Source organism: Ditibartonella apis, assembly GCF_001952075.1.
Taxonomy (GTDB): domain Bacteria; phylum Pseudomonadota; class Alphaproteobacteria; order Rhizobiales; family Rhizobiaceae; genus Bartonella; species Bartonella apis.
In genome coordinates, this window is record NZ_LXYU01000002.1 from 518,492 (window position 1) to 566,086 (window position 47,595).

The window sequence follows — 47,595 nt, forward strand, 5'->3', positions numbered from 1 at the left end:
TGTTGAAACGAATAAAAAATCATATTATCCATCGGCCGATTAAAAAGATGTCGCCGCTTGCGCTTCCGGTCATGCTTGAAATAGGAAAAGAAATGATTCCGGGAAGTGCAGAAGACAATATATTGATGGAAGCGGCAGAAGACTTGATCCATACAGTTCTTGAAAACTGAAACAGGCTTTTTGGTGGATATGACAATCGGACTTGATCGTTTTACAGTTAAGGTCAATGGTGCACGCATGACTTGTGATTGTAGTGGCGCAGCCTACTGGCACGCCGAAAAACTGCTGATTGTTGCCGATCTTCACCTTGAAAAATCATCATGTTTTGCCCGCCACGGCCAATTATTGCCTCCCTATGACAGTGAACGCACGCTTAAGCGTTTGAAAAATGTGGTCGGAAAATACCAACCACAAACAATTATCGCCTTGGGCGACAGCTTCCATGACAATCAGGCATCCACACAACTTTCTGAAAAAAACCGGCAATTGCTTGAAGACATCATTACTCATCGCGAGATGATCTGGATTGCCGGAAATCACGATGATGAAAAAACAGAATTTGCCGGCCAATGGACACATGAAATCCGGATAGGCTCGTTGTTATTCCGTCACGAACCACTTGCCGGAACACAGACAGGGGAAATTGCCGGTCACCTTCATCCCGCTCTTCGCATTTCCCGCCGGGGCATGTCGGTTAGACGATTTTGTTTTGCAAGCGACGGAAGGAGGATGATTTTGCCGGCATTCGGCGCCTATGCCGGTGGTTTGGATCTGACAAACAAAGCTTTTCGCGACATTTTTGATAAATCGGCGTTGATTGCTTGTCTATTAGGCAAGAACACTATTTACCCTATTCAAAAACAATCTTTCTTTTCGCAGTAATTTCTTCCGATGTATTACGATTGCTAGCCTTGAAACTATCACTTTTCCCGTTGTGAAATAGTCGTTAAATCCGGTCTTAAATAGAGTGTCGGGGTCACACTGCCTCCGTCAAAAAATAGCGATACCATCTTGATTGAACAATCAATCTTTACGGAAAATCAGCCGCCCGAGAATGCCGGTGAAAATTGCTACAAAGACCGCGACGAAGCCATAATAAACGGGGTTATCCTGCGCAAAACGGTAGATTGCATAAGCGGTGTGTGCTTTCACAATCTCGAGCTCTGTGGTGACTGTCTCGACAAACTCGCCATCGCGAAAAAGATAAGCATGAATTGTATGATGACCGACAGGGATATTGGCAGGCAATTTGAAATTCGCTGAAAAAAGCGAAGCCGAGCCGAACGTGACTGCGCCGATATTCTCGCTATAAAGATGTTGATGAAGCTTGAGCTTGATAAGCTCCTGACGAAATAGCTTTGCTTTTTCTTCATCGTCCGACTCTGCACGAAGTGGCAAATATTCAAGCCCCAACCCCAATCTTTTATAATTGACCGGGCTGGTTATATCCCTGATTTCGCGGGTGGTTGCCATTGCATAGGATTGTGGAACCGCGGTGAATGCCAATGCATCCGCGTTTACCCATACGCCGAGCTTACGCTTTTTCTCGCGCATTATCATTGGTCTTACAGGTCCTTCCATGACCACAATAATGTCATAGCGCCCTTGGCGTCTTAGTTGAGGATCGGCATTTTCGAGGACACCGGCAATATAGACGTTACGACCGGCAAAATTGGTATCAAGTGTAATGGCATTGGTCGTCACGATGATCTGGATATTTTCTTTAGGTCCCGCATTTTCAACGGGCGCATCAGCCTTGGCAAGGCCGGGTGCCAGAAAAAGTGTAAGATAAAACAAAAGTGCGGCATAAACTGTTTTCATTTCAACCGCCAATGAAGGTGAGAGAAAACAGATCGTCAGGACGAACAAAAAGTTCAAAAGCAAGACGGGCACAAACCAGTAAAACCAGAATGGCAAGCAGCATGCGCAATTGTTCGGCTTTGAGCTTACGGCCTATCCGCGTTCCATAGGTTGCGCCAATAACGCCGCCAACCATCAGCAAAAAAGCAAGCACAATATCAACCGACTGGTTTGTTATACTCTGTAGAACAGTTGTGAAGGCGGTAACAAAAGTAATCTGGAAAAGCGATGTACCGACAACAACATTGGTAGGCACGCGTAACATGTAAATGAGTGCGGGAACCATAATAAAACCGCCGCCTACCCCCATAACAGAAGAAAGCAAACCGATAACAAGTCCGATTCCAAGAACCGGAATAATGCTCACATAGATTTTTGACGCACGAAACCGCATTTTCAATGGTAAGCGTTGTGCCAGACTGTGGTGTCCCGGGCGACGGATAACAATAGCTTTGCCCCGTCTTGCATTGACAATAGCCCGCCAGCTTTCAATGGCCATAAGGCTGCCAACACCGCCTAGAAGGATAACGTAAAGTAAAGAAATGATGAGATCGAGCTGACCAAGCTTACGTAAATAACTGAATAGCCCGACACCAAGGCAAGACCCCAATATACCGCCGATGACAAGAAGAATGCCAAGCTTGATATCGAGTGTTCCGCGTTTGAAATGCGTAAGCGCACCGGTGACAGATGATGCAATAACCTGATTTGCACCTGTACCGACGGCAATAGCAGGTGGTACGTTATAAAAAATAAGAAGCGGCGTAATCAAAAATCCGCCGCCAACGCCAAACATTCCGGAAAGAAAACCGACAACCCCACCCATGCCGATAAGGATCAGCATATTGAGCGACATTTCTGCTATCGGTAAATAAATACTCACATCTCTCACCTAAAGGAAACAGCATCTATTGTTTCTTACCGGTACTGTTATCAATTTCCATCTTTCGCACATTATACCGGCAAGGTGACAACAGGTTCCCAAAAACTATATCACATAAGTCAAACACGGATTGCTACCCTTACAAGCAAAATAAAAACATGAGTACCTGACAATTCACGCCCGAAAGCTATCATGCACTCCACTCAACGAAGGAAAGAGAAGACAGATGCATGGTCTGATATATTAAAATGACCGCTTAAACCGTAGGCAAAAACCGCCATCAAAAAAAGTGCACTCACCCGTGTCAAAGTTCTTCCGGCTTTATCCCGATTTTGCAGCTTTGCGAATAAATTTGTTTTAATTCCTTTGTTGACCGCACGTGCACAACAAATCAGGCGCCCACTTGTTTCAGCGTCAAATTTTTGCATGCAACTTTTTGACTTGGTGTTACCCGTTTCCGGCATTTGAATTTGTACTTTATTTTCAAGTCCGGTTTTATCAGTGTCTGTCGGCGCGTTATTTATTTCGCCGGTCAACTCCGGCGTTTTTTTTTCAGCCAATATGCGAATAACAGACTTGTCGAAAACTTTTTGCGCATCTTTATGATTTTGTCCACTCGTCGGCGTGGGGATTTGCGTCGAGTTCAAGAGGGAGGCAAAATTTTCTTTCTCAACTTTTACGCTGTCTTCGGATGAACCTTTCGTAGGAGATTTATCATGGGCATCAAGAGTTGCCTGAAGATTTGTAATTTGCCGCTGGAGGGAAACAAGTTGCACCGAAAACCGTGAGGCTGCTACTGCTTCGCGCAATTGGCGCGAGATTTCCTGATTGGCTTTCTGGCTTTCAGCCGCTAAACTTTTTGTCTGCTCGGAAAGTTCCTGCTTCAACCGCGATTGCACTTCATCGGCAACCTCTTTCATCAATATTTGCCTATCGCTAGCCGCTGTTGTTTTCATTCCCTGTCCATTTTCGACGAGAAGTTGCTCAAGCCGCTGGAAATGATGAACTAGTTCGTTCTGTGCAGTCTTTCTTGCCTCATACTCTTTAAGCAAAGCGCGTGCTATATCATCAAGATAAGCTTTTACACCGTCATCTTTGTTTTGCGGGAAAGGCATAACATTTTCTGTTTCTCTTGTCGGTGCTTTTGTTTTCATTTGTTCATGAACCGACCGCAACCGTACGGCAATATCCGACAAAGTCAGTTGTTGTTGCTCATTTTTTTGTGGCTGAAATCGCGCAAAATTCTTGTCATCCGCTTCATTCGGAATAAGCGATAAACGGTTCATATTCATTGCACGGCCTTTACTCAAAACTCGATAAACGGGAGCATTACAGGCTTGAGAGCGCTAATAGTCGTCAAGCCCTTGTTAGTCATAGCCCAAGTTTGGTAAATTTAGCCTTAACTATAAAAACAATGGCAATATCCGATCAAAACCTTCGCTCTTCCATCGCAAAAATTTCTAACGGCTTTGATTGCTTTGGAAAATTTCCGCAACATTATTTCAAACCATGATAAAACAATCGTTATTTAATACTAAAAAGATATGTTTTTTATAATTTTTCTTTTATCCTGATAGACGATGTGGCGAACGAAAAATCGATTGAAATGCGATCTGCCGCATCACAATGAAATTATGGAATATAAGAATGCCTGAAGCAATAAAACAAGATAGATCCGGCGATGGAGCTCTGCCGCCAGCGGTCAAACTCAATGATGTAAGCGTGGTTTTTAACAATTTTACAGCTGTAAAAAAAGCTGATCTTGAAGTACCGGCAGGACAATTTCTAGCAATTGTCGGTCCGACGGGTTGCGGAAAATCGACTTTGCTCAATGTGGCAGCGGGTCTTTTGCCGCCTGCCAGTGGCACATGCGAGATATTCGGTCATCCTCTTTCAGGCATCAATCACGAAGCCGGTTACCTTTTCCAGTCTGATTCATTAATGCCCTGGAAAACGGCCGTAGACAATATTGCAATCGGTTTGGAAATCCGTGGCGTCAAAAGACAGGATGCATTAAACCAGTCGCGGGAATGGCTTGCCCGTGTCGGCCTCCAATCATTCGGCAATCGCTATCCGCACCAATTGTCGGGCGGGCAAAGAAAGCGCATCGGGCTTGCACAAGTTTTAATCCTTAATCCCAAGCTCATTTTAATGGATGAGCCGTTCGGACCACTTGACGCTCAAACACGGGTTCTGATGGGCGATCTCCTTTTGAAATTATGGTCGAGAGACCGCAAGGCCGTTATGTTTGTGACACATGATCTGGAAGAAGCAATTACACTTGCCGATCGCGTTATTATTATTTCGGCAGGGCCGGCTTCACATGTCAAAGGTGATTATCTCATCAATTTGCCGCGCCCGCGCAATTTGCAGGAAATCCGGCTTACAACCGAATTTGCGGAGATCCACAGGACATTATGGAATGATCTTAAAGAAGAGGTGCTCAAAGCCTATGAACAAGGAGATAAATCATGAAGCGTCTGAAGATTTTTCTGTTACAGCTTTCGGTTGCTATTATCTTCTTCTTTCTGTGGGAAATAGGAACGACTGTTCCGCTTTTTAACGGCAAACCGATTCTGCCGCCCTTCTTCTTTTCAACACCGATTGATATTTTTAAACGCATTGGTCTTGATTTCCAGAGCGGTAAAGTCTGGTACCATTTATGGATTACGCTGCTTGAAACAATTCTCGCTTTCGCTATTGGTGCAGGTGGCGGCATTTTATTGGGCTTCTGGTTTGCACAAAAGAAAATGTTGGCAGCGGTTTTTGACCCCTATATCAAAGCGGCAAATGCTTTGCCACGTGTCGTTCTTGCACCGATTTTCGCACTCTGGTTCGGCCTTGGTATATGGTCCAAAGTTGCACTCGGCTTTACACTTGTGTTTTTCGTTGTGTTTTTCAACGTTTACCAAGGGGTAAGAGAAGTCAATCCGACCATTCTCGCAAATGCCCGCATGATCGGCATGAACGAGCGGCAATTATTGCGCCATGTTTATCTCCCCTCTGCCATGACATGGGTGTTCTCGTCGCTTCATACATCTGTCGGATTTGCTATGGTGGGTGCGGTTGTCGGAGAATATCTCGGCGCATCTGCCGGCCTTGGCTATCTTATTTCGCAAGCAGAAGGTGTTTTCGACGTTACCGGCGTATTTTCCGGTATGTTAATTCTGACCATTTTTGTTATTCTGATTGATATTCTCGTCAGTATGATCGAAAAACGGCTTCTGATCTGGCGGGCAGACCCGCGTGGCAAACAATCTTGAGAAGAAAGCAATCTTGAGGAGAAAGCTTATGAAATTCAGTTCCCATTTCAGAAAATTCATCTTTCGATTGGGTCTAATATTCGCCGTTTTGTCCGTCACGCTCACGGGAAACGCTTTTGCCAATGACGAACCGGAAAAGAAAGACATCACTTTGAGCGTAGGCGGTGCACCGCTTTTCTATTATTTGCCTTTGGCTATTGCCTCGCAAAAAGGCTTTTTCAAAGAGGAAGGACTGGATGTCAAAGTGGTGGACTTGAAAGGTGGTTCACAATCGCTTCAAGCACTTCTGGGAGGGTCGGCGGACGTGACGACCGGCGCTTACGATCAGGTCATTCGTATGCATTCGAAAGGTCAGGATGTCCGTGCCGTGCTGGAGCTCGACCGTTATCCGGCAATTGTGCTTGCCGTCCGCGCCGATTTGAAAGACAAAGTCAAAAAGCCTGGTGATCTCAAAGGAATGAAAATCGGCGTTACAGCACCCGGTTCTTCAACAAACAATTTTCTCAATTATTTGCTCGATAAAGATGGCATCAAACCGGACGAAGTTTCAGTGATCGGAACCGGAGCCGGTGCAACAGCGATAGCAGCAATGAAACGCGGCGAAATTGATGCCATTGTCAATCTTGACCCTGTGATCTCGACCTTAATGCACGACAATTCGGTTTTCATTCTTGTCGACACAAGAACCGAAGCAGATATGGAAAAGATATTCGGAACACGCACAATGTCTTCCGGAGTTCTTTATACAAAAAAGGAATTTATCGACAACTATCCGAACACCGTCCAACATATCACCAACGCTTTCGTCAAAGCCTTGAAATGGTTACAAACAGCAACACCGGATGATGTCGCCAATGCTGTTCCGCCAGAATATATCGGTAATAATCGCGAAGTTTATCTGGAAGCGGTCAAAAATTCGCTTCCTTCCTATTCACATGACGGCTTGATTTCCAGAGGAAGTCAGGAAGCAACATTGAAACTTCTTTCCTATGACAAAACAATCGACGGAAGTAAAATCGATTTGTCGCAAACTTTCGATGATCGTTTTGTCAAAAAAGCACTTGAAAATCATTAATATTTTAAAGCCGGGTATGATTTATTATCCGGCTTGCTGTTGAATTGATTTTTAAATAAAAATATCGGGAAACTGGCGGAGGAGATAAATTGGCAAATTTTACCGATTGGGTAGGAAAAACAGAAACTATCGAGGATGTGCTTGATTATGTGCTGGTGGCGCGCATGGCCGCCACACTGGGAACAAAGCTGCCGGAAAGAACAGGTCCTCTGCCACATTTATGGCATTGGATGTATTTTCAGCCAACGCTTTCCTTTCATTCATTAGGCGAAGACGGGCACCCCTCACGAGGAGAATTCTTGCCTCCGGCAGAAAATCTCAATCGAATGTGGGCTGGCGGAAGGCTGAAATTTTTCCACCCTCTGATTATCGGAGAGCCTGCAAAACGTATATCGACTATTCGTGAGATTACCGAAAAGCAAGGCAGAAGCGGAAAACTTCTCTTTGTGACTGTTGAACATAAACATATTCAAAACAGTGAAACCGCGCTTCTTGAAGAGCAAGATATCGTTTATCGCGAACGGACAAAATTTGTGACTGCAAAATCGGATCCCTGCCCTCACGGTCAATGGTCAGAGACACATGAAGCCAATAGTGTCACTCTATTCCGTTATTCGGCAGTGACTTTCAATGCCCACCGCATCCATTATGATTATCCTTACGTCACCGATAAAGAAGGCTATCCTGGCTTGCTGGTACAAGGCCAATTATTGGCAACTTTAGCGCTTCAGGCATTCAAAAATGCCAATCCGGATGCGAGACTATCAAGCTTTTGCTTCCGCAGCCAAAGACCGATTTTTTGTCCGAATAAATTTATAACAGCAGGTCAAAAAACAAGCACGGGCAAAGCCGAACTTTGGGTGGGCAATGAAAACGGCATTGCACAATCAAGCAGCGTCGAATTCATGCTTGATCACTAAAATTCTTCTCCAAAATAACGCCTTTCAAGAGATCGGTTCTCTGAAGATTGCCAATTTTCCGGCCTCTTAAAGGCTATTTTTTAACTTCATACCTATTTTATGGTGTTGAACAAGTCTTATCATTTTCTTGCCCCTGATATCCATTGCTGCAAAGAATTTTAAAATTATCGGGTCGAGATTATCCGTTTATCGCATGGTCTTCGGTTACTCGACTTACCGTCAGATATATGAATAACATTCATAATAACATGCAGCTTTTCCTGTCTAAACAGCGCAATCAATTATGTTAAGTTCTTTAAGAACAGCCCATGGAATTTCATTGGCGAGGCTTGAATGTCATCTAGCTCGTTTCGGTTCAAAAACTCATTCGAGCACCCGATTAGATAGGCAAATTTGTCAAATGACAAAGCCGCTTTGCCAATCGATTTTTCCGTAAGGTTATAAAAGAAACGAGAACAAGCGTTCGGAAAACTACGTGAAAGTTTAAGGACCGGTTTCATCAGGAACTTTCCGGAAGTTAGCCCATCCAATCAATCACGCTCAATTTTCGCGCAATCTGTTCTTAAAGAGGAAAATAAAATGAAATATACCCATCTTGGTCGCACCGGTCTTAAAGCCAGTCGTTTGGCATTGGGGGCGATGAATTTCGGCTATCTGACAGATGAAAAAGAAGCATTCAATATTATGGATGCAGCCGTTGATAATGGCATCAATCTGTTTGACACGGCCGATATTTATGGAACGCGTCAATATCCTGAAATTCCGAAGGGCACCGGAATTTCGGAAGAATTTATCGGCAACTGGATCAAAAACAGCGGTAAACGTGACCGGATTGTTCTTGCTACCAAGCTCTATCAACCGATGGATTATGGCGTAAATGACAGGCACCTTTCCGCCTACCATATAAGGCGTGCTTGTGAAGCTAGTCTCAAACGGCTTAAAACCGATCATATCGACCTTTACCAAATGCACCATATCGACCGTGGAACTCCGTGGGATGAAATTTGGGAAGCAATGGAGGTTCTCATCACGCAAGGTAAGATTTCCTATGTCGGTTCGTCGAATTTTGCGGGCTGGCACATTGCAACAGCGCAAGGCAAGGCCGTTGAACGGCATATGCTCGGCCTTGTCAGTGAACAGGACATCTATAATCTGAGAAATCGCGCCATCGAAACCGAAGTCATTCCCGCCTGCCGCTATCATGGTCTGGGATTGATTTTGTGGAGTCCGCTTGACGGCGGATTACTTGCAGGAGCACTCGACAAATTCGAGAGTGGCCGTCGCGCCGATCTTGAAAATGTTGTTGCTGAACACCACGATCAACTCGTTGCCTATGAAACTTTATGCAAAGAATTGAATGAAAAACCGGCAGATGTTGCGCTTGCCTGGTGTCTCAATAATCCCGTTGTTAGCGCTCCGATTATCGGACCTAGAACAAAAGCCCAATTGGAAGCAAATTTGAAAGCTGTTGATATTTCTTTGTCAAAAGAAACACTGGATAAACTCGACAAAATCTGGCCAGGCCCGAAAGGCGAAGCGCCCGAAGCTTATGCATGGTAAAACGATGCAACTTAAAATAACGTTGAAACAACAATTATTTAGGGGGATACATCCGGCTCTCGGAATGTAAACCGGTCATTCCGCGATAACCAACGACCTCCGGCCAAATCTCTGTTTTTTAGAGGCGCATTTCGTTAATCGCTCCCATAAATTGCAGGAGGCACACTTTTTCGATAGCAAGAGGCACTCTTCGTCGATAGCGGAAGGAACACTTTGTCAAATCCAACAAAGCATTTGGTCGCACGTTGATTGATAAAGTGTTATGCTTCCCCATTACTATCCATTTTATGACTGTTGTATGAAGAGACACAAAAAGCACAGTATCTGATGATTGATGCTGTGCTTTTATTGCTAAAACACGTTTGAATTTCGTAATTTCAATCCGGATGATGGCGGCGCATGAAATCATCTACTTCTTCATCACCTAGACCGAGCACATCTGTTAATATCTCGATATTGTGTTCGCCAAGCATTGGCGGGCGACGTTGCAACGGCGAACGTTTACCATGAAAACGGTAAGGCGGGTTAAGGACTTTAGCCTTTCCCGCAATCGGGTGGTCAACCTCGCACACCATTTGATTTTCTTGTGCGCGTTTTGAAGTCATCGCCGCATAAAGCCCGTCCACTTCGCCACAGGGAATATCGACCTCGTTCATACGACGGATCAACTCGGCGCGCGGAAACTTTTTTACTTCCTCCTTGAAAATGGGGCCAATAATATCCCTGTTTTTTATTCTGTCCAGATTGGTCTTGAAACGCGGGTCTTCCATAATATCCGGCCGGTCAATGACTTTGGTGCAAAAAGCAGTAAACTGCCTGAAATTACCGACAGCTATAACAACCGGACCATCTGCGGCTTCATAAACGCCATAAGGCACAATAGCGGGGTGATTGTTACCCCATTTTTGAGGATCTTTTCCAATTGCTAGCGCTTCCAGACCGTAATAAGCCGTAAGCTGAACAGCTGTATTGTAAAGTGATATTTCAACATGGCTGCCAAGCCCTGTTCGATCCCGCTCATAAAGCGCGGCAAGGATGGCCTGCGCACTGTATAGTCCGGCAAACAAATCCACTACCGCGACACCGAATTTCAATGGTGACTGGCCGAGATCGCCATTCATTCCCATGAGCCCCGTTTCACCTTGTAAAACGATATCATAACCCAGACGGTCTTTTTCCGAACTATGGCGGTCATAGCCGGAAATCGAACAATAAATAAGCCTCGGGTTTATTTTGGACAATTGTTCATAACCGATACCGAGTTTTTCCGCTCCGCCATATTTGAAATTTTGAATAAATACATCGGCATCTTTCACAAGTTTCAATACAACATCAAGATCTTTCCGATTGGTGTAATCCAGACTTATAGATCGCTTATTGCGGTTCATAGAATAAAAATAGGTTGTATCGCGCTCGCCAATACGAACCCCCCAATCACGTGTATCATCGCCACGTTCGGGATGTTCTATTTTGATAACGTCCGCTCCCATATCTCCCAGACATTGCGCAGACAACGGCCCGGCAAGAACTCTTGAAGCATCAATCACTTTCAAACCTGCCAATGGTTCACCAGGTATTGCTTTCCTGTTTGCCCGCGTCCTACCTCCATCGCCCTTGGCCTTTTTCCTAGTGCTTATATTTCCTTTCATGATCTCCTCCTTCTATCGTCTGGCTGTTTTTCAACAGCTGAACGATTCCCAATAATTTCTCCCTCACCTCTCCAAGCAGTAAGTCTCTCCCAATCATTCCGGCGGGTCCTGCCACATTAATCGACATAACAGGTAGCCCCTCCCCCGGATTGAAGCCGGCAGCTATCGCATTGATATCCTGTTGCCAATCCTGAAAAGAGGTGCAACACCCCGTCATTTCATGTTCATGGATTGCTTTTTTAATTTCGTCATATATCTGCGGCCATTCAATTTCATCGCGTCGGCGAATATCATAAAAAATTGCTTCGCGATCACGTTCGGTGCTGGCAGCGAGCAATGCACGTCCCATTGCACTGTTGATAATGGAAATACGCGTTCCCAACTCGGTCGGCAAAACAGAACCCTTGGCCGGTGTACAATATTCGAGGTAAAGTGCGCTTCGGTGGTCGGCAATGCCAAGCCCGACCGATGCCCCGCTCATATCCGACAATTCCTGCATGTAAGGTTTGGCAATAGACCTTATAGTAAGGCTTGAAAGCATTGTCGTACCAAGCGTGATCACAGCCGCTCCCAACCGGTATTTCCCTTTACTTTCAACATAATAGAGATAGCCCAAGCGCATCAGTGTGTAGGTTAGTCGTGAAACGGTGGAACGCGGCAGATTACAGCGTTCGGAAATTTCGTTGTTAGAAAGCAAAATGTCTCCATGGCGAAAACAGGCGAGCACTTTCAGCCCGCGCCCGAGAGCTGTCACAAAATGGCGTTCGGTATTTCTGTCAACCTTGTTGCTGTCGGTCAACGGAATATCAATGGATGGAATAGATGTTCTTTTACGCGCCATTATGGTTCCTGCTATTTACCGAAAAAACCTTTGATAATTTTCTGGGTTTCTGCACTCGTTCGCAAGTTGTGAAATGTTTTTGCTTCTTCTTCAAGGACTGACACTATTTTTGCCTTATTTCGTTTTTTCAGCATTTTTTTGGTTGCCAATATGGATTGAAACGGCATTTTTGCAAGTTTTTCCGCTTTTTGAAGTGCATGAGGAACGGCATTATTGTCTTCAACAATTGCATTCAAAAGATGGAACTGTAAGGCATCCTGTGCACTGAAAAAATCTCCGAAAAACAGCAATTCGGCTGCCTTTTTGTAGCCTGCCGCAAGCGGGAGATAGAATGTCGATCCACCTTCCGGAGAGAGTCCCAAAGTTGCAAAGGGAAATCTGAAACGGGCGCTCGTTCCACTATAAGCAAGGTCGCAATGGTTAAGCATTGTGGCTCCTATCCCGACTGCATAACCTTCCACAGCCGCAATGATCGGTTTTTTCACGCCATGAAGTGTGAGCAGCAATTTCAAACCCGGAGAATGGCCTTCCCCATCAAGCAAACTCTCTCCAGTAAAATCATGAAGGTCATTGCCCGCGGTAAAAGAGTTACCTGCTCCGGAAAGCACAATGACCCTGACATTTTCATTCTCGTCGGCATTCCGGAGGGCATTAGTCAACAACCGATATGTTTCCCGATCAAGTGCATTATGTTTCTCGGGTCTGTTCATAATGATATGACAGACTTCAGGAATTGGTATTTCAACCAGTATTTTATCGGACATAGATTGCCCCCTTATTCTGCAGACGGTGAAAAGCGGCCCGATATTCCCTTTTCAATTTGGCAATAACTTCGGATGCAGGCAGTATCTCGTCGATATTACCGACGCCCTGCCCTGCACCCCAAATATTTTTCCAGGGTTTGACCCGCGTTGAACCGAAATTTGCTGACAGACCATTTTTCAAATCATCCGGATCAAGACCCGAACGAACGATACTCTCTCTCAGGTAATTGCCATTTACACCGGTGAAAAAAGGTGTGTAAACAATCCCGCTCGCATCCGATTGGATAATCATTTCTTTATATTCATCGACCGCATTTGCTTCCGGAGTTGCGATAAAACGGGTTCCGATATAAGCCGCATTGGCACCCATTGCCTGAGCTGCAAGAATATCATCGCCCCGTGATATTGCGCCTGAAAGAACAATTACGCCGTCGTAAAATCGGCGTATTTCACCGATCAAGGCAAAAGGACTGAGCGAGCCACCATGCCCGCCTGCGCCTGCGCAAACCGCGATAAGACCATCGACTCCTTCGTTCAATGCTTTTTTCGCGTGCCTTATACTGATGACATCATGAAGTACCACTCCACCGTAATTATGAACGGCTTCAACCACTTTTCCCGGCGCATGAAGGGAGGTGATAACCACCGGAACTTTATGGTCGACACAAACTCCAAGATCATGGTCAAGCCGGTCATTGGACGCGTGGACAATCAGATTGACCGCATAGGGAACCGCTTTTTTACATTTTCCCGTCGAGACGGCTTTTTGGATTCCCTCCTCAATTGTTGAAAGCATAAGGGGAAAATCTTCCTTTTGACGTGCATTGAGTGAAGGAATGGAGCCGATAATTCCATTACAGCATTCAGCGATAACCAATTGCGGATTGGAAACGATAAAGAGCGGCGAAGCGATTGCCGGAAGTGCGAGATGCTCAATGATATCCTGAAGTGACATGGTCTATTCCTGTGCCAGATAAAGTTCGTGTAATGCATGAAGATCGACATCGGCGGCCGGTTGTTTTAGCAAAATCTTGCCATCGCGCATGAGGTAGACCAAATCGGCAATGGCGACGGCCATACGGGTATTCTGTTCTACCAGAACAATTGTTACGCCATGTTCTTTCATGCGGCCGATAATATTGAAGACTTCTTTCACCATGACCGGTGAGAGCCCTAACGAAGGTTCATCGATCAGAAGAATTTCGGGATCCGACATCAATGCACGCGCCATTGCAAGCATTTGCGCTTCGCCGCCTGACAGTGATCCCGCTAACTGCAGACGGCGCTCCTTTAATTTGGGAAACAAAACATACATTTCTTCCGCTTTGGAAGAAAAAGTTGCACGGCAGCGTTTATCAAAAGCACCCAAAGCGAGATTTTCCTCGACTGTCATATCCGGAAAAATCATGCGGCCTTCCGGAACCATTGCAAGTTTGACACCGACAAAGTCCCAAGTCTTTTTTCCCGCAACGTTTTTGCCGTTTATTTCGACCGTTCCCTGGTATGGTAACAATCCGGTAATTGCCCGTAACAAAGTGGTTTTGCCCGCGCCATTCGGACCAACAATTGTCGTCAATTGCTTTTCGGGAAAATCAAGCGACACACCGCGCAATATCGTGATCGCGCCATAACCGGTATGCAAATCTTCAATCTTCAACATGACTTGCACCTGTGTAACTTTCTATGACTTTCGGGTTGGTGAAGACTTCACGTGGCGTCCCGTCGGCAATCAATTCGCCGAAATTCAATGCGATAACCCGCGAACAAAGCTTGGAAATTGTCTCTATGTCATGTTCGACAATAATAATTCCGATACCGAGCGCCGAATTGATCTGCTTCAACTTTTCCATAAACAGACGTTTTGCCTGACTCTCAAGGCCGGCCAGCACCTCGTCAAGCAGTAACAATTTCGGTCTCGTTGCAAGCGCTTTGGCAATTTCCAGCCGCTTGAGTTCTTGCATGGCAAGTTCGCTTGCCGCATCGCTATCGGCTTTATGGTGAATTTCCAACAATTCCAGAATATCATCAATTTTTTCGGGATTATTCTCGCGAGCTCCATAGGTTTGGGCAACAATCAGATTTTCCCGTACTGTGAGATGGTGCATGGGCTTCGGAATCTGGAAGGTGCGCCCTAATCCCAGACGGGCACGCTTATAAAGTGCCAATCGCGTTATATCGCTTTTGTCCATAATGACATGGCCGAATGTCGGGCGAACGAGTCCCGAAACCGCATTGAAGAGCGTTGTTTTACCAGCACCGTTCGGACCGATAAGCCCTAAAATTTCATGGCTGCCAACATTGAAAGACACATTGTTTACCGCAACAAGGCCGCCAAACCGGACTGTGATATTTTTGATCTCAAGCATGAGCTTTCCTGTTCCTGAAAAAGAGCGATAAAAGTCCATCAGGTGCGAGGAGAATAAGTAATGCCAGAATAATTCCCAGAATGATCTGGTGCCCGACCGAAGTATGGAAAACAATTGCAAAAAATTCTTTCGCAACAATCTGGTCGAACAGATAGATCACGACAGCACCGATAACCGGCCCCCACAATGTTCGTGCACCACCAAAAATAGCGGCAATGATCGGCAAAAGGCTCCAATTGGCAGAAAATGCATCATCCGGATTGAGTGAGCCGATGAGATGCGTATTAAAAGCGCCGATAAGTCCGGCAATGAAAGCCGATAATAAGAGAATTAGAAATTTGAGCCTGACAGCATTGACACCGACAACCAGACTTGCGTCCTCGCTCTCGGCTATCGCTTTCAATGCCAAACCGGTTTTAGACCGGAGAATGGCACCATAAATAAATGCAATAACCAGAATGATGACAAGCATCAGGAAATAGGAACTAAGGCGTTGTGAAAAATCGATATCCAGAACTTCCGGAAGCGGCGGGATGGAGCTTATGCCTGCAGGACCATTCGTCCACTGCGGCATTTCAACTGCCAGTCCATAGAAAATTTGCGCATAACCGAGAATAGCCAAAGCAAAATAGGACCCTGACAATCTTATAATCGGCAACATCAAAACGGCTGAAAGAGCAGCGATAATTGCCGCAAATGGAATAGCAATTAAAACCGGAACGCCACAACGCATGGTCACAATTGCACTCGCATAAGATGCTATTCCGAAAAATGCCGCATGACCAAAACTCGTCATACCACCAAGATTGGAAAGCATAGCCCATGACAAAGCAAGCCCCGCAATGACCAATGACGAGATAATTGTCATCAAATAATAATCATTCAGGAAGAATGGTAAAACACCTGCGATAATGATGAGCAAGACAAACAAAATAGAAGATTGAAGCTTTGCCATTTTTCTAACCTCTTCGCTGTGTTTTGCCGAAAAGACCATTCGGAAGGAAAATCAGTACAGCGAGGAAAAGCAGCATCGAAACCATATTGGCAAATGATGCATTGAAATAACTTTCGGTCATGGTCTGGGCCAGAGCCAGCAAAATCGAACCTATCAACACCCCCGGAATCGAACCGATGCCGGCAAGCACCGTGATAATGAAGGCTTTGATCGTTAGCATATGTCCAAGACCGGGGGTGATCGGCTGAAAAGTATAAAGTGCTATTCCGGCGACAGTCGCAAGCAAAGCACCAATAACAAATGAAACAAGTTCGGTACGAACGGGGTTGATACCCATCAGCTTGGCTGCATTACGGTTTGAAGTTACTGCGCGCACCGCCCTACCATACCAGCTGTTTTTGAGCCACAGCCACAAGACCAACATGAGAAGAATTGCAAGAACAAGCGCAATAAGCTGACTATAAGTGGCAAAAATATCAATTGCCAGAAGCGGTTCAACCGTTTCCTGCATCTCGGCGCTCATACGTGGCTCATTTCGCGCTATGATGAGAATTGCATTGGTAATAATAATGCCGAAGGAATAGGTGAATATCAGCGAATTCAGTTCGCGTTGTCTGGTTATCCGGTTGAGCAAAATAAAAATGAGACATGCAATGAGCCCGACCACTAAAAACGCTACGGGAATTGCAAGATAAGGGTTATACCCCCACTGGCTTTCAAACATGTAGCCGATATAGGCTGCCAATAGTACCAGTTCACCATGGGCAAGATTAATAATCTTCATCGCACCGAAAACAAGAGCAAGGCCTAAAGCAATCAATGCATAGACTGCTCCTATTGTAAGTGCTGTAAAAATTGCTGGTAGCAATAAATCCATCATAGAACTCTTAAGTTTTAGGGAAAAATTTTCATTCCGAATTGCATACGAAACAATGCGGTTTAACACCCTTCACCAAGGGCGAGCCGGCAACAGAAGCGGTTTTGTGGCTTTATCTGATGGTGCAACAATTGGCAGTTCTTTGCCTTGATGTTGGGACATACGCAGCGAAAAATGTATGTTCTCGCCGGTATCATCAAACTTGATTTTGCCAATCAGGCTGTCAACTTCCTCGGCACGTAATTCATCAGCAAGTTTTGTCCGGTCGAATGAACCCTTTTTGGCCAGGCGATCAATTGCGTCGAAAACAAGTTTTGCCTGAACATAACCGTAAACTGCCTGATAATCGACATCCTTGCCGTAAAGTTCTTTATAGGTTGCTTGGAAGGTTTTGCCTTCCTCGTCGTTGAATGCAGCCGGAAAGGAAATCAGAGCGCAGCCTATAACTTTCTCCATAAGATCGGGAAAATCTTCCTGCATTTTGACTGTTGCAACACTCCATGTTCCAACCATAGCCTTGACATCGGGCTTGATAAGTTTAGCCGCACGCAAAATTCCGATGTAATCATTTTCATAAACGATCATCAGGATGACATCCGGTTTGTCACGCAAACGCATCCTATTGACCAGCGGCTGGAAATTGGTGGTTGAAGCGTCAAAAGGATATTCAACAAATTCGATGTTTTGCTGTTTGAGATGGGCTCCTACCGATTTTGCAAGAAGACTGGGAGCATCGCTACGTGTGTTTACAAAAATCGCAACTTTCGCAGGTTTTAGCTCGTCAAGCATTCCATTGACTGCAACCGCATAACCGCCATTGTTATTGACGCGGAAAAATGTTTTCAATCCCCGTCTTGTCAGTTCTTCCGACACGGCACCGGCAGTCATATAAGTAACGCCATAACGATTGGACACTTCGGAGGCCGGCCCGATAATGCTTGAAGCATAACCGCCGATAATGGCAACATCGCCGCTACTCGCAAATTTTTCAACAGCAGTCACCGCTTTGGTCGCAGTACTTTCGTCATCCACAATATCGAATCTTACTTTCGTTTCGTTATTGAGGTTATGAAGATGTTCGGCAACCAACATACCTTCGCGATAGGCCTGCCCCGCCCGTGCAAAAGCTCCTGTTAATGGCAAATGAACACCAACGACATAGTCTTCAGCAAATGAAACAGCCGAAAAACCGAATATAATACTGGCCGATATAAATAGATATACAAATAAATTACGAAACATATATTTTCCTCCCGCTCTATGTTTCTATTTATCATTATTCGATAGGTATTTATATTTAAAATAAAACTATACTATTAATCGTATAATATTATATTTATTACTATTAAACACTATAATTTTTACGAAAAAAGATTATGCTATTCCTCCCGTATAATCTCCCAGTCTGTAACAATAACCAATTCAATAAAACCCGTCAATCTTTTTCTGCATAGTGGAATAATAAGATAAAAATGGACCTTTCCCAAATTTTTTGTTCGTTACAATGACAATGCAATGTTCAATTTTTCCGGATATAAGCGTCACCTCATTCGAAGTTTATTTTCGATAAAAATTGACTTTTCGTTGAAATGAATTTTCTAAAATATGGAGGATAAAAACGTTCTTTACTAAAAATACTCGTAATTCTGTTTGTTTTTACTCGGAAAATTGGATGCCAATTTAGCTTGCAAACATAAATGTGAACAAAACTTGATCTTTGACATTGCAATTTATTTTCCATTATGCAGAATAACAAATGAGTTTCTAGAGGGGGAGCGGAATAACACACCAAATTCCGGAACGGGTCGAAAATCACTTTCGTGCTTATCATTAAATTAAAAAGGACGTTTTTCGACGTCGACGGCAGCAGGCATTCATTACTGGGAGGTATTAATGACGGATATTGTTTCATTGGAAGTAAGAGAAGGCGTGGGAATTATATGGCTTGATAATCCGCTGGTGAATGCTTTGTCCCAAACGCTACGGTCGAAAATTGACATAGCTTTGGACAAAATCGCTGCTGACAAAACCATCGGTTCGGCAGTCATTGCTTCAAAACTCAATGTCTTCGTCGCTGGTGCCGATATTACCGAGTTCGGCAAGCCGGCAAAGCCGCCGGTTCTTGTCCATCTCATCGAAAAAATCCGTCATTTCAAAAAACCGGTGGTTGCTGCAATCAACGGTGTAGCATTTGGCGGTGGTGCCGAAATTGCTCTTAGCTGCTCGAAACGCATAGCTGGGCCAAAAGCCCAAATCGGCCTGCCGGAAATCAATCTGGGGCTCATTCCCGGTGCGGGAGCGTTACAACTTTTGCCTCCGATCATCGGAGCCGACAAAACCTTTGAATTGGCAAAAAGCGGAAAACCGCTTTCTGCAAAGGCCGCCCTTTCGAGTGGAATCATTTCACTTATTGCCGATGGCGATCTTGTTGGAGAAGCAATAAAATTGGCAAATACGCTTGTAGCCGAACACTATGAAAACCGTGTGGACGACGCGGTTTTTGTTAGCCGCGATAGTAAACAAGCCTTTGACGCGCTGGTTCAAAAAGAACTTACGAAGAGGTCGGAAAATCCCGGAATTGCAGCTCTTATTGACACGATGCAGGCGGGGTTTCGCGAAAATTTTTCAGACAATCTCAAGCGCACACGAGACCATTTTTCTTGTTTGCAAAATGATGATCGTTCAAAAGCTATGCGATATGCTTTTTTTGCCGAACGCGCTGCTGCGAAAATCGATATAGGCAATGCTACCCCTGTCGCGATAAACTCGCTGGCAGTCATAGGAGCCGGAACAATGGGCTCAGGCATTGCTATGGCGGCGGCAAGCAAGGGGTTTCCTGTTACTCTTATCGAAACAAATCCCGAAGCCTTACAACGTGGATTGAAAAAAATTGCCGATACGTATCAGAGCCTCATTGATCGTGGAAGGATGACAAAAGAAGCCGGACAAAAATGCGTCGAATCCATCAAAGGTGAAATCGGCCTTGACCATGCAGCTCACGCTGATCTGATTATCGAGGCAGCCTTTGAAGATATGAAGGTGAAAAAAGACATATTCACCACACTTGATAAAATTGCAAAGCCTTCTGCTATTCTTGCAACCAACACATCCTACCTTGATGTGAACGAGATTGCAGGCGTTACCAGCCGTGCTGAAAATGTACTCGGACTTCATTTTTTCTCGCCCGCCAATATTATGCGCCTTCTTGAAGTCGTCAGAGCCAAAAAAACTTCGCTACCGGTTTTGGCAGGTTCGGTAAATTTTGCCCGAAAAATAGGTAAAATTCCGGTTGTTGTCGGCGTTTGTCACGGCTTTGTCGGCAATCGGATGTTGGCAAGAAGAACCGAAGCTTCCGAAAAATTGTTACAAGATGGCGCTCTGCCATGGCAAATTGATAAGGCAATGACCGACTTCGGTTTCAAGATGGGGCCTTATGCAGTTTCCGACCTTGCCGGACTTGATATTGGCTGGCGCAACCGCAAAGCAACCGGACAGGTCTTTCCTATTGCTGATGCTATCTGCGAATTGGGATATTTCGGTCAGAAAACCGGACGTGGCTATTATATTTATAAAAATGGCTCAAGGACAGGCGAACGCGATCCCGAGATTGAAAAGCTTATTGAAGATGTGTCGAAAAAGCTTGGAATAAAACGTCGTCCGATATCGGATGATGAAATTATCGAACGGCTGATTTATCCGATGATTAACGAAGGCGCCCGCATTATTGAAGAAGGCATTGTCGCGCGTGCAAGCGACATTGATGTCATATGGTGCAACGGTTATGGCTGGCCGATCTGGCGTGGCGGCCCCATCTATTTTGCCGACCATAAGGGACTGAAGCTCATCGCCGGAAGGCTTGAGCATTATGCCGAAGAATTCGGTGACGAAAGCCTTAAGCCTGCACCATTGCTTGAACAATTGGTGAAATCGAACAAACATTTTGAAGACTGAACAGAGGAAAGACTGAACGGGATTAAAACCAATCGGTCAAAGACCAGTCCATACGATTTTACATTTACCGGTCGTGAGAGAGGAAGATCGGCATAACACCGTGTAAATCGTTTATTTCGGGAGTGAGAGAATGGATGAAGCTGTTATTGTTTCGACTGCCAGAACGCCGATTGGCAAGGCATTTCGCGGAAGTCTCAACATGACACATGGCGCAGATCTCGCTGCCCATTGTATCAAAGCGGCGGTAAATAAAATAGGTATTGATCCGGCCGATGTCGAAGATGTTGTCCTTGGTTGTGGCTTTCCTGAAGCGGCAACGGGAGGCAATGTTGCCCGCCATGCATCGCTTATTGCGGGATTGTCGGTAAAATCTTCGGGTGTCACCGTTTCTCGTTTTTGTGCATCCGGCTTACAGGCAATTGCCGATGCTGCCCATCGTATTATGTGTGACAAAGTTCCAACCATGGTTGCCGGCGGAGTGGAATCTATTTCCCTTGTCCAACCGAATGTACGGCGTGACCTTGTCGTCAATCCCTGGCTTAAAGAACATATTCCGGAAATTTATATGTCAATGATTGACACTGCCGATCTTGTTGCAGAACGTTACAATATATCGAGACATGCGCAGGATGAATTTGCTGTAGAAAGTCAAAGACGGGTAGCCAAGGCACAAAAAGAAGGCCTTTTTGATGATGAAATTGTGCCTATTACGACGATTTGCTCGAAAACCAATAAAGAGACTGGCGAAGTTACACAAGAAACCGTTACTCTTTCAAAGGATGAAGGAAACCGCCCCGGCACAACACTTGAGGCATTGTCAAAACTAAATCCGGTTAAAGAAGAGCGTTTTGTGACGGCCGGTAATGCAAGCCAGCTATCGGACGGGGCTTCGGTTTGTGTGCTGATGTCCAAAACACAAGCGAGCAAGCAAAATCTCGAACCGCTCGGTATTTTTCGTGGCTTTGTGTCTATCGGCTGTTCGCCTGAAGAGATGGGTATCGGTCCCGTTTTCGCAGTTCCCCGATTACTGCAACGCCATCATTTGAAGATCTCCGACATAGGATTGTGGGAACTCAATGAAGCTTTTGCATCACAGTCTGTCTATTGCCGCGACACATTGGGAATTGATCCGGAAATCGTCAATGTCAACGGGGGGGCGATCGCCATCGGACATCCCTTTGGCATGAGCGGTGCGCGATTGGTTGGCCACGCTTTGATAGAAGGCAAACGACGCGGCGTGCGTTATGCGGTTGTTACAATGTGCGTAGCCGGTGGCATGGGATGTGCCGGACTTTTTGAAATTAATTGAGGTGTTATTATGGATTTGCGTTTTACTGATGAAGAGCTGAAATTCCGTGATAAGTTGCGGCATTTTTTCCAGACAAAAATTCCTGAAAAAATTCGGGAAAAGGTGAGCGCCGGCGAGAGTTTGAGCAAGGAAGAAATGGTGACCTCGCAACGTATTCTCAACGCTGCAGGGCTTGCTGTACCGCATTGGCCGATTGAATGGGGAGGAAAAAACTGGACGCCTATCCAACGCTATATTTTTACCGAGGAAGTTCTCTACAATGCAGTTCCCCTTCCGCTCCAGTTCAACTGCTTTATGGTTGGTCCGGTGATTGCTACATTCGGAAATCAGAAGCAAAAAGAACGTTTTCTGAAACGTGCTGCCAATCTTGACGACTGGTGGTGTCAGGGATTTTCCGAACCGGGCGCGGGATCGGATCTCGCATCATTGACAACAAGAGCTGTTCGTGAAGGCGACCATTACATTGTCAATGGACAAAAAACATGGACAACACTCGGCCAATATGCAGACTGGATATTCTGTCTCGTCAGAACAGATCCCAATGTAAAAAAGCAGGCCGGTATATCATTCATCCTTATTGATATGAAAACCCCCGGCATTACCATCCGCCCCATTATTACCATTGACGGACGACATGAAGTCAACGAAATTTTCTTTACCGACGTCAAAGTACCGGCAGAAAACCTTGTAGGTGAAGAAAATAAAGGCTGGTCATACGCCAAATTCCTTTTGGCCAATGAACGTTCCGGAATTGCACGGTTGGGGCTTACCAAAGAACGCGTATCGCGGATCAAACGACTTGCAAAAACGGTTCCTTATCACGAGCAAACCATGTGGGAAAACACCGGCTTCAGGGAACGGCTATCCTGGCTTGAAATCGAATTGAAAGCTTTGGAAATAACGCAAATGCGCGTTTTGTCAAAACAAGTCTCAGGCGATAAAGCACCTGATCCGGCATCATCTATTTTGAAAATCAAGGGGTCAGAGCTTCAGCAAGCATCAACTGAATTATTACTTGAACTTGCCGGCCCATTATCATTGGCGGGAAGTGATGCAGCAGCTCTACCTGACGGAGTGGATTGGGCGCGCGGTGTTCCCGGACTTTATATGAACACACGCAAGGTTTCGATCTATGGTGGTTCAAACGAAATTCAGCATAATGTAATTGCAAAAGCAATTTTGGGAATGTGAGGCTAAAATGGACTTTCAACTTAATGAAGAACAATCCATGTTGGAAAACAGCATTGGCCGTTTTGTTCGCGAAAAATTCTCGACATTGGAAGCTATTGACAACGCCCGGAAAAATACTTGCGGTTTTAGCGATGCCGATTGGCAACAACTGGTTGAAATGGGCCTCACAATGATGCCTTTTTCAGAAGCAGATGGTGGCCTTGGCTATGGTGTCGAAGAAACCGGCATTGTCATGTCTGCTTTGGGAAGAGGTTTGGTCGCCGCTCCCTATCTTAACAATATTGTCATTCCCGGCGTTATATTGTCAAAAGCTGCAAATGACAGCCAGAAGAGTAAATTGCTTTCAATTATGATCGAAGGTCAGAAACGTTTTGCATTTGCCCATAATGAGGCAAAAACTTTCAATGATCCTTTCAATATCGAATTGTCCGCCAAAAAAAGTGGAAATCAATACGCGCTGAATGGTACCAAAGTGATCGTTCCTTATGCAGAAGGTGCCGATTATTATATTGTCAGTGCCACAACCGACGAAAACAAAGCACCTGAAGAAGGCCTTGGTTTGTTTATCGTGCCAGCAGACACAAAAGGCGTTGAAGCTGTTCATTACAGGAGTGCCGACGGCGGGCGAGCGTCCAACATTACATTCAAAAATGTCATGATTGACGAAGAAAACCTCATCGGCAAGGAAAACGAAGCTTTTCCCGTTATCGAACGTGCTTTGCAAGAAGGTATGGTTGCAATGATGGCCGAAGCTGCCGGCATTATGGATGAACTACTGCATCTCACGGTCGAATATTTGAAACAGCGTGTGCAATTTGGCGTCGCTATTTCCACTTTTCAAGCACTTCAACACAAAGCCGTTGATATGATGATTGCATCCGAGCAAGCCCGCTCCATGAGCTATTATGCGATGATGATGCTGAATACACAGGATGCACAGGAACGCCTTGCTACTCTCTCTGCGGCCAAAGCACAAATCAATAAATCTGCCCGTTTTGTAGGTCAAATGTCGGTACAACTTCACGGTGGTATCGGCATGACAATGGAATATATCGGTGCACATTATTTCCGTCGTTTAACAATGATTGAAATGCTTTTTGGTTCAAACGATGTGCATATCGAGAATGTCATTCATTATGGCAAACTTGTTGCTTGATTGACGGGTAATTTCAAACCCGAAAGGCAACAAAAATGGTTGGATTCAGGTGATGTTACTCCTATACATTGTCTTTCCAACCGAATAACATCGCATGCAGGATGGAAACGATCAGCGGTTCTAGCAAAGGGATAGGCCTATGAAAATATTGGTAGCTGTAAAACGTGTGATAGATTACAACGTCAAGCCGCGCGTAAAAAGTGACGGAACAGGCGTCGAACTTGCTAATGTCAAAATGTCCATGAACCCGTTTGACGAAATAGCGCTTGAACAGGCTGTTCGTGAAAAAGAAGCCGGTCACGCAAGTGAAGTTGTTGCTGTAAGTGTCGGGCCACAGGCTGCACAGGAAACATTACGGACCGCTCTTGCTGTTGGCGCTGATCGGGCTATTCTGGTTACAACAGATGATGAAATAGAACCACTTTCAGTTGCAAAAGTTCTGAAAGCGGTCGTTGACAGCGAAAAACCGGATATGGTTTTCCTCGGAAAACAGGCTATTGATGACGATTCCAACCAGACAGGACAAATGCTTGCGGCTTTGCTTGGTTGGGGACAGGCCACTTTTGCCTCCAAACTTGAGCTTAAAGATGGTGAAGCCGTTGTAACACGTGAAGTCGATGGCGGTTTACAAACAATTGCAGTAAAACTTCCGGCTGTTCTCACCGTTGATCTACGTCTCAACGAACCACGTTATGCCTCTCTTCCAAACATTATGCGTGCGCGCAAAAAGCCGATCGAACAGAAAACTCTGGCTGAACTTGGTGTAACCAACAAACCCAGACTAAAAATCCTGAAAGTGGAAGAACCACAGGCCCGCAAGGCAGGCGTAAAGGTTAAAAATGTTGCCGAACTTGTCGAAAAATTGAAACAAGACGCGGGCGTGCTCTGAGCATCAAGGGAAGGATTTCAATATGACCATTCTTTTATTGGCCGAACATAATAATGTTGCCTTGTCGGAACAAACAGCAAAAGCTTTAACCGCAGCCCACACAATCGGTGGCGATGTCGATATCCTCGTTTGCGGAAAAAATGCACAAACGGTTGCCGAACAGGCCGCAAAACTCGACAATGTCCATAAAGTACTTCTGGCAGAAGCCGATTATCTCGAACAGCAATTGGCTGAACCGGTAGCTGCAACAATTGTTGCACAAAGCAAAGATTATGATGTCATCATGGCCGCATCGACCAGCAATGGCAAGAACATCATGCCACGGGTTGCCGCATCACTTGATGTCATGCAAATTTCCGACATTATCGAGGTTGTCTCGCCCGACACATTCAAACGTCCGATTTATGCCGGCAATGCTATCGAAACCGTGCAGTCAACGGACGGGAAAAAGGTTATTACTGTGCGTACCGCTTCATTCAAGGCAAAGGCAGGAAACGGTACAGCGCCAATTGAGAAAATCACGCCGGCAGCAGATCCATCCCTGTCTCGCTATGTCAGTGAAGAGGTGAAGAAGAGTGACCGGCCTGAACTCACTTCGGCAAAAATCATTGTTTCGGGTGGCCGTGGCCTTGGCTCGGAAGAAAATTTCATGTCCATTCTGCTACCGCTCGCCGATAAGCTTGGCGCTGCGGTGGGCGCAAGCCGTGCAGCCGTTGACGCCGGTTATGCTCCCAATGATTGGCAAGTCGGACAGACCGGAAAAGTTGTTGCACCGGATCTTTATATCGCGGTTGCCATTTCAGGTGCTATCCAGCACCTTGCCGGCATGAAAGATTCGCGTGTCATCGTTGCAATCAACAAGGATGAAGATGCACCCATGATGCATATTGCCGATTACGCATTGGTCGGTGATCTTTTCGACATTATTCCGGAGCTTGAAAAGGCACTTTGAAATGAATGAATTACCTCCGCGCGAAAGCATGGAATTTGATGTGGTTATCGTTGGTGCCGGTCCGGCAGGCCTTTCGGCTGCTATAAGACTGAAACAGATCAATCCCGATCTTTCGGTTGTTATTGTAGAAAAAGGTGTCGAAGTCGGTGCTCATATTCTATCGGGTGCCGTTGTTGATCCAATCGGGATTGACACTCTTTTGCCTGACTGGCGCAACGAACAAAACCATCCTTTCACAACGGAGGTAATAGAAGACCATATTTTCATGTTGGACGAGACCAGAGCCAAGCAGATTTCCAACCGGATTATGCCAAAAATTCTCTCCAACCATGGTAAATACATCGTCTCTTTGGGAAATGTTTGCCGGTGGCTTGCAACAAAAGCGGAAGCACTCGGCGTTGAAATTTATCCCGGTTTTGCTGCCACTGAAGTTCTTTATAATAAAGACGGTGCTGTTACAGGCATTGCAACCGGTGACATGGGCGTCGAAAAAGATGGTAGCCATGGCCCCAATTATATGCGGGGCATGGAGCTTCTCGGCAAATATGTTCTGATTGGTGAAGGTGCGCGTGGTTCACTTGCGAAAACTCTCATCAACAAATTCGAGCTTGATAAAGGGCGCTCACCCCAGAAATATGGCATAGGCATAAAAGAGCTGTGGGAGATTGACCCTTCGAAACATCACGCGGGCCTTGTCCAGCATACATTGGGCTGGCCGCTTGATGACGCGACAGGTGGCGGTTCTTTCCTCTATCACATGGAAAACAACCAGATTGCTGTCGGATTTGTTATCCACCTCAATTATAAAAACCCTTTTCTTTCGCCATTCGAGGAATTCCAGCGCTTCAAAACACATCCGGCTATTCGCCCGATATTCGAAGGTGGCAAACGTATTGCCTATGGCGCCCGTTCTCTGACCGAAGGCGGCTGGCAATCTGTTCCGAAATTAACTTTTCCGGGGGGTGCCTTGATCGGCTGTTCTGCCGGTTTCATGAATGTTCCCCGCATCAAGGGCTCGCATAATGCTGTGTTATCCGGTGTTTACGCTGCCAATGCCGTTGCCGATGCGATAAAATCCGGCCGCAGTCATGATGAAATTGCTGAAATTGAAAATGGTTGGCGTGACAGTGCAATCGGAAAAGATCTCTATCCGGTACGCAATGTCAAGCCGTTGCTGTCAAAATATGGCACGAAAAAAGGTGTCCAACTCGGCGGTTTTGACATGTGGTGTCAAGCACTCTTCCACTTTTCAATATTTGGTACAATGTCGCATGGTATGCCGGATTATCTTTATCTTGAGCCGGCAGAAAAACACAAACCTATCGACTATCCGAAGCCTGATGGCATTGTCAGTTTTGACAGGCTTTCGAGCGTTTTTCTTTCCAATACCAATCATGAAGAAAACGAGCCTTGCCATTTGAAAGTAACGTCACTCGATGTTCAGGAAAAATCGGAGTTGACCGTTTATGCCGGTCCCTCGACACGCTATTGCCCCGCCGGCGTTTACGAGTGGATCGAAAAGGATGGCAGAGAAACCTATGTCATTAATGCGCAAAACTGCATCCATTGTAAAACATGTGATATCAAAGACCCGAACCAGAATATCACATGGACATGTCCGCAGGGTGGTGAAGGTCCCGTTTATCCGAATATGTGATTTATTTCCCGATATAGGTAACAGCGTGAAGATTTTTGCGAAACATTTTGCCTCTGGGCTAACCAAAACTGAGACAGCACCTCATTCGGTTATTCTGCCTTGATAACAGCAGGCAGAATAACTTGACTGCTGTGTTACGATTAACAGAAAAGCCTGAACAATTATTTCCTTATTTTTTCATTTTAATCCAAAGTTACAACAAAAAGAATTTCCGCGAGGGTGGGGTAAAATTTCACAACCGATTTTAAAATGAGTACGTCTTGCTTTACGCAAAAACCGGAATGAAATTCGTGTAAAATTTTACAAATCACAATCTTCAACAATAGCAATATCAATGCATGAAACGGGATAATAGTTTTTAAGCCCAGATTCTCGAAGCGAATTTCCGTGTTTAAAAGATTGCCCTGTTGACGGAAGCAATTTTGCAACAATCAAATATTTTACAAAGCTTCCTCACACCACAGATTGAAAATCTTTTCAGCTTTTGTTCTCAAATCATTCTGGTGTTTTTTTGCCGCATGGCGAAGATTAACCGGATCAATTCCGGCTTGCGAAAGCTCGACGGCATGGCCGACCAACCAATGTTCAAAATAATCAAGATCGGCTTCAAGATGAAATTGTAACGCCAAAATGTTTTCATATGAAAACGCCTGATTGGGACAAATACCGGTTTCTGCCAAACGCTTCGCCCCTTCCGGAATCTCGAACTGGTCACCATGCCAATGAAGAACCGGCGTTGTGCTGATCAATGCAAGTGGACTTTTCTCCCCCTCATCAGTTAATTGCAGGCTTGAAAAGCCGATTTCTTTTTTACCCATCGGTTGTACTTTTGCGCCAAGAACGCTTGCAATCAATTGTGCTCCGAGACACACACCGACCATCGGTTTTTTGATTTTCAAGGACTTTTCTATCAGTTTCAATTCCTGATTGATAAAAGGATAGCGTTCACCATCATAAACACCGATAGGACCGCCTAAAATAATGATGATATCTGCTTCATTAACCGGGAACGCAGAAATGTCATCGCGCGTTGCATCAAGATTTTTTAGTTCATATCCGCGTTTAACAAGAACATTCCCGATCAAACCGGCATTTTCAAATTCGAGATGTTGTAAAACAAGCGCTGTTTTCATTTTCTTCTCCGTTAAAATCTCTCGCAGCAAGTGAATGATTGCAAAAGACTTAAGTCCAAAAAGCAGTATTGAAAGCATGAAAAGCAGTGAATGCCAAGTCGTTTTATCAAAAGACTGCATTAGATAATATCAACAACGATCCTGAAAATTATCCAGCGACCGAATTTTACAATCAATTTTTTAAGCGAAGTTTTAGTCTACCGAATAATTGATTTTGAACGATCCATATTTCCATAAGTACGACCTTTTCAGTTCAAATTATTGCAAAGTATTTCTGAAAATAAAATTTAATGACTTATTCAATTCATTTTTATGAAAACATTTATTTTCGCCTTGCGATACAAATAAAAATATTCATTATATTAACAGGTTTCCTTTCGTGGGACCTATTGGGAGGATTAACGACAATCTAATTTTGACCATTCGTTGGAAGCTGTTTCACAGCTTGCAGCAATAGATGTTCTGTCGTTTTGCATAATGACCGCCAGGAGGATTTTGAAAGGCGGTCTGATTTCGGAAGGGAGGAACTTCAAATACGTCCCAAGTTTGAATGTCCCTGGTTAACAGTCATTATAATTTTTATTGGACACAACAACTATGGAACAAAATATAAGTGAAAGGACACGTCGCGCACGTAAAGCAGGCATTGCCTCTTTTATCGGAACGACAATCGAATGGTATGATTTTTATGCATATAGTACAGCTGCCGCATTGGTATTGGGGAAATTGTTTTTTCCGGCGACTGATCCGGGAACAGCAACCCTAGCGGCTTTTGCAACTTTTTGGGTGGGGTTTTTTGCCAGACCTGTCGGAGGGATTTTCTTTGGCCATCTGGGCGACCGTATCGGCCGCAAAAAGACACTGGTAGCGACACTTCTGTTAATGGGATGTTGTACAACTTTGATAGGATTTTTACCGGTATATGAAAATGTCGGTATTGTTGCGCCTATACTCCTTGTTGTCTTGCGATTGATCCAAGGTTTGGCAATGGGAGGTGAATGGGGTGGCGCCGTGGTTCTTTCAGCCGAACATGCACCGAAGGGAAAATCCATTTTTTACGCTGCTTTTGCTCAACAGGGCTCTCCTGCCGGAAATATGCTTGCAACATTAATTTTTCTATTTTTCTCGATGTTGCCTGATGAAAAATTCCTGAGTTGGGGATGGCGTTTGCCTTTCATGTTCTCCGCCATTCTGGTTATAATAGGTCTTATCATCCGCATCAGTGTGGATGAGTCACCCGAGATGGAAAAAATACAAAAGGAAAAAGCTGTTGCTCGCCTCCCTATTGCAGAGGTATTTAAAAAATATAAGGCAATAGTTTTGCTGGGAATTGGTGCGACCATCATAACGGTCACTGCAACCTATTTCAAAACAACTTTTGCTCTTGCATGGGCGGTTCATGAAAAGCTCTTTACCCGAACCGAATTTCTATCCATCGTCAGTGTCGCTATTTTTGTTCAACTTCTGGTTCAGCCTTTTGGTGCGATTCTGGCTTCGAAGTTCGATCTGCGAAAAACCGTGACATGGATGCTTATTCCCGAAATTTTCATGTTGCCACTTATGTTCTCACTCATCGAGACGAAGTCCATGCCGTTAGCGATGATTGGCATGGCCTTGGCGACTGTCCCACACTCGCTCTATTATGCAGCTCTTGCGGGTATTCTCGTGAAAGCATTTCCTACTCAAGTCCGTTATACCGCAATTTCGGTAACCTATCAGGTTTGCTCGATGATATTTGCCGGCTCCACACCGATGATTGCGCAATATTTACTCAATGAAACGGGGACAATTTTGTCGGCTATGGCTTTTGCCATTGCACAGGTGGTCATTACATTAATCTGCGCTGTTGCCTTAATTGTCTACGCAAAAATTCCTAATGAAAGAGATGAAGTGTAAAAGCGATTTTTTAGAATTGTTGAAAAATCCGATTGGCAAATTTAACGAATTTGCCAATCGTTTTCATTGTCATGATTAGTGACAACTGAATATTGTAAGCAGACGATTACAAAATAAAAATCTATTCGTTTATGACATCAGCCGCCAATTTTTCAGACTTTGTAACCGCATTCTTCAGAGGTTTTCAGCCAAAGATAAGTTTTGTTACTAAAGCAAAACACAAACACAACAGCCCTAACTTTTTCGGGCTCTAAAATTCCGACTATCTTTTAGTTTGGAGTGCAAATATGGCAAAACCAGAAAAAATGACAAAATCTGATGCCAAGGCTTTCGAGTCTCGGCTACTCGCCGATGAAGCAAAATATTGCTCCTTCGGTGATACTGTCCACTACGTAAATCCGCCAAAAGTATTTGCCGGTTGTGAAGGCTCCTATATGTATGATCTCGAAGGTGTCCCTTACCTTGATCTGCAAATGTGGTATTCCGCCTGTAACTTTGGCTACGCAAATCCCCGCCTTGATAATGTTCTGAAAAAGCAGATCGACACTTTACCACAGGTTGCCAGCCAATATTTGCATCCGACAAAAATCGAATTGGCCAAAATCATTGCCGAAGATATGAAGAAAAAATTCGGCCTTGATGGACGTATCCATTTCAATGTTGGCGGTTCGCAATGTATTGAAGATTCTCTGAAAGTCGTGCGTAATGCCAAGGCTGGAAAGAGCCTGATGTTTGCCTTTGAAGGTGGCTATCACGGCCGCACATTGGGTGCTTCTTCCATTACATCAAGCTATCGCTATCGTCGTCGTTACGGGCATTTTGGCGAACGCGCCATGTTCCTGCCCTTCCCATATCCGTTCCGTCGTCCTAAAGGAATGACTGTTGAAGAATATGGCGAACATTGTGTCAACGAATTCGCCCGCCTGTTTGAAACAGAATATAATGGCGTATGGGATCCGAAAGCCGACGAAACCGAATACGCTGCCTTCTATATCGAACCTCTTCAGGGCACTGGCGGTTACGTTATTCCACCGAGAAACTTCTTTAAAGGCATCAAGAAAGTTCTCGACGAGCATGGCATTCTTCTTGTGGTCGACGAAATCCAGATGGGATTTTATCGCACAGGCAAATTATGGTCGATTGAACATTTTGGAGTTACTCCTGATGTTCTTGTTTTCGCAAAATCGCTCACCAATGGTCTTAATCCTTTGGGTGGCCTTTGGGCGCGTGAAGAATTGATCAATCCGAAAATGTTCCCTCCGGGGTCAACCCATTCAACATTCGCCTCGAACCCGCTCGGAACAGCGCTCGGCGTTGAAGTTTTCCATATGCTTGGTGAAACCGATTATGAAACCATGGTTATGGAAAAAGGCAAACATTTTCTGGAAGGATTGCAAGATCTTCAGAAACGTCATCCGGAAATTGGTGATGTTGACGGCTTGGGCTTGGCCTTGCGTGCCGAAATTTGCACCGAAGACGGCTTCACACCAAACAAAGCACTTCTTGATCGCATGGTCGACATCGGCCTTTCAGGCGATCTTGACTGGCAGGGCAAAAAAACCGGTCTCGTTCTCGATGTTGGCGGCTATTATAAAAACGTCATCACACTTGCACCGTCGCTGCTCATTACAACAGAAGAAATTGACAAAGCAATTTCGCTGCTTGATCAATTGATTACGCGTGCAAAGAAGGAACAATAAAATGATGCCGGGCCGGTTACAATTCCGGTCTGGAAAACCTTTTGTGTGAAGGGGAAAGGCTTTCCCCTTCACGTCATTTGGTGAAATGCTTGCTTCGCATTTTTTTGAAATTCCAAGCTTTTTATAAAGCGTGCTGACATTCATTTCCGTACGAGGTGAAGACACGTAAACGAATTTCAATCTGCTTCTTTCAAAACATTTAATGGGTAAACCGGCGAAATATGGAAAATCGAAAAGAGACAGACAACGCCATTAAAGCTTGGTCAAACAAGCTCGAACCCGATTATCTTTTAAGCGATTTTCTGCGCCACCCGCCTGTCGATTTCAAGGCGACCATTTCCGAAGTCGGACTTCCGGTTTTTTCAGCTCTCTTTGATCTCACAACGACAATGGATAATGAAGATCAAAAGCGTTTAAAAAAAATACCGTTCTATAAATTCTGGTCACGGCTGTTGAAATATAAAACATTGTTTGTCGGCACAACTGTATCGGAATTTTCGCCGCTGCCCACACCTTTTAATGCAACTCAAGTGGCGCTTTTCCTGAAAGAAAGAGAGGGCAAAAATTATCCGCTTGTCATCGTTAAAGATTTGCCATCTCCTTCGCCTTTAATATCTGATGATGACGCGAAAAAAACTGCGGATTTTCTTGCACAATTGGAACAGGCGGGCTTTATTTCTGTTGCAGGACAAGCACTTGCCTATGTGTCTGTCGATTATTCTTCACAGGATGATTTTCTTTCCCGTTTTTCGAAAAATCGCCGCAAGGATTTTCGTCGGAAATTGCGTGCGATGGAAAATCTGGAGATTGAGGTTTTAACCGCTAACTCGCCTTATCTTCAAAGTGACGAGGTGATAAATCACTTCTACCGCCTTTATTTGCAGGTCTTTCAACAGAGCGAAATCCATTTCGATCGTTTAAGCGAAGAGTTTTTCTACGATTTGTTACATACGGACGACGAAAGCCTCCGGGTTGTTGTCTACCGCAAAAGTGGCAAGCTCATCGGTTACAATATCTGTTTTGCCTATAAAGACATGCTTGTCGACAAATATATCGGCTTTGATTACCCGCTTGCAACCGACAATAATCTTTATTTCATAAGCTGGTTTTTCAATCTTGAATATGCCCGACTCAACGGTTTCAAATATTATGTTGCCGGTTGGACCGACCCTGAAATCAAAGCCTATCTTGGCGCAAAATTCGTTTATACACGCCATGCCGTCTATATCCGCAATCCTTTGTTGCGAGGGATATTGAAGCACTTCCGGCATCATTTCGAAAGTGATGCCCATCTTGAACTTCAAGGAGACCAAAACTGATGAAAAATCCGGTTATCCTCGATTTTGACAATAGTGTGGGAAAATTTGACAGTTCCATCAATATCGATTTAAGCGGGTGGCAAGACCGTATCCGTTACGCTACGACTTTTGCCAATTTTCGTAAGCTGGAACTGGAGCTTGAAAAACAGATGCCGGAAACTTATGGACCGGTATTTCTTGGAAGTGGTGATTATCACCATGTCAGCCAATTATTGATAAAACATTGTCACAAGCATATTAAAAAAGACTCTTTAACGCTCATTGTGATTGATAACCATCCAGACAATATGCGTTATCCTTTCGGCATCCATTGTGGTTCATGGATCAGTCATGCTGCGTCATTGCCGTTCGTCGACCATGTTCACGTCGTCGGCATTACCTCCGGCGATATCGGGGTTAAACATGCTGTCGAAAACCGCTTGAAACCGCTTATGTCCAACAAATTGACATATTGGTCGACAAAAGTGGATGTGAGCTGGGCAAATGTTCTGGGACTAAAGAATGCTTTTCAGACATTTGCCAATGTTGATGACATGATGTCGGCCTTTATCAGCAGCATTTATAAGGAAAATCTCCCCGTCTATCTGTCAATTGACAAGGATGCGCTCTCGCCGCAATTTATCCATACCAATTGGGATCAGGGCGAGATGGAGCCGCGGCATTTGACCGATCTTATCACCAATATCGGTTCCCGGCTCGAAGCCTGTGATATTACAGGCGAGGTTTCCAATTACACTTATCACAGTTTCTGGAAAAGTCTTTTAAGTAAACTTGACGGACAAACAACCGTTTCCAACGAACTGGTTACAAAGTGGCAAAAAGAACAGCATGAGTTGAATAGCAAGCTCATCGAAACGCTTTCCGCTTATCTTTGAAGTGCATATAATTATAATCGTCCGTGCTAAAGGCCGAAGCGCATGACAAAACGTGCGCCCCCCAAGCGGCTTGAAAGGACAAAAGCCGAACCATGGTGGAGTTCTGCAATGGCACGCACAAATGCAAGGCCAACCCCATAGCCCTCATGTGAACCGGATTTATCATTATCAAGCCGGAAGAAAGGCGAGAATATTTCTTCTCTGGAGCTTTCGGCAATACCTGGCCCATCGTCATCGAATTCGAAAATCAGCGCATCATCCTGTTTATAAACATGGATATAAACCTTTGAACGGGCATATTTGAAAGCATTGAGGATAATATTGCGAAATGCCATAGCTGCCAATTTCGGATCAATGGAGCTATCCACATTGGCGATATCGTAACTGACTTCGAATCCCTTTGGCTTTAACAATGACAGATCGTCAATGATGTTTTCTGCCCAACGCTTGATATGGACATTTTCAAGCTTTGTTGGCATGTTTTTGTTGTTCATGCGGAAATAATCGAGAGATATTTTTATCAGTTGTTCAAGCTCGTCGATATCCTTGTCAATTCCAGCATAAAGCTTCTTTTTTTCTGCCGGATCGGAATCTTCCAGCATACTCAAGCCGAAGCGCAACCGGGCAAGAGGCGTGCGGAACTCATGCGCCATAGCATGCATCATGGTACGGCTGTGACCGACAAGAAGTTCAAGACGGGTTGCCATATCATTGATGACATGGCCAATCATTTTTAGCGGTTCACTACGAATTTTCGGAACACGTGCTGTCAAATCCCCCTCGCCCAATGCGTTGGCTGTCAATCTGATGGCTCGCGCTTCGCGCCACAATGTGGAAAAAGCAAAATATAAAATGGCAAAAAACAGCAGAGCATTGACGATTGTAAGCAGTGCCAGAAGAATGAAAATTGCACTGGCATTGGCATCATTGATGTCGGTCGTAACGAGCGGGCCGAGTTTCAGATAGCCGCCTGATTGTAGTTTGGCATAGATATGATCATCTTCGTCATCATAAGCAAGGTCATAGGATTTCAATTGCTCTTTCACGTCATCAGAAAAGTGGTCGGGCTTTTCGATATAAGCGAGGCGGAAATGGAAATGCGGCTGCAATTCCTGAAGCACTTCCGACGGCTTTTTCAACGGCTCGCTCGCGATTGCCTGATCAATCATGTAAACGGTGCCTTGATGGGCATCGCGTTCAATATCTGCGTCGTCAATAATGCCGGTCCAATTGGCAGGCAGAGCAAGAAACAGCTGCAAGGTGCCATAGGCGACACCACCTTGTAAAAAAAACAGAATGATAAGCACACTGATCGAGCGTAAAATGACCATGCGGCGACGGCTTTTTTGTAATCCATCGTGTTCTTCGTTTGTCATAATGTTTCACCAAACATAGCGGTCATTTGCGTTTTTCACGTATTTCTGTTTATCTTCCAGCGAAACTTATAGCCCCATTATCCGCTGTTTAACCCGTTGGCAGCTTTTATGCCATTTTATTTGCTTTTTCCTGCTATCTTTTTACGCGGGCTAGCTCCCCATTCTTGGCAATTGCTTCAACCTATTTTTTTCAGTCTCCTTCCCATTGCAGAAAAAGATATCCTTTGGCACGAACTGTCTTGATAAATCTCGGATTTTCAAGGTCATCTCCAAGCCGACGGCGAAGCCTGGAAATGCGTGCATCAATTGACCTATCAAGACCATCAAACTCGATACCACGCAACGCGTTCAATATATCGTCGCGTGATAATATTTGGCCAGCATGACTTGCGAGCAGCCACAGAAGATCGAATTCGGCTGTGGTTAAATCAACCGGTCGATTATCAATCAGCACCGCGCGGTTATCCTTGTCTATGACGAGATTGCCGAAAACAAGTTTGGTGCGTGACGAAAGTGTTGCGTCGCTTTCCGGATGGCTTTCATCGACAATTTCACTTTCTTTGCGCCTTAGAAGTGCGCGTATATGGGCAAGCAAACGGCGTGGCTCGACCGGCTTTGACATATAGTCGTCGGCACCAAGTTCCAATCCGATAATTTCATCAATATCATCCTCGCTTGCCGTCATGATCAATATCGGGCCTTTATAGAAGGGACGCACATCACGGCAAACATCAAAACCGGATTTTCCGGGAAGCATGACATCAAGTATAACGAGATCAGGCAGCAGCTGCTTAATTGCTTCTTCGGCTGTATCACCGCGAGAATGCACCTCTACGTCATAGTTCTGTCGCTTCAGATAGTTGGCGACGAGTTCGGCAAGCCTTGTATCATCTTCTATTATAAGAATTTTTTTGTTCATGCAGGTCTTTCTTTTCCGGTTACAGAAATGCAACAAAGAACGCATAGTCGTCTTTATTGTTTATAGGTAAAAGGTCGCTACGTATCAAGCTGACCAATTTTGTGTTGATGGCTATCATTGGAGATTAAGACGAATATGACAAGAACGTTCCCGAATGCTTTTCAAGCTTTGAGCGCTCCCGTATTCTCACAAGGCCCCATATTTTCCCGTGTCTTTGTCGATTTCGACGGCACGATTGCCGATAATGATGTGACAGACGTTCTTTTGGAAAGATTTGCATCTCCAAACTGGGAATCAATTGAACAGGATTGGCTTTCTGGCAAAATCGGTGCACGCGAATGCATGATGCGACAGATCGCGCTTATAAAAGCCTCACCCGCCGAGCTCAAAAAATGTCTTGATGAAATGAAAATCGATCCGGCTTTTCCGGATTTTGTCCATTTGCTTGACCGACAAGGGGTCGATATTGCCATTTTAAGCGACGGGCTTGATTATAGCATCCGCACGATTTTGAAACGTTATGGCCTCGAAAACGTTAAAGTTTTTGCAAACCGTCTTCTTTATGCGGGCAACAATAATTGGCAGTTACAATTTCCCTACAAAAATGTTGCTTGCCCCGCCGGCAATTGCAAATGCCGCCATTTTGCCAATTCGGGCAACGGATTTACCCTTTATATCGGCGATGGAACATCGGATTTTTGCGCGGCCGGAAAAGCCGACCTTGTACTCGCCAAAGGAAAACTTGCTGATTATTGTGCGGCAAGCGGCATTGACCACATCAAGGTCGATAATTTCGCTGAAATCATGCAAATCTGGCACAAATTGCAGCGGCCGGAAAAAGCCCGCAAAAGGGTGGCTTCATGATTACCGATGTCAGCTTTTTCTATAAAGGTGGTCGGGCTGGCGTTCTTCTCATTCATGGTTTGACAGGCACACCGGCCGAAATGCAAATTCTGGGCAAAGGTTTGCATAAGCACGGTTTTACTGTTTACGGGATGCAACTTGCAGGCCACTGTGGTGATGAAAACGACCTTTTGGCAACCAGCTGGCATGATTGGTATGATAGTGTCATACGTGCGGCAGAACGTCTTTCAGAACATGTTGACACAATGTTTGTCGGCGGACTTTCTATGGGTGCGGTTCTGGCACTCAAATACACCGCCGATCACCCCGAAAATATAAAAGGTGTCGGCGTATATGGTCCGACATTCATTTATGACGGCTGGTCTATCCCGCGTTATATCCAGCGGTCTGTCTTTTTGTTGAAATGGTTCAAAGCACTCGGCATTTTCCAGAAAAGTGTGTTTATCGAACGGCCGCCTTATGGTTTGAAAGACGAGCGCATACGCAAAACCATTTCCGAAAGTATGCTTTCAGGCGACAGTGCCAAAGGTGGACTTGCCGGAAATCCGCTCGGTTCGCTTGCCGAGATGCAAGAACTTGCAAAACAAACCGAGACACAATTGCATGATATAAAAGCTCCCTGCCTTATCATGCATTCAAACCATGATGACATTGCCAATATGGAAACAAATTCGGGACTTGTTGCCCGTTCGGTTTCAGGCCCCGTCAAGATGATACCATTGGAGAACAGCTACCATATGATAACAATTGACCGTGACCGTAAAAAAGTCATTCAGGAAAGTGCCGACTTCTTTGGTGCTTTGTGCACAAAAGATCAATTGGTGCCCCCTGCTGTAAACCCGTTTATTCGCGAGATTGCTTGACAATGAGTTGGCTGATTTTTCTGGTGTGGTTTGGAAATATTGTTTGTGACACTATCGGCCAGCTTGCCTTCAAAGGTGCAGCCACAGAACCGGACGAGGAGAACAAACCTCAGTCGCTTTTCCAATATTGGCTAGCGCTGTTCCGCCAACCACTTCTATGGATCGGAATAATATCCTATGTCGCCGAATTTTTGCTATGGATGGCATTTTTGACATTGGTTCCGCTTTCGGAAGGCATATTGCTCGGCTCAATCAATATCATTGTCATCATGGTATTGGGGCGGCTGTTTTTTGATGAAAAACTCACCTCTATGCGGGTTCTCGGCATCAGCTTTGTTGCCATTGGTGTTGCTATTGTGGGAGCTTTTTAATGCGTCGCTTCTATATATTGGGCTTTTTCTTTTTGATGATGTTCGATACGCTCGGACAGATCAGCTTCAAGCTTTCTGCAACCGCCGCCCTGCCCTTGGAAGCAAGCCTCGGCTGGTTATACCGTATTTTTTCCCATCCTTTTGTCTATTTTGCCATTCTCGGCTATGTCGGGGCATTCTTCACATGGATGACGCTTTTAAGACGCGCACCAGTAGGTCCGGCATTTGCGGCATCGCATCTTGAAGTCGTCACTGTTATGATTGCTTCCGTTCTGATATTCGGCGAAACAATTTCATTGGCACATTTTGCCGGTGCGCTGTTTATTGTTGCGGGCATTGTCTGCCTCGCATTTGCCGAACGTGATGTCATCAAAAAAGAAAACGAGAAATCATAAGAATGACGAGACAAGGCGAAATTCCACCAACCGCCGGTCTCCCTATGGTTTGGCATGATTGGTTGCCAACAAAAAAAGAACTCTGCTCCAATTTGGGCGAATTGTTCGATTTGCCGCCGCTCATTCTGGAATGTTCCGGCACGGCTTCGCTCATTGTTGCCCTTCAAACTCTGGCAAATATGCCCAGGAACGAAGGGCGAAGAGACGTTATCATACCGGCTTATAATTGCCCTCTCGTAGTGCTTGCCATTGCCCATTGCAATTTGACGGTAAAACTTTGTGATACAGCAAAAAACAGTTTCGATTTCGATTTTGATTGTCTCGACAAACTGATTGACGAAAAAACACTGGCTGTTATTCCGGCCCACATTGGCGGCCAATTGGCAGATGTTGAACAATGCGTTCAGATGGCTCATAAAAAAGGTGCTTATGTCATTGAAGACGGGGCACAGGCGCTTGGTTCAGCGGCAGGCAAAACGGGGGATATTGCTTTTTTCAGCCTTGCTGTCGGAAAGGGGCTTACCCTTTATGAGGGCGGCCTTTTAACTTCATCCAATGATGAAATCCGTCTGGCATTAAAGGAAACCCACCAAAAAATAGTAAAACCCCGTTTTTTCTTTGAACTTAAACGCATAAGCGAATTGTTGGGATATTCTATCGCCTATCGTCCGCGGCTTTTGTCACTCGCTTATGGCGTGCCGAGGCGCAAGGAACTTACAGCAGGCAATATAGAGGAAGCGGTCGGTGATGTTTTCGATGACGATATTCCTATCCATCTTGTAAGCTGTTTCAGAATGAAAAGAGGCGCAAATGCCGCTTCAAGGCTCAAACCTTTTTTAGAAGACATAAAAAAACAAGCGCAACGTCGCATCGACAAACTTGAAAAAATTCCCTCAATCACGGTTGTTAAAGGCATTGATGATGAAAAGGCTATTTGGCCATTTATTATGGTGCTTTTTAAAACCGGAGAAGCAAGAGACAAAGCACTTGAAACCTTGTGGCCTTCACCTTATGGCGTCACCCGCCTGTTCGTTCATGCTTTGCCGGATTATTCCTATCTTGAACCTCATTTCAACACGCGTTTTTCAACCCCAAATGCCTGCGATCTTGCGGCGAGAATGTTGACCATATCGAATAGTCCGTGGCTTGATGATGATACGTTTGACAAGATTGTAACAACCATTGCAAGGTCTGTTTGAAAGAAATGAACCGGCTATCGCACGGCTTGCCCAACACGGATGTTGATGAAAATTCAACTTTGAACCGGACACCGAAAACTGTAGCCATTTATGTCATGGAAAATTTCAGCCCGTTTCACATTTCTGTTCCGGTCATGGCCTTCGGTGCGGCTATGCCGGATCAAACTTATTACAAGCCAATCCTGTTTTCGGAAAAAATCGGAATTGTTGAAGGTCAGGATGCTTTTTCAATAAAAGTCGATCACGATCTTAAAAGCCTTGATGACGCTGATATAATCGTCATTCCCTATTGGCCGGATCCTGAACAACCTATCTCTTCCGACCTTAATACAAGTCTTAACAATGAAGCGCGAAAAAATAAAACCATTATGGGGCTTTGTCTTGGCACTTATGTTCTGGCCTTTAGCGGGCTTTTGAAAGGGAAAAAAGCTGCAACGCACTGGGCCTATGAAAAACAGTTTGCCGAACAGTTTCCTGATACGGAAGTCGATTTTAATGCCCTTTATGTTGAAGATGGTAACATCATCACATCCGCCGGTACTGCTGCGGGGATTGATTGTTGTCTTCACCTTATTCGCAAAAATTATGGCGGCGCTGTTGCCAATCATGCTGCGCGTATGATTGTGACGCCACCCCACCGCGAAGGTGGTCAGGCGCAATATCTTGCTACCCCTGTTCCAATATCGACAAGCGACCAACGCATAAATTCACTGCTTGAAACAATCAGAAAAAACCTTGCCTCATCCTATTCTCTCGACACTATGGCCAAGAAGGTCGGTATGAGCCGGCGCACTTTCACCCGCCGCTTTCATCAGGCAACCGGGCGTTCACCAATGGAGTGGCTTATCCATGAAAGGCTGCATTTTTCGAGACACGCATTGGAAACAACAAAACTTTCTATTGAGGAAATTGCGCAAATCGCCGGATTTGCCTCTACCCAATCATTCCGCCGCAGCTTTATTGACGCGTTTCGGGTCACACCTACTAAATGGCGCCAGACGTTTTCAATTTAACCAATAGTTTTATTTTGCCAAAAAACCTTGCTAAATTTTGGCCCGATATGAATGCCTTTTGACCATCAGGCCAGTTTTTATTCAGAAAAAGCATGCTTACATAAACTTCGAGAAATTGAAGAGGTTTTAACCATGAAATTCACATTCATTCGTAACGCAACGGTCATTCTTGATTATGCCGGAAAACACATTTTGATTGATCCGATGCTGGCAGAAAAAGATCGCTATCCCGGACTTCCCGGTACAGTTCATAGCGAGCGGCGGTTTCCACGTGTTGAACTGCCTTTCGACGCCAGAGACATTATCAAAAATGTGGATGCCATTTTTTTAAGTCATACACACCCCGACCATTGGGATGAGGTTGCGACAGGACTTATAGACAAAGAACAAAAAATATTCGTCCAGAACGAAAACGATAAAGAATTTCTTGAGAGCCAAGGTTTCAAAAATCTCGCCGTTCTGCCGCAAAAACTTGATTATGAAAACGGCATTCATGTAACCAAAACTTTATGCCAGCACGGAAGCAATGAAGCATTCAAAAACCATGAGGTTGGTGAAGTTTTAGGCCATGCCACCGGCTTTATATTTGAAGCACCAAATGAACCAACGCTTTATTTTGCAGGCGACACAATATGGATTGACGCTGTCGAGAATAATTTAAAACAATATAAGCCGGAAGTTGTTGTTCTTCATGCAGGTGACGCACAACTTCAAGGCTTCGGTTCAATTATTATGGGCAAGGAGGACGTGGTTCACGCCCATAAGATCGCGCCGCAATCAAAGCTTGTTGCTATCCATATGGAAGCCTGCAACCATGCTGTTTTAAGCCGGAAAGAACTCCGTTCTTATGTTGATAAGGAAGGTATCGGCCAATCGGTTATTATTCCGCTTGAAGGTGACAAACTCGAATTCTAGGTCACTTGCCAGTGAAAAAGTGAAAAAGCGCAACCGGCTTTGAGATTTTCAAATCTAGTCTGTACCTGCTTTTTAAAACCGTATCTTTATTAGAAGGCCAACAGTTCCCTAACTGTCGGCCTTTTATTTGAACTTTCATTCGCCTGTATTTTCAAAAGCGATAACCAGCAATGTGCCATCAGGCTTTTATGATTTTGATTGTCGCAGCTTTCGCTCTCTCGCCCACCATTGCTCCGACATAAGGGCTTGGATTATATTTTTTGTGATAAGCCTCATCAATTTGATTGAGAACCGCCGGGTCTTTGACGGCTTCATAATGAACAGATTCGGTCTTTCCGGCCACAATAATTTTTCCGCTTTTTTGTTTGATTGCAGCCTGATACCAGCGTGAGGACGTGCCGCTATAGGCACGCACATAAAGGCCGCCATCAACGACAACTTCCCAAATCCACACAGGCGTGCCTGTTGTCTTAAAATCCTCATGATAGGGAGCCATTTTGAGATCATCGGCTGCATCAATCGCCGCAAGCTCGTTCTTTGTCCACCCCACTTGAAATATATCGGCAAAATGAACGTATTTTCCAAGGCCGAGAACAGTTGCAGATTTCTTGTGGAACTCATCACTTCGACATCCAGGCGAATATTTTAAAATATATATAATCCACCATACAATACGCGTCGGTATTGACATCCGTTCTTTCTTCCATAAAACCGATATTTTCTCAAGACTATCATCATTAAAAGAATTCAATTATGTTTAATATCATTATGTCCATCAATCGTTCAATTACCGACGTATTTTTATTTTTAAATTAAAATACTGATTTTTTTAATAACCATTTGTGAACATGCTTTTAATGTGTAATTAACGTTTTATTTTATATATACAGATATTTCCGATATTATAAGAAAATACCTATTTTTATCGTGTTTTATTTTCATGTTACAAATATAATATCCATTTTTTGTTGAATACATAAAACAACATTTTTATACAAACTCTATTTAAATCGTCTTTTTCGTTATCCTATATTGCGCGCGTTAACATATCCTTCATTTGACATCCCCGTCAGCGTAAATGCGGCAAGCTGTGAAAGTATTGCAAAGTGTTCCCGTGCTTCCACTTTTTTAATATTTTCAATTTTGTTCATAAAACTTTCTCCACCGCCAACAAGTGCTAATGCCGGGAAAAATCCATAACATTGACCGCAATTGAGCATTCTATAACGCTCTATGCATCTCTCCAACAACGGCTCATTATAATAATCGAAATACTCAATGGAATCACGAGGAGGCAATAACCCTGATGCCATATGATCCAATGAGGCTTTTACCTCTTGTTTATAGACCAAATATCCACAAAATATTCTGCAATTGATTAGATCTATTCGAATATAATTCAGTTTATTTGACCAACAATACAATACACCAAAAGCAGAGTAACCATAAACATGAACATCTTTGTGGTAAAAGTCTTTATCAGTGCCGAATATAAGAGCCGAGATAGAGCGCATGTCGTCGGGATCGCATAATTGAAACCCTCTGTTGAAAAATGAACAAAATCCGAATGCATCCAAAAATTGCGCAAATGAATGTGGAAATATCTCATGCATTCGCGATGAAACGTCCGGCGAAAGAAGCAAACTGTCAATCGGAAGTCTATTTTTTTCAGAAAACATTGTATGTTTTCATGAAATTGACTGATCATTTACACCTTCTAAGTTCAACGTTTAATTTTCCGTGGCTAAGCCCGTTCTTTTCTTTTTGCGGGTCTTCATACTTAATAATATAGTTTTCGGGATAGTATAGTTTTCGGGCTAAAAATCGGTACTCGAACCTTCCCTATCGGATAGGAGGGTTGCCAGGAAAATCTATGCGCTCCCATGCAGAGCCATCAAAGTGTAAAATATCCTTTAGACCAACGATCCATAGGTCTTCATCTGTACATGTGACTGTATGGGCATCATGTTGCGTTTCAGGCGTTAACCCAGTGACAAGTTTCGTTAAGGTGTTGTTCTCGTAGACATAAGCGCCTACATCCCAGCCGCCGCCATGGCTTGCAAGATAAATTTTGTCTTTGAACTTTGCCATACTGACAAAATTATGAGTTCCTTTTATACCCGGCATCCGGGTAAAACCAGACTTTGCATTGCCTCTTAAAAGCGTACCATGATCGCCACTAATCCAGATAGTGTCCTCATCCTCTATCAAAATCGAAACGAGACTTGTACCTTCGACTTGCTCAATAAGCTGCATCGTGGTTCCATTCCAAAAATTGATACAACCAGCAGTGTCAACAATATAAATTGCGTCCTCCCGAAGCCCTTTAACATCAAAAATAATGGCAATGTTGCGAAAAGGTGTTGTTTCTAATGGCTGATAAAAGGTCTCATCCAACATCTTCCATACACCATCGTCAGAACGACGGTAAAGCTGACGCGCTTCCCCATAAGCATAAACATGATTATTGATAATGGTCATGCCATAAAGGCGACCTCGTCCGGAATTCTCACCTTCAATGCCTGCACCCGGAATTTTTTCAATTGTCTTTCCACCATTTTCCCGAATAATAAAATCACCTTCGACAGACAAAACACAAGTTCTTCTGTAATCATTGTCAATTCTTTGAATGAAACCTATATCTGTAAGAAACATGTCGTAATCATCCCCGCTCCAAGGTTCAGAAAAATATGTTTGATACATTAAGAAACTAGAAAATGGATAATACGCATCAGAGAGATATTCTAAATTACCGCAATTTTCGTCTGGTCGACAGATTACTGTCAAGTCTTTACCTCTCCAACCGCACTTCGCTCTGATAATATCGTAATTCATTTTATTCTTGTCCTTTATAAGTGTTTGGACCATTCAATTTATTATGAGCAGGGCTTCCCGGCTTTGGTGGATTTCTTGTGGTTCGTCCTAAAGCGTTCCGGGTTGTTTCATTCATGCTTTTATTAACTTCATCAATAATCTGGCCACTATTGCCGTTCTTCATTCCGTCTCATATCCGCTCGCCCGTTACAGGATCAGTAAAATGACCTGCTTGAAGGTCTTTCCAAGGAATGGAACCACCAAAAATTCTTTTCGTTGAATCATTGTCAGTAATTTCCGGATAGCGAACCAATAATTTTTCGGCATTCAGCTTGGCATATCGGTTACGTCGCACAGATAATAAATCACCACTACCATGGGGTTCCAGTGATCCGAGCATTCGATTAATATAAGCGACCGGTCTCTGATCAAGATAGCCTTCATCAATCAAGTCACTCAAACACCTCTGCCCCTCGGGATAAGGATCTGCCGCCAAAACGACTGCAGCAGAATATCCTATTTCATCATGAGGTTCAAAAACATCCCCACCTGCTTTGGCAACCATTTTCACGCCGGTATAATTTTCTGATATCGCTATGTTAGATAAAACATAAAAATTTGTATGATGATTAGGATCGCCTCCATGTTTGAGATAACTAGCCAAAATAGTATTAACAAAGACAGGGGTGAAACCTGTTTTGTCCTCAGGATTATACATCGAAAAATAGTAGGCAAAGTCGCGAGTAGAGCCAGAAGAAGGACTATCAACCATATAGGGATCAGCTCCTGCTTCCAATAAAACATCAATCGCTTGAGCGTTGAAGACTTCCAAAGCAAAAAACAATAGCGTGATTTCAGCGGAATAACGCTTGTTTAACGACCCCTCCGGCAAGGCTTTTATGTCATCAATTGTAATTGGCTGTTGTGCCTCAATGCGTTGAGCCAAACTATAAAGCTGTGGTCCTTCCTTTTTAAAATATTTATCAGCCTCTTTAACCGGGGAGATCATGCTTTTTTCAGCATATGACGGTGCAGAAATCATGAAACATGTAACAAACATCAAGCATAAAAAGGTTATATTAAACCATCGTTTGCCCATTTCATTCTCCTATCCTCTTACCGGTTTCAGGATCAGTAAAATGACCTGCTTGAAGGTCTTTCCATGGAATGGGACCACCAAAAATATCTAATGTTGAATCATTGTCAGTAATTTCCGGATAGCGAACCAATAATTTTTCGGCATTCAACTTGGCATATCGGTTACGTCGCACAGATAAATCGCCACTACCATCGGGCTCTAATGATCCGAGCATTCTTTCAATATAAGCGACCGGTCTTTGATCAAGATAGCCTTCATCAATCAAATCACTCAAACACTTTTGCCCTTCGGGATAATCATTTCGTGCCAAAACAACTGCCGCAGAATATCCTATTTCATCATGAGGTTGAAAAACATCCCCACCTGCTTTGGCAACCATTTTCACGCCGGTATAATTTTTCGACATCGCTATTCTGGATAAAAAAGGTATATTATTCCGGTTGTTTGGATCACCACCATGTTTGAGGTAACTAGCCAAAATGGCATTAACAAAGGCAGGGGTAAAACCTGTTTTGTCCTCAGGATTGTACATCGCAAAATAAAAAGTAAAATCACGCCCAGAACCGGAGGAGGGAGTATCAATCATATAGGGATCAGCTCCTGCTTCCAATAAAACATCAATCGCTTGAGCGTTGAAGACTTCCAAAGCAAAAAACAATAGCGTGATTTCAGCGGAATAGCGCTTGTTTAACGACCCCTCCGGCAAGGCTTTTATGTCATCAATTG

General features: G+C 44.4%; 45 protein-coding genes (1 of these 45 running past the window's edge). 25 read left to right on the forward strand and 20 right to left on the reverse strand.

Annotated features, from left to right (window positions below; genetic code table 11):
* Together PEB0122_RS06795 and pdeM are read left to right on the forward strand one after the other, a co-directional pair.
* Window positions 1-170: the end of a ligase-associated DNA damage response DEXH box helicase gene (locus PEB0122_RS06795; protein ID WP_075870330.1), read on the forward strand. The gene continues 2,335 nt to the left of window position 1, outside the view; the window shows 170 of its 2,505 coding nt (coding positions 2,336-2,505); its start codon lies off the left edge, out of view; its stop codon occupies window positions 168-170.
* 19 nt (window positions 171-189) lie between these two features.
* Window positions 190-882, forward strand: coding sequence for a ligase-associated DNA damage response endonuclease PdeM (gene pdeM / locus PEB0122_RS06800; RefSeq protein ID WP_075916340.1), 693 nt, complete (start codon window positions 190-192; stop codon window positions 880-882).
* A 141-nt stretch (window positions 883-1,023) separates the two neighbouring features.
* On the opposite strand, the gene PEB0122_RS06805 is transcribed toward pdeM, so the two are convergent.
* From PEB0122_RS06805 to PEB0122_RS06815, 3 genes are all read right to left on the reverse strand, one after another.
* Window positions 1,024-1,821 (reverse strand): TIGR02186 family protein, encoded by a 798-nt coding sequence (locus tag PEB0122_RS06805; RefSeq protein WP_083650252.1) that lies wholly within the window; start codon window positions 1,819-1,821, stop codon window positions 1,024-1,026.
* A 1-nt stretch (window position 1,822) separates the two neighbouring features.
* On the reverse strand, window positions 1,823-2,743 hold the full coding sequence (locus tag PEB0122_RS06810; RefSeq protein WP_075870331.1) for a sulfite exporter TauE/SafE family protein: 921 nt from the start codon (window positions 2,741-2,743) through the stop codon (window positions 1,823-1,825).
* 203 nt (window positions 2,744-2,946) lie between these two features.
* The gene (locus tag PEB0122_RS06815) at window positions 2,947-4,035 is read right to left on the reverse strand and encodes a hypothetical protein (protein WP_075916207.1); all 1,089 of its coding nucleotides are present in this window, start codon (window positions 4,033-4,035) and stop codon (window positions 2,947-2,949) included.
* Window positions 4,036-4,390: 355 nt separating this feature from the next.
* On the opposite strand from PEB0122_RS06815, the gene PEB0122_RS06820 reads away from it, so the two are divergent.
* The 5 genes from PEB0122_RS06820 to PEB0122_RS06840 all read left to right on the forward strand — a co-directional run bounded on the left by PEB0122_RS06820 (window position 4,391) and on the right by PEB0122_RS06840 (window position 9,561).
* Entirely contained in the window at window positions 4,391-5,218 is an 828-nt protein-coding gene (locus PEB0122_RS06820; protein ID WP_075916346.1) for an ABC transporter ATP-binding protein, read from the forward strand.
* Window positions 5,215-6,006, forward strand: coding sequence for an ABC transporter permease (locus tag PEB0122_RS06825; protein WP_075870334.1), 792 nt, complete (start codon window positions 5,215-5,217; stop codon window positions 6,004-6,006). Before PEB0122_RS06820 ends, PEB0122_RS06825 begins: the two co-directional genes overlap by 4 nt.
* Before the next feature lie 28 nt (window positions 6,007-6,034).
* Window positions 6,035-7,081 carry an ABC transporter substrate-binding protein gene (locus PEB0122_RS06830; protein WP_075916344.1) on the forward strand — a complete coding sequence of 349 codons (1,047 nt, stop codon included), beginning with the start codon at window positions 6,035-6,037 and terminating at the stop codon, window positions 7,079-7,081.
* 89 nt (window positions 7,082-7,170) lie between these two features.
* Window positions 7,171-8,001, forward strand: a complete 831-nt coding sequence (locus PEB0122_RS06835; RefSeq protein ID WP_075916209.1) for an HTD2 family dehydratase — start codon at window positions 7,171-7,173, stop codon at window positions 7,999-8,001.
* A 579-nt stretch (window positions 8,002-8,580) separates the two neighbouring features.
* Complete coding sequence (locus tag PEB0122_RS06840) at window positions 8,581-9,561, forward strand: aldo/keto reductase (RefSeq protein ID WP_075916211.1); 981 nt, start codon at window positions 8,581-8,583, stop codon at window positions 9,559-9,561.
* A gap of 377 nt (window positions 9,562-9,938) precedes the next feature.
* Here the strand turns inward: PEB0122_RS06840 and PEB0122_RS06845 are convergent, their stop codons facing one another.
* The 9 genes from PEB0122_RS06845 to PEB0122_RS06885 all read right to left on the reverse strand — a co-directional run bounded on the left by PEB0122_RS06845 (window position 9,939) and on the right by PEB0122_RS06885 (window position 18,255).
* On the reverse strand, window positions 9,939-11,210 hold the full coding sequence (locus tag PEB0122_RS06845; RefSeq protein WP_083650254.1) for a CaiB/BaiF CoA transferase family protein: 1,272 nt from the start codon (window positions 11,208-11,210) through the stop codon (window positions 9,939-9,941).
* The gene (locus PEB0122_RS06850) at window positions 11,188-12,051 is read right to left on the reverse strand and encodes an IclR family transcriptional regulator (protein WP_083639826.1); all 864 of its coding nucleotides are present in this window, start codon (window positions 12,049-12,051) and stop codon (window positions 11,188-11,190) included. Before PEB0122_RS06850 ends, PEB0122_RS06845 begins: the two co-directional genes overlap by 23 nt.
* 11 nt (window positions 12,052-12,062) lie before the next feature.
* Window positions 12,063-12,815, reverse strand: a complete 753-nt coding sequence (locus PEB0122_RS06855; RefSeq protein ID WP_075870337.1) for an enoyl-CoA hydratase/isomerase family protein — start codon at window positions 12,813-12,815, stop codon at window positions 12,063-12,065.
* Entirely contained in the window at window positions 12,805-13,770 is a 966-nt protein-coding gene (locus PEB0122_RS11645) for an NAD(P)H-dependent flavin oxidoreductase (RefSeq protein WP_075913464.1), read from the reverse strand. The genes PEB0122_RS06855 and PEB0122_RS11645 overlap by 11 nt, the downstream gene beginning before the upstream one ends.
* A gap of 3 nt (window positions 13,771-13,773) precedes the next feature.
* Window positions 13,774-14,475 carry an ABC transporter ATP-binding protein gene (locus tag PEB0122_RS11650; RefSeq protein WP_075870339.1) on the reverse strand — a complete coding sequence of 234 codons (702 nt, stop codon included), beginning with the start codon at window positions 14,473-14,475 and terminating at the stop codon, window positions 13,774-13,776.
* Window positions 14,462-15,181, reverse strand: a complete 720-nt coding sequence (locus PEB0122_RS06870; protein WP_075870340.1) for an ABC transporter ATP-binding protein — start codon at window positions 15,179-15,181, stop codon at window positions 14,462-14,464. Before PEB0122_RS06870 ends, PEB0122_RS11650 begins: the two co-directional genes overlap by 14 nt.
* Window positions 15,174-16,136: a branched-chain amino acid ABC transporter permease gene (locus PEB0122_RS06875; RefSeq protein ID WP_075916350.1), complete on the reverse strand. Its 963-nt coding sequence runs from the start codon at window positions 16,134-16,136 to the stop codon at window positions 15,174-15,176. Before PEB0122_RS06875 ends, PEB0122_RS06870 begins: the two co-directional genes overlap by 8 nt.
* A 4-nt stretch (window positions 16,137-16,140) precedes the next feature.
* Window positions 16,141-17,016 (reverse strand): branched-chain amino acid ABC transporter permease, encoded by an 876-nt coding sequence (locus tag PEB0122_RS06880; protein ID WP_075870341.1) that lies wholly within the window; start codon window positions 17,014-17,016, stop codon window positions 16,141-16,143.
* A gap of 69 nt (window positions 17,017-17,085) precedes the next feature.
* Window positions 17,086-18,255: an ABC transporter substrate-binding protein gene (locus PEB0122_RS06885; protein WP_075916213.1), complete on the reverse strand. Its 1,170-nt coding sequence runs from the start codon at window positions 18,253-18,255 to the stop codon at window positions 17,086-17,088.
* A gap of 651 nt (window positions 18,256-18,906) precedes the next feature.
* Here PEB0122_RS06885 and PEB0122_RS06890 point away from each other — a divergent pair.
* The 7 genes from PEB0122_RS06890 (at window position 18,907) to PEB0122_RS06920 (ending at window position 28,118) form a co-directional block, all read left to right on the forward strand.
* Window positions 18,907-20,964, forward strand: coding sequence for a 3-hydroxyacyl-CoA dehydrogenase NAD-binding domain-containing protein (locus tag PEB0122_RS06890; RefSeq protein WP_075916215.1), 2,058 nt, complete (start codon window positions 18,907-18,909; stop codon window positions 20,962-20,964).
* Window positions 20,965-21,094: 130 nt separating this feature from the next.
* The gene (locus tag PEB0122_RS06895) at window positions 21,095-22,273 is read left to right on the forward strand and encodes an acetyl-CoA C-acyltransferase (protein ID WP_075916217.1); all 1,179 of its coding nucleotides are present in this window, start codon (window positions 21,095-21,097) and stop codon (window positions 22,271-22,273) included.
* Between the two features lie 9 nt (window positions 22,274-22,282).
* Window positions 22,283-23,464, forward strand: coding sequence for an acyl-CoA dehydrogenase family protein (locus PEB0122_RS06900; RefSeq protein ID WP_075916219.1), 1,182 nt, complete (start codon window positions 22,283-22,285; stop codon window positions 23,462-23,464).
* Window positions 23,465-23,471: 7 nt separating this feature from the next.
* The gene (locus PEB0122_RS06905) at window positions 23,472-24,620 is read left to right on the forward strand and encodes an acyl-CoA dehydrogenase family protein (protein WP_075916220.1); all 1,149 of its coding nucleotides are present in this window, start codon (window positions 23,472-23,474) and stop codon (window positions 24,618-24,620) included.
* A 139-nt stretch (window positions 24,621-24,759) separates the two neighbouring features.
* Window positions 24,760-25,509, forward strand: a complete 750-nt coding sequence (locus PEB0122_RS06910; protein ID WP_075870347.1) for an electron transfer flavoprotein subunit beta/FixA family protein — start codon at window positions 24,760-24,762, stop codon at window positions 25,507-25,509.
* A 22-nt stretch (window positions 25,510-25,531) separates the two neighbouring features.
* Window positions 25,532-26,461 carry an electron transfer flavoprotein subunit alpha/FixB family protein gene (locus PEB0122_RS06915; protein WP_075913480.1) on the forward strand — a complete coding sequence of 310 codons (930 nt, stop codon included), beginning with the start codon at window positions 25,532-25,534 and terminating at the stop codon, window positions 26,459-26,461.
* Window position 26,462: 1 nt separating this feature from the next.
* Window positions 26,463-28,118, forward strand: coding sequence for an electron transfer flavoprotein-ubiquinone oxidoreductase (locus tag PEB0122_RS06920; RefSeq protein WP_075916222.1), 1,656 nt, complete (start codon window positions 26,463-26,465; stop codon window positions 28,116-28,118).
* Window positions 28,119-28,558: 440 nt separating this feature from the next.
* Here the strand turns inward: PEB0122_RS06920 and PEB0122_RS06925 are convergent, their stop codons facing one another.
* The gene (locus tag PEB0122_RS06925; protein ID WP_075916352.1) at window positions 28,559-29,251 is read right to left on the reverse strand and encodes a glutamine amidotransferase; all 693 of its coding nucleotides are present in this window, start codon (window positions 29,249-29,251) and stop codon (window positions 28,559-28,561) included.
* A gap of 597 nt (window positions 29,252-29,848) precedes the next feature.
* On the opposite strand from PEB0122_RS06925, the gene PEB0122_RS06930 reads away from it, so the two are divergent.
* The 4 genes from PEB0122_RS06930 (at window position 29,849) to PEB0122_RS06945 (ending at window position 35,041) form a co-directional block, all read left to right on the forward strand.
* Window positions 29,849-31,147 (forward strand): MFS transporter, encoded by a 1,299-nt coding sequence (locus PEB0122_RS06930; RefSeq protein WP_075916224.1) that lies wholly within the window; start codon window positions 29,849-29,851, stop codon window positions 31,145-31,147.
* Between the two features lie 287 nt (window positions 31,148-31,434).
* Entirely contained in the window at window positions 31,435-32,847 is a 1,413-nt protein-coding gene (locus tag PEB0122_RS06935; RefSeq protein ID WP_075870352.1) for an aspartate aminotransferase family protein, read from the forward strand.
* A 221-nt stretch (window positions 32,848-33,068) separates the two neighbouring features.
* Window positions 33,069-34,166 (forward strand): GNAT family N-acetyltransferase, encoded by a 1,098-nt coding sequence (locus PEB0122_RS06940; RefSeq protein WP_075916226.1) that lies wholly within the window; start codon window positions 33,069-33,071, stop codon window positions 34,164-34,166.
* A complete protein-coding gene (locus PEB0122_RS06945; RefSeq protein WP_075916228.1) occupies window positions 34,166-35,041 on the forward strand; it encodes an arginase family protein in 876 nt (291 codons plus the stop codon). The genes PEB0122_RS06940 and PEB0122_RS06945 overlap by 1 nt, the downstream gene beginning before the upstream one ends.
* Window positions 35,042-35,067: 26 nt before the next feature.
* On the opposite strand, the gene PEB0122_RS06950 is transcribed toward PEB0122_RS06945, so the two are convergent.
* Window positions 35,068-36,417 (reverse strand): ATP-binding protein, encoded by a 1,350-nt coding sequence (locus tag PEB0122_RS06950; protein ID WP_075916230.1) that lies wholly within the window; start codon window positions 36,415-36,417, stop codon window positions 35,068-35,070.
* A gap of 190 nt (window positions 36,418-36,607) precedes the next feature.
* A complete protein-coding gene (locus PEB0122_RS06955; RefSeq protein WP_075916232.1) occupies window positions 36,608-37,336 on the reverse strand; it encodes a response regulator in 729 nt (242 codons plus the stop codon).
* A gap of 135 nt (window positions 37,337-37,471) precedes the next feature.
* Here PEB0122_RS06955 and PEB0122_RS06960 point away from each other — a divergent pair, with 135 nt between their 5' ends.
* The 7 genes from PEB0122_RS06960 (at window position 37,472) to PEB0122_RS06990 (ending at window position 42,956) form a co-directional block, all read left to right on the forward strand.
* Window positions 37,472-38,200 (forward strand): MtnX-like HAD-IB family phosphatase, encoded by a 729-nt coding sequence (locus tag PEB0122_RS06960; protein ID WP_083639827.1) that lies wholly within the window; start codon window positions 37,472-37,474, stop codon window positions 38,198-38,200.
* Entirely contained in the window at window positions 38,197-39,063 is an 867-nt protein-coding gene (locus PEB0122_RS06965) for an alpha/beta hydrolase (RefSeq protein ID WP_075870357.1), read from the forward strand. The genes PEB0122_RS06960 and PEB0122_RS06965 overlap by 4 nt, the downstream gene beginning before the upstream one ends.
* 2 nt (window positions 39,064-39,065) lie before the next feature.
* Entirely contained in the window at window positions 39,066-39,434 is a 369-nt protein-coding gene (locus PEB0122_RS06970; RefSeq protein ID WP_075870358.1) for an EamA family transporter, read from the forward strand.
* Window positions 39,434-39,829 (forward strand): DMT family transporter, encoded by a 396-nt coding sequence (locus tag PEB0122_RS06975; protein WP_075870359.1) that lies wholly within the window; start codon window positions 39,434-39,436, stop codon window positions 39,827-39,829. Before PEB0122_RS06970 ends, PEB0122_RS06975 begins: the two co-directional genes overlap by 1 nt.
* Before the next feature lie 2 nt (window positions 39,830-39,831).
* On the forward strand, window positions 39,832-41,028 hold the full coding sequence (locus PEB0122_RS06980) for a DegT/DnrJ/EryC1/StrS family aminotransferase (RefSeq protein ID WP_075916234.1): 1,197 nt from the start codon (window positions 39,832-39,834) through the stop codon (window positions 41,026-41,028).
* Between the two features lie 5 nt (window positions 41,029-41,033).
* Window positions 41,034-42,041, forward strand: coding sequence for a GlxA family transcriptional regulator (locus tag PEB0122_RS06985; RefSeq protein WP_083650271.1), 1,008 nt, complete (start codon window positions 41,034-41,036; stop codon window positions 42,039-42,041).
* A 132-nt stretch (window positions 42,042-42,173) separates the two neighbouring features.
* A complete protein-coding gene (locus PEB0122_RS06990) occupies window positions 42,174-42,956 on the forward strand; it encodes an MBL fold metallo-hydrolase (RefSeq protein WP_075916356.1) in 783 nt (260 codons plus the stop codon).
* A 178-nt stretch (window positions 42,957-43,134) separates the two neighbouring features.
* Here the strand turns inward: PEB0122_RS06990 and PEB0122_RS06995 are convergent, their stop codons facing one another.
* The 5 genes from PEB0122_RS06995 to PEB0122_RS11730 form a co-directional block, all read right to left on the reverse strand.
* A complete protein-coding gene (locus PEB0122_RS06995; RefSeq protein ID WP_083650255.1) occupies window positions 43,135-43,647 on the reverse strand; it encodes a DUF2255 family protein in 513 nt (170 codons plus the stop codon).
* A gap of 331 nt (window positions 43,648-43,978) precedes the next feature.
* A complete protein-coding gene (locus tag PEB0122_RS07000; RefSeq protein WP_075916236.1) occupies window positions 43,979-44,635 on the reverse strand; it encodes a T6SS immunity protein Tdi1 domain-containing protein in 657 nt (218 codons plus the stop codon).
* Window positions 44,636-44,798: 163 nt separating this feature from the next.
* On the reverse strand, window positions 44,799-45,791 hold the full coding sequence (locus PEB0122_RS07005) for a hypothetical protein (RefSeq protein ID WP_143238805.1): 993 nt from the start codon (window positions 45,789-45,791) through the stop codon (window positions 44,799-44,801).
* 169 nt (window positions 45,792-45,960) lie between these two features.
* Window positions 45,961-46,779 carry an ankyrin repeat domain-containing protein gene (locus tag PEB0122_RS07010; protein WP_143238806.1) on the reverse strand — a complete coding sequence of 273 codons (819 nt, stop codon included), beginning with the start codon at window positions 46,777-46,779 and terminating at the stop codon, window positions 45,961-45,963.
* A 91-nt stretch (window positions 46,780-46,870) separates the two neighbouring features.
* The coding region (locus tag PEB0122_RS11730) for a hypothetical protein (RefSeq protein ID WP_158025423.1) at window positions 46,871-47,595 on the reverse strand (725 nt) is incomplete at its 5' end.

Coding starts and splice junctions, on each gene's coding strand:
- pdeM (WP_075916340.1), top strand. CDS start 190: ATGACAATCGGACTTGATCGTTTTACAGTTAAGGTCAATGGTGCACGC.
- PEB0122_RS06805 (WP_083650252.1), bottom strand. CDS start 1,821: ATGAAAACAGTTTATGCCGCACTTTTGTTTTATCTTACACTTTTTCTG.
- PEB0122_RS06815 (WP_075916207.1), bottom strand. CDS start 4,035: ATGAATATGAACCGTTTATCGCTTATTCCGAATGAAGCGGATGACAAG.
- PEB0122_RS06820 (WP_075916346.1), top strand. CDS start 4,391: ATGCCTGAAGCAATAAAACAAGATAGATCCGGCGATGGAGCTCTGCCG.
- PEB0122_RS06825 (WP_075870334.1), top strand. CDS start 5,215: ATGAAGCGTCTGAAGATTTTTCTGTTACAGCTTTCGGTTGCTATTATC.
- PEB0122_RS06830 (WP_075916344.1), top strand. CDS start 6,035: ATGAAATTCAGTTCCCATTTCAGAAAATTCATCTTTCGATTGGGTCTA.
- PEB0122_RS06840 (WP_075916211.1), top strand. CDS start 8,581: ATGAAATATACCCATCTTGGTCGCACCGGTCTTAAAGCCAGTCGTTTG.
- PEB0122_RS06845 (WP_083650254.1), bottom strand. CDS start 11,210: ATGAAAGGAAATATAAGCACTAGGAAAAAGGCCAAGGGCGATGGAGGT.
- PEB0122_RS06850 (WP_083639826.1), bottom strand. CDS start 12,051: ATGGCGCGTAAAAGAACATCTATTCCATCCATTGATATTCCGTTGACC.
- PEB0122_RS06855 (WP_075870337.1), bottom strand. CDS start 12,815: ATGTCCGATAAAATACTGGTTGAAATACCAATTCCTGAAGTCTGTCAT.
- PEB0122_RS11645 (WP_075913464.1), bottom strand. CDS start 13,770: ATGTCACTTCAGGATATCATTGAGCATCTCGCACTTCCGGCAATCGCT.
- PEB0122_RS11650 (WP_075870339.1), bottom strand. CDS start 14,475: ATGTTGAAGATTGAAGATTTGCATACCGGTTATGGCGCGATCACGATA.
- PEB0122_RS06870 (WP_075870340.1), bottom strand. CDS start 15,181: ATGCTTGAGATCAAAAATATCACAGTCCGGTTTGGCGGCCTTGTTGCG.
- PEB0122_RS06875 (WP_075916350.1), bottom strand. CDS start 16,136: ATGGCAAAGCTTCAATCTTCTATTTTGTTTGTCTTGCTCATCATTATC.
- PEB0122_RS06880 (WP_075870341.1), bottom strand. CDS start 17,016: ATGATGGATTTATTGCTACCAGCAATTTTTACAGCACTTACAATAGGA.
- PEB0122_RS06885 (WP_075916213.1), bottom strand. CDS start 18,255: ATGTTTCGTAATTTATTTGTATATCTATTTATATCGGCCAGTATTATA.
- PEB0122_RS06890 (WP_075916215.1), top strand. CDS start 18,907: ATGACGGATATTGTTTCATTGGAAGTAAGAGAAGGCGTGGGAATTATA.
- PEB0122_RS06895 (WP_075916217.1), top strand. CDS start 21,095: ATGGATGAAGCTGTTATTGTTTCGACTGCCAGAACGCCGATTGGCAAG.
- PEB0122_RS06900 (WP_075916219.1), top strand. CDS start 22,283: ATGGATTTGCGTTTTACTGATGAAGAGCTGAAATTCCGTGATAAGTTG.
- PEB0122_RS06905 (WP_075916220.1), top strand. CDS start 23,472: ATGGACTTTCAACTTAATGAAGAACAATCCATGTTGGAAAACAGCATT.
- PEB0122_RS06910 (WP_075870347.1), top strand. CDS start 24,760: ATGAAAATATTGGTAGCTGTAAAACGTGTGATAGATTACAACGTCAAG.
- PEB0122_RS06915 (WP_075913480.1), top strand. CDS start 25,532: ATGACCATTCTTTTATTGGCCGAACATAATAATGTTGCCTTGTCGGAA.
- PEB0122_RS06920 (WP_075916222.1), top strand. CDS start 26,463: ATGAATGAATTACCTCCGCGCGAAAGCATGGAATTTGATGTGGTTATC.
- PEB0122_RS06925 (WP_075916352.1), bottom strand. CDS start 29,251: ATGAAAACAGCGCTTGTTTTACAACATCTCGAATTTGAAAATGCCGGT.
- PEB0122_RS06930 (WP_075916224.1), top strand. CDS start 29,849: ATGGAACAAAATATAAGTGAAAGGACACGTCGCGCACGTAAAGCAGGC.
- PEB0122_RS06935 (WP_075870352.1), top strand. CDS start 31,435: ATGGCAAAACCAGAAAAAATGACAAAATCTGATGCCAAGGCTTTCGAG.
- PEB0122_RS06940 (WP_075916226.1), top strand. CDS start 33,069: ATGGAAAATCGAAAAGAGACAGACAACGCCATTAAAGCTTGGTCAAAC.
- PEB0122_RS06945 (WP_075916228.1), top strand. CDS start 34,166: ATGAAAAATCCGGTTATCCTCGATTTTGACAATAGTGTGGGAAAATTT.
- PEB0122_RS06950 (WP_075916230.1), bottom strand. CDS start 36,417: ATGACAAACGAAGAACACGATGGATTACAAAAAAGCCGTCGCCGCATG.
- PEB0122_RS06955 (WP_075916232.1), bottom strand. CDS start 37,336: ATGAACAAAAAAATTCTTATAATAGAAGATGATACAAGGCTTGCCGAA.
- PEB0122_RS06960 (WP_083639827.1), top strand. CDS start 37,472: ATGACAAGAACGTTCCCGAATGCTTTTCAAGCTTTGAGCGCTCCCGTA.
- PEB0122_RS06965 (WP_075870357.1), top strand. CDS start 38,197: ATGATTACCGATGTCAGCTTTTTCTATAAAGGTGGTCGGGCTGGCGTT.
- PEB0122_RS06970 (WP_075870358.1), top strand. CDS start 39,066: ATGAGTTGGCTGATTTTTCTGGTGTGGTTTGGAAATATTGTTTGTGAC.
- PEB0122_RS06975 (WP_075870359.1), top strand. CDS start 39,434: ATGCGTCGCTTCTATATATTGGGCTTTTTCTTTTTGATGATGTTCGAT.
- PEB0122_RS06980 (WP_075916234.1), top strand. CDS start 39,832: ATGACGAGACAAGGCGAAATTCCACCAACCGCCGGTCTCCCTATGGTT.
- PEB0122_RS06985 (WP_083650271.1), top strand. CDS start 41,034: ATGAACCGGCTATCGCACGGCTTGCCCAACACGGATGTTGATGAAAAT.
- PEB0122_RS06990 (WP_075916356.1), top strand. CDS start 42,174: ATGAAATTCACATTCATTCGTAACGCAACGGTCATTCTTGATTATGCC.
- PEB0122_RS06995 (WP_083650255.1), bottom strand. CDS start 43,647: ATGTCAATACCGACGCGTATTGTATGGTGGATTATATATATTTTAAAA.
- PEB0122_RS07000 (WP_075916236.1), bottom strand. CDS start 44,635: ATGTTTTCTGAAAAAAATAGACTTCCGATTGACAGTTTGCTTCTTTCG.
- PEB0122_RS07005 (WP_143238805.1), bottom strand. CDS start 45,791: ATGAATTACGATATTATCAGAGCGAAGTGCGGTTGGAGAGGTAAAGAC.
- PEB0122_RS07010 (WP_143238806.1), bottom strand. CDS start 46,779: ATGATCTCCCCGGTTAAAGAGGCTGATAAATATTTTAAAAAGGAAGGA.